Below are 57,340 nucleotides of genomic sequence, written 5' to 3'. Positions count from 1 at the left end.
TACCGATCGTCATGGCCTGAAGGACCTGGTGCGCGAAGTGCTCGGCATCGATCTGTCGAAGCAGCAGCAGTCGAGCGATTGGGGCGCGCAGAACCTCACCGATGCGCAGCTCGCTTACGCCGCCTCCGACGTGCTACATCTGCATGCGCTGCGCGAGCGGCTCGATACCATGCTGGCGCGCGAAGGCCGCACCGCGCTGGCCCGCGCCTGCTTTGAGTTCCTGCCGGTTCGCTCCATGCTCGATTTGTCCGGCTGGGAGGACGAAGACATCTTCGCTCATTCCTGAACCCGGCGCCGTTCGGCGCGCATCCGGGCGCGGTTGAGCGTTCTACGTGTGGAATGGTGGCCTGGGCGGAGCTGCCAAGGGGTGCAAATTTCTGCCAGACCGCTTAGCTAGGCTCGCAAGGCCATCCCGCCAACCCGTGTTCGGAGCCCCGGTGTCGTCGCTGTCGCTGTCAGCCTATCAGGCCGAGATGGATGCGCGTTTCGCGGCGGCGGCGCGGCATAGCCGCTTGGTGCGCACGCTGCGGGTCGCGGTGCCCGCGGCGGTGGCGGTGGCGATGGCGGCCATCATCGCGGTGTCGGTGCTCAACCCGTTCCGATTGCTGGCGAAATTGCCGATCGACCCCGGCCGGCTGGTGGTGTCCGGTACCAAGGTCACCATGGAATCGCCGCATCTGTCCGGCTTTACGCCCGACGGCCGGCCCTATGAATTATGGGCCAAGGCCGCCACCCAGGACCTGACCCGTCCCGACCAGGTTGATCTCAGCACGCTGCGCGCCAAACTTCTGACCGAGGATCAGTCCACCGTGATGATCGACGCCCGCAACGGGGTGTTCGATACCAAGTCCCAATTGCTGCAACTGCGGAAGGACGTCTATTTGCTGGCGACCAGCGGTTACGAGGCCTGGCTGACCCAAGCGTTGGTCGACCTCGGTAAAGGGACCATCAGCTCCGATGAGCCGGTCGACGTCAAATGGCAGGGCGGCACTTTGCGAGGACAGAAGCTGCGCATCACCGAGCGAGGCGATCTGGTTCGGTTTGACGGCGGCGTGGTGATGCATCTCGACAATGCGGGGCCCGCATCACCCACCACCACCCCGGCCAACAGCAGCGCGAAGTGATCGTGGCTATGAGTCAGCAGTCTCCTAATCATCACGCTCAACAGCCCACTATGCCGCGCCGCGCCGCTCGCGCGCCGGCGGTGATGGCCCTCGCCGCATCGCTGCTGCTGACCGCAGCACCCGCTGCGGCGCAAGGCGCGGTGAGCGGCGTGCCCAATGCCGTGCAGGGTTTTTCGCAAAACCGCGACCAGCCGATTCAGATCGAAGCGGCGTCGCTGGAAGTCCGCGACAAGAAGAAAGAAGCGACCTTCGCCGGCGACGTCAAAGTCGTGCAGGGTGACACCACCATGACCTCGAAAACCCTGGTGGTGTTCTATGATCAACAGGAATCGAGCGGCAACGGCGCCGCCAAGGCTGCCCCGAAATCATCGATGACGGCGGCCTCGCCCGGTCCCGGTGGTGGTTCGTCGATCCGCCGGCTGGAAGCCAAGGGCAATGTCGTGGTCACCCAGAAGGATCAGGTGGTGACCGGCGACACCGCGGTGTTCGATACCAAGACCAATCTGGTTACGGTGCTCGGCAAGGTGGTGCTGACCCAGGGCAAGAACGTGTTGCGCGGCGACCGGCTGGTGGTCGACATGACCACCGGCGTGTCGCGGGTGGAATCGGGCAGCGGGCGGGTGCAGGGCCTGTTCCAGTCGTCGGGTCCGGGCGGCGTCTTTGGAGCGCAGCCGACCACCCCCTCGTCCAGCCCGTCGGCCGGCGCGCCGACCTCGCTGACCCCGCCCGCGGGTCGGCCGAAATGAGTTGGCATTCCGGTCAAGCAGTTGATCTGTAAGCCTGTTTCCTATAGGGCGCGCAGGGTGACCGCGGCCGCTGCCCCACCACGCGCCCCGCACCGGGGCTGGGCAAAGCCGGGAACCTCGGTCATGGTGAATGGCAGGGCGGCCGGCCGCCCGGAAAGAACTGAAGAGCGGCGATGGTAGATTTCCTTGGCATGTTCCGGTCGCGCGGCTCCAAATCATCGCCTGAGTCGCGCGCCGACATCACCGCGATCGGCGGCCATCCCGGCCAGCAGTTGCATGAGCCGCGTCATCCTGCGGCGGGCGGCGTCGCGCCGGACGATGAGTTCGACGCCGAGCTGCAGCAGGTGCAGCGCACGGCTCCGCAGCCGGCGCATAGCGGCTATCTCGCCGTGCATGCCATCGAGAAGAGTTTTGGCACCCGCCGCATCGTGCGCGGCGTCAGCATCCATGTGCGCCGTGGTGAAGCGGTCGGTCTGCTCGGCCCGAACGGTGCCGGCAAGACCACGGTGTTCTACATGATCACCGGACTGATCAAGGCCGATCGCGGCGCGATCGAACTTGATGGCCGCGATGTCACCAAGCTGCCGATGTATCAGCGCGCCCGGCTTGGTATCGGTTATCTGCCGCAGGAAGCGTCGATCTTCCGCGGCCTCAGCGTCGAGCAGAATATTCGCGCGGTGCTGGAAGCGGTCGAGCCGAACCGCGATCGCCGCGAAGCCGAGCTCGATAATCTGCTCAAAGAATTCAACATCGAACGCTTGCGCAAATCGCCGTCGATCGCGCTATCCGGTGGTGAGCGGCGCCGCGTCGAAATCGCGCGCGCGCTCGCTAGTCGTCCGAGCTACATGCTGCTCGACGAGCCGTTCGCCGGCATCGACCCGATCGCGGTCGGCGACATTCAGGATCTGGTGCGCCACCTCACCAATCGCGGCATCGGGGTATTGATCACGGACCACAATGTTCGTGAGACGCTCGGTCTCACCGACCGTGCGTACATCGTCTATGCCGGTGAGATCTTGACCGAAGGCACCCCGGAGGAGATCGTCAACAATCCGGATGTCCGGCGTCTGTATCTTGGCGAGGAATTCCGACTGTAACGGCGAGGTCGCATAGCGCGTTTTTCCAATTCGTCAAGACGTGTACATCCGGCGCGGAAAGTATTAAAGCAAGAAACGGACCAAACTGGAGCGGCGGCCTCCGCCATGGCATTGTCTCAACGCCTCGAATTCCGCCAGTCGCAGTCGCTGGTGATGACGCCGCAACTGATGCAGGCGATCAAGCTGCTGCAGCTGTCGAATTTGGACCTCGCGACCTATGTCGAGGAGGAGCTGGAGCGCAATCCGCTGCTCGACCGCGCCAATGAAAATGGCGAGCCGCCAGTGCCGGGCGAGCCATCCGAGCGCGGCGAATTCGCTGATTCCGACGGGGGTGATGGCGGCGACTCCGGCGAGCGCGGAGAACCCAGCGCCGAAGATTGGATGAAGCCGGATCTCGGCAGCCGCGCCGAAATCGAACAGACTCTCGATACCGGTCTCGACAACGTCTTTTCCGAAGAACCGGCTGAAGCCGCGGCCCGTAATGCCCAGGACGCCGCGCCGAGCACGTTTACCGAATGGGGCGGCGGCGCTTCCAGCGACGAGGGCTACAATCTCGAAGCGTTCGTGGCCGCCGAAGTGACGCTGGTCGATCTTCTCGCAGAACAGCTCGCGGTGGCGTTCACCGATCCGCAGCAGCGTCTGATCGGCCAGTATCTGATCGATCAGGTCGACGAATCCGGTTATCTGCCCGCCGATCTTGGCGACGTCTCAGCGCGGCTCGGCGCGTCCGCCGATCAGGTCGAGGCGGTGGTCGCGGTGTTGCAGACCTTTGATCCGGCCGGGGTGTGCGCGCGCTCCTTGAGCGAGTGCCTCGCCATTCAGCTGCGCGACCGCGATCGCTATGACCCGGCGATGCAGGCGCTGGTCGAACATCTCGATCTGTTGGCCAAGCGCGACATTGTTGCGCTGCGAAAAGTATGCGGCGTCGATGACGAAGATCTCGCTGACATGATCAGCGAAATCCGTCATCTCGATCCAAAGCCCGGACTGAAGTTTGGATCAGCGCGGGTGCAGACCGTGGTGCCCGACGTCTATGTCCGGCCCGGTCCCGATGGCGGCTGGCAGGTCGAGCTCAATAGCGAGACGCTGCCAAAGGTTCTGGTCAACCAGAGCTATTACGCGCAGCTGTCGAAGACCATTCGCAAGGATGGCGACAAGGCTTATTTCACCGATTGCCTGCAGAATGCCACCTGGCTGGTGCGCGCGCTCGATCAGCGCGCCCGCACCATTCTCAAGGTCGCGACCGAGATTGTTCGTCAGCAGGACGGCTTTTTCTCGCACGGCGTCGCTCATCTGCGGCCGCTCAATCTGAAAGCGGTCGCGGATGCGATCCAGATGCACGAATCGACCGTGTCGCGCGTCACCGCCAACAAATACATGGCCACCAATCGCGGCATCTTCGAGTTGAAGTACTTCTTCACCGCATCGATTGCCTCTGCCGATGGCGGCGAAGCGCATTCGGCCGAAGCGGTCCGCCATCATATCAAGCGCTTGATCGACGAGGAAAACCCGGCGGCAATCCTGTCGGACGACACCATCGTCGAGAAATTGCGTGAGGCCGGTATTGACATTGCCCGTCGCACTGTCGCCAAGTATCGCGAGGCGATGCGCATACCTTCATCGGTACAGCGTCGCCGGGATAAGCAGAGCATGCTCGGAGCCGTACTCGGTGCCTCCACCAACTCAATCGATCGGTCCCGCGACATCGCACCGGCTTGATCGCATCGATTTCCCCTGAAACTGTAGATCACTTCACGAATCGAGGCATGACATGACCATTCGGGTCTCAGGCAAAAGCATCAATATCGGCGAGGCGCTCCGCGGCCGCGTGAGCGAGCGCACCGAAGAGGTGCTGCGCAAGTACTACGATGGCAACTATTCCGGCCATATCACGCTGAGCAAGGATGGCTTCGGCTTCCGTACCGACTGCGCTCTGCATCTGGATTCGGGCATCACGCTCGAAGCGGAATCCAACGCCGCTGACGCTTACGCCAGCGCCGACCAGGCTCTGCTGCAGATCGAAAAGCGTCTGCGCCGCTACAAGAGCCGGCTCAAGGATCGCTCGGCCCGCAAGGTGCACGCGGCGACCGAACCCAGCGCAGCGATCAACGTGCCGAGCTATGTGATCGAAGCACCCGATGCCGACGTCGAAGTCGAGCCGGCCTACAGCCCGGTGATCATCGCCGAGGCCACTACGTCGCTGAAGCGGCTGTCGGTGTCGGAGGCGGTGATGGAACTCGACCTGAGCGGCGCGCCGGTGATGGCGTTCATCCATGGCAGCAGCGGGCGGGTCAACCTGATTTACCGCCGCGCCGACGGCAACATCGGCTGGATCGATCCGCCGGCGGTCAACGCCTGAGAACCCCGTTGACGCCTCGCAAGGTCGTCCCTATGGTCCCGCCGCTTCAGACGGTCCGGCAATCGCCGCCGGCCGGTTTTGCGGGCGGCGGTGCCATGATGGAGCCGACCGCGCCTCGCACGGGCGTTGATGGCAACATGGTTAGGCCAAACGCGGCGGCCCGGCTTGACGCGGGCCGCCTTGATCTTATCTCCCCCGGACAACATCCTCGGAACGCCTTATGACGATTACCGATTTGGTCGCGCCCGAGGCCATTCTCCCGGCGTTGAAGGTTAACAGCAAGAAGCAGGCGCTGCAGGAACTGGCGGCGCGTGCGGCGGCGCTGACCGGGCAGAACGAGCGGTCGATCTTCGAAGTTCTGCTGCAGCGCGAGAAACTCGGCACAACCGCGGTTGGCTATGGCATCGCCATTCCGCATGGCAAGCTGCCCAAGCTCGAGAAGCTGTTCGGCCTGTTCGCACGCCTGGAACGGCCGATCGACTTTGAGGCCATGGATGGCCAGCCGGTCGACCTGATGTTCTTGCTGCTGGCTCCGGAAGGGGCCGGCGCCGATCACCTCAAGGCGCTGGCGCGGATCGCGCGGCTGCTGCGCGATCTGGAGGTCGCCAAGAAGCTGCGGGCTTCGCGTGATGCCCAGGCGATCTATTCGGTGCTGGCGCTGCCGCCCTCGACCGTGGCTTAAGGCTCTCGGTCTTTTAATACCATTGGGTCCCACCCATGACCGTCATGCCCGCGCTTGTCGCGGGCATTTTCGTGTTGAGAACGCTGCAAGATCAAAGGCGGCGATCGCCGGAACGAGCCCGGCCATGACGGGTGGATGGGTTGGCCTCGATCGCCGTTGGTATCAGGCGGAGCGCCAAGCGGCCTTCAAGAATCAAAACCCCGGCGAAACGCTGACCGTTTCGCCGGGGTTTTGTTGGTGAGCTGGTGCTGAGGGTCAGGCCCGCATCGAGACCGCCCGGCTCGGCAGCGTTTTGGCCGAACGGGGCCGGAACGACACGATCTTCGGACGTTCCGCGCGGCGATTGGCGACCCGGCGGTTCATCTTGCGCCGTTCCTCGAACGGTTCCTGCTCGGCCAGTGTCTTCGGCACCAGAATGAAATCCGATGCCTCGGCGGCGGCCTGCAGCTCCGCCGCGGCGGCGATCTTGGAGCCGTTGTCGGCGGCTTCCGCGCCGAGCACGATGTTGCGGCGCTGGCGCTGCACCTCGGCCTGGATCTTGGCGGCATAGACGCTCGGCGGCGAGAAGAAGATCTTGGCCACCACCGGCACCACTTCCAGGAAGATGATGAAGAACCGGGTCATCCAGGAGAACAGCGTCATGATGGCGCCGTCCTTCGGGTCGTTCTTGAGCGACTGGTAGGCGGCAATCCGGGTCAGCGGGTCGCTGGCGTCGGTCTTGGCCTGGTAGTTCAGCTCGGTATAGAGCCGGTTGCGCAGCTCCTCGACGCGCTCGCTCTTGGTGGCGTCGAACTGCTTGAGCTCGGCGCGCGCGGTGTTGATCTCGATCTGCAGCGCTTCGCGCTGTCCTTCGAACGCGGCGCGCTCCTTCTCACGGATCGCCTGCGCCTCGGCGGCCACCTGGCTCTGCGCATCGCGCAGCTGGGCGCGCCTGGCGTCGAGCTGAGCGATATCGGCAAAGCGCACGGCGCGTTGCGCTTCAAAAGCCTGGCGCTGGCGCTTGGCGAACTCAAAGCGCGGGCCGGTGCCGGGCTTGCCGCTATTGGTCGGCCGCAGCTTTTGGCCGAATTCCTCGGCGACCATGTCGGCTGCATATTGCTGCACCGACTCGTCGATCTGCCTCAGTTCTGTCCGGATCTCGGCTTCGCGCTGTTCAATCAATTTCAATTGCTGATCAATGGCTTCAGAGCGCGCGGCCAGCGCCGGATCAAGCGTCGAGCTGCCGGTGAAGCCGGTGCGCATCGCCGCTTCCAGTTCCACGATCTTGGCACGGCGGCGTTCTCCTTCGGCGTCGAGCTGCGCTTCGAACTGCCCGATCTTGTCAAAGATCGGCTGGTTGGCGGCGACCCGGTCGCGTTCGATCTTATCGCTGATGGTGCCGGAGAAGATCGCCAGCTCCAAGAACATCGCGATCACCCAGGCGAGGCCGAGCGACAAGGTCAGCCGCACCGCGATGCGCATGAAGCGCCACACCGATTGCCGGGCCTGTGCGGCGGTTTGCACCGACGAACCAGGGGTCCACAACGAACCTTGCGAGAACCAGTCCGATTGGCACAGCGCGCGGTCGAACATCAGCACCGTCATGGCCACCACCAGGGCAACCAACAGCCGCGTCGAGATCGACTCGATCATGTAGCCGGTGGCGTGGAACGTCACTCCGAACACCACGGTGAAGGACAAGAGCAGCGAGAGGCCGAGATGGGTCGCCCACATCTTGTCGGTCGCCGGACAGCTCGCGAGCGTGTTGCGGTCTACCCCCGCAACAAAATGCAAGAAGCGTTGAATCATGATGAGCCTGCGTCTTCCGTACGCTGGAGGTGTGCACCCGCCTTGCGATCAAGCGGGACCTGAGCATTCCGAGACCCGCCGGGATCGGCGGGACGGATCAGCGAGCCGGACGATCAGCGGTGTCTGAGGAAAGCCTAGCGACACAACAGGCTTTGCGAGGTTAACTCGGGACCTGGGATAACTACGCGTCGTGATCTGTAGTTAAGAAACAGGTAGCAGGGTGCGAAAAGTTGTTCGCTCGCGCCAAAGCTGTAGCCGTTGCAGCGGCTTGGTGGCGCGCGTCCCATAGGCGACGGCGCCGGCGCAGCGGATCAAGGCCGCGCCAGCGGCACGCGACGGCGCACCGCAATGCGCAGCGCTGCGCACTTTGGCACAAATGGCGCATCATCGCCGGCGACCGGCGTGTTTGCGGGTGGTGTGAGGTGAGAGGGGGCGGGTACGGCTGCCGCGCCGCTGTCTCCGGCCCGCCGGTGGCCAACGCGTCAGCAATCGGTCTCGTCATTTGGCTCTGATGCGCTCAGAACCGACCATCAGGAAGGCTGTGCCGCGTCAGTGGACGCTGACGGTCTGCAGTTCCTGGCTCCAGGCATTGGCAAGCGCGGCTTCGCGGCTGTCCGTCAGCATGATCGGCGTGCCGTCAGCGGCATGCAACGCGAATAGCTTGGTGCCCGGGGCGATCTTCGGCGCCTGCGGAAACAGGCTCGGCACGTCCTCCGAACGGATCTGCTTCACATAGGCGATGTGGCCTTCGCCGAGGCTGGCCAACGTTTCCACCGACACATCGGTGTCTTCGATGATTTCAACTCCAGTCATGGTCTCGACTCCTCGTTAGATTTAAGCGGTCGAGTCCGCTACTCGTTCCCATTATTCGTGCTCGTTGATGGCGATTGTCTTAACAACCCTGGCAGGCTCTGGTCTGGCGAGGTCGATCGACAACAGCCCATTCTTCAAATCCGCACCCAGTACCTGCATTCCGTCGGCCAGCACAAAGGTGCGCTGGAAGTGACGCGCAGCAATGCCGCGATGAATGTAGTGCCGGGTCTTGTCGTCCTGCTGCCGCCCGCGGATCACCAATTGATTCTCTTCAATGGTGACGTCGAGCTGGTCGCGGGTGAACCCTGCGACGGCAAGCGTGATCCGGAGCTTTTCGGGCTGGCCGTTCTCACGGTCACAGCGCTCGATATTATAAGGCGGGTAGCCGTCAGCGCCTTTCACGACCCGATCGAGCGCACGCTCGATATCGTCGAAGCCCAGCAGGAACGGGCTTGATAGTGTCGGAACACGAGACATTGTCCCAAAGTCCTCTCGAAGCGACTTTGATCTTGGAGGCCCTTTCGGCACCTCAGTGGCCCGGTTGGCGGTAACGCCCTCCGGTCACCACCAGGATATGGTCATTGCTATTGGCTGTTCAAGAACCCGCCGCCGCAATCTGGGAAAATGCGTTTACGGCTCGAGGCGCCGGCCATCGCGGCCGAATAGATGCAGCTTGGCGCGACTGGCGATCGCCTGCACTGAGCTGCCAAGCGCCGGGGTGTGCTCGCCCGCGACCCGCACGATGATCTCAGCTTCGCCCTGGTGATCACCCGGGTGGCCATAGACAAAGCTCTCCGGGCCGACCCGCTCGACCGCATCGACGCGCAGCTTGAGCGCGAGCCCGCCATCGCCCGCATCGCCATTGGTCAGCGTCAAGTCTTCCGGGCGGATGCCGAGCGTGGTCGCATCGCCATGCTCGCCGAGCTGGTGGCGCAGCTCGCTGCCGTCCAGCGCGATCAGATTCATCGGCGGCGCGCCGATGAAGGATGCAACAAAGGTGGTCGCCGGGCGGTGATAGACCTCGAGCGGGCTGCCGATCTGCTCGACCACGCCGCCATTCATCACCACCAGAATGTCGGCCAGCGTCATCGCTTCGAGCTGATCATGGGTGACATAGATCGAGGTGGTGGCGAGCCTGCGCTGCAGCTTGCGGATTTCGACCCGCATCGCGATCCGCAGTTTGGCGTCGAGATTGGACAGTGGCTCATCGAACAGGAACACTTTGGGCTGGCGCACGATCGCGCGGCCCATCGCCACCCGCTGGCGCTGGCCGCCCGATAGCTGGCGCGGCTTGCGGTCAAGCAGCGCTTCGATTTCCAGAATGCGCGCCGCCTCGCGCACCCGCTGCTCGATCTCGGGCTTGGGCATGCCGCGATTGCGCAAACCATAGGCCATGTTGTTGTACACGGTCATATGCGGATAGAGCGCGTAGTTCTGAAACACCATGGCGATGTCGCGATCGGCCGGCTCGATGGTGTTGACCACGCGCTCGCCAATCTCGATCTCGCCGGAGCTGATGGTTTCCAGTCCCGCCACCATGCGCAGCAGCGTGGACTTGCCACAGCCCGACGGCCCGACCAGCACGCAGAACTGGCCATCGCCGATCGCGACGTCGATGCCCTTGATGGCCTCAAAGCCGCCCGGATAGGTCTTGCGGACATTGCGCAGCGTGACGTTAGCCATCAGCGCGCTCCGCGCACAGAAGCGAGTAGGGAGTAGCGAATAGCGAATAGAACAGGGGCGTGGCGGCGCGTCGTGGGCTATTCGCTATTCGCCATTCGCTATTCGCCCGTTTATTCGCGATCTTCACTTTTCCGTCTCCACCAGCCCGCGCACGAATAGTTTCTGCATCACCACCACAACCACCACCGGCGGCAGCATCGCCAGCACCGCGGTCGCCATCACGACTGGCCATTCGGTCAGCGCGTCGGAGGTGGTGATCATCTTGCGGATGCCGATCACGATGGTCTGCATGTCGTCGCGCGTGGTGATCAGCAGCGGCCACAAATATTGGTTCCAGCCATAGATGAACAGGATCACAAACAGCGCCGCGATATTGGTGCGTGATAGCGGCAGCAGCGTATCCCAGAAGAACCGCAACGGCCCTGCGCCGTCGATCCGCGAGGCTTCCAGGAGTTCATCCGGCACCGTCATGAAGAACTGCCGGAACAGCAGCGTCGCGGTCGCCGACGCAATCAGCGGCAGCGTCAAGCCGGCATAGCTGTCGAGCAATTGCAGATCGGCGGCGATCTTGTAGGTCGGATAGATCCGCACCTCGACAGGCAGCATCAAGGTGATGAAGATCAGCCAGAAAATTGTCATGCGCAGCGGAAAGCGGAAATACACCACCGCATAGGCCGATATGATCGAGATCGCGATCTTGCCGCAGGCGATCGCCAGCGCCATCACCAGCGAGTTCAGCAGCATCACGCCGACCGGCTCGCGTGTCGATCCGGACGTGCCGACGAAGATGGTCTTGTAATAGGTCTCGAGCAGGTGGCCGCCGGGTAGCAGCGACATCTGGCCATTGGCGATCGAAGCCGCGTCCTGGGTCGAGGCCACGATCGCCAGATAGACCGGAAAGGCCACGATCGCGATCCCGAGCCACAGGATCGCGTGGGCGACATAACGCCTTATGCCTTCATTCTCGACCATCAGCGCTGCCTGTTCTTTGGAAGTAACAGCTCGCGAGGATGTCCCTCGCCCTGCTTGCGGGGAGAGGGTGACTGACACGCGCCTTGCGCGGGTCAGTCGGGTGAGGGGGCGTGGCCGCGCGCTGTGACTTGAAGTACTGCCCCCTCACCCGCCCGGCGTCGCTGGGCTTTGCCGGGCAACCTCTCCCCGCACGCGGGGAGAGGTGACGCGCCGTGCCGTCCAGAGTTGGCATCATTGTGTGCCCGCTCATCAACACCTCACCCAGCGTTTTGCGTAGCCGACTTGGTGGTGTGCGATATTGCGGTTTGCGGCGTCGCCGGCTACTTCCCTCGCCCTGCTTGCGGGGAGAGGGTGACTGACACGCGCCTTGCGCGGGTCAGTCGGGTGAGGGGGCGTGGCCGCGCGCTGTGACTTGAAGTACTGCCCCCTCACCCGCCCGGCACCGCTGCGCTTGGTCGGGCGACCTCTCCCCGCACGCGGGGAGAGGTGAAGAAAGGGCGCCATTTGCTGCGCGCTCATCAATACGTCACCTTGCGTTCGACGTAGCGGAACTGAATCGCGGTGAGCACGATCACCATCATCATCAGCAGCACCGACTGCGCCGCCGACGAGCCGAGATTGCCGCCGAGCAGGCCGTCGAGATAGACCTTGTACACCAGCGTTTCGGTGGCCTTGGCCGGGCCGCCGCCGGTCATGGCGTCGATGATGCCAAAAGTGTCGAAGAACGCGTACACGATGTTGACGACGATCAGAAAGAAGATGGTCGGCGTCAGCAGCGGGAAGGTCACGGTCCAGAACCGGCGCATCGGCCCGGCACCGTCGATCGCCGCGGCCTCCAGCACGCTTTTCGGGATCGACTGCAGCCCGGCGAGGAAGAACAGGAAGTTGTAGGAGATCTGCTTCCAGGCCGCGGCCAGCACCACCAGGATCATGGCATGATCGCCATTGAGCAGCGGATTCCAGTTGATGCCCAGTGAGCGCAGCCCGCGCGCCACCATGCCGAGCGAGGGATGCAGCATGAAGATCCACAGCACGCCGGCGACCGCGGGCGCGACCGCATAGGGCCAGATCAGCAGCGTGCGATACGCCGTGATGCCCGATAGCGGCTTGTCGGCCATCACCGCCAGCAGCAGTGCGAATGACAGCGACGATCCGGCGATCAACGCCGAGAACACAAAGGTGCGGACCACCGCGCCAAAATATTCGGGCTGGCGGAGCAGCTCGACATAGTTCTCGAAGCCGACAAAGGTGGTCGATAGCCCGAATGCATCCTGCAGCAGGAACGACTGCCACACCGCCTGTAGCGCCGGCCAATAGAAGAACGCCAGCACGATCACCAATTGCGGCGCGATCAGCAGATACGGCAGCCAGCGGTGATGGAACACGACGTTCTTATGCATGTCAGGGCGCCTCCTGCCACAAGGACCACAAGACCAGCATGAGCAGGAAGCGATCTGTCATCAGCGAGCGATCAGCGGCTGGCGGTGCGTTCAAACTGCCGCAGGATCTGGTTGCCGCGCTGCACGGCGCTGTCGAGTGCATCCTTGGCCGACTTCTTGCCGTTCAGCGCCAGCTCGAATTCCTCGGCGATCAGCTCGCGCAGCTGCACCATGTTGCCAAGGCGCAGGCCACGCGAATTGTCGGTCGGCGGCTTGTTGGTCAGCTCCAGCAGCGGCGTTTCGAGATAGGGGAAGTCGTTGTAGAAGCCCTCCGCCTTGGCCTTGGCGTAGGCGGCCTTGGTGATCGGCAGATAGCCGGACTTCTTGTGAATCTCGACCTGGCGGTCGGTGTCGGACAGGAACGCCAGGAATTTGGCGACGCCCTTGTATTCGTCGGGCTTCTTGCCGGCCATCACCCACAGCGAGGCGCCGCCGATGATCGAGTTCTGCGGCGCGCCCTCGACATCCGGGTAATACGGCATCGGCGCGTTAGTGAAGTCGAATTTGGCGTTGGCGCGCACCTGGCCGAAGAACGCCGACGAAGTCAGGAAGATCGGACATTCGCCGGAGGTGAAGCGCCCTTCGCCGGTATTGGTGCGCCCGGAATAATCGTAGGTGTTGTCCTTCTTCAGCTCGATCAGCTTGTCGAGATGCTTGGTCTGCACCGGGCCGTTGAATTTCAGCTCGGTATCAAAACCGTCCAGGCCATTGGACTTGGTCGCAAGCGGCACGTTATGCCACGCCGACAACTGCTCGATATGCGCCCAGCTCACCCAGGCGGTCGAGAATCCGCAAGTCTCATAACCTGCGGCCTTGAGCTTCTTGGCGTCTTCAAAAACCTGCGGCCAGGTTTTCGGAATCTCGGTGATGTTGGCCTTCTTCAGCGCGTCCTTGTTGACCCACATCACCATCGAGGACGAGTTGAACGGGAACGACAGCATCTCGCCCTTGGAGGTCGAGTAATAGCCGGTTATCGCCGGCAGATAGGCCTGCGGATCGAAAGTCTCGCCGGCCTCGGCCATCAGCTTGTAGACCGGCTTCACCGCGCCGGTCGCGGCCATCATGGTGGCGGTGCCGACCTCGAATACTTGCAGGATATGCGGGGCGTTGTTGGCGCGGAATGCGGCGATGCCGGCATTCATGGTGTCGGCGTAGCTGCCCTTGTAGGACGCGACCACCTTGTAGTCACTTTGCGAGGCGTTGAACTCCTCGGCCAGCTTGACGATCACGTCGTTATTGGCGCCGGTCATGGCGTGCCACCACTGAATTTCGGTGACGGCATAAGCCGGCGAAGCAAGGGCCAGCGTCGTCGACAGCAACGTGGCAAGGCCAAAGGTCCGTAGCGTCATCAATTCCTCCCCGACTGGGCTATCATCACGTGATGGCGCGGGTACCAGCGCCGGATGACGGTTACATGACCGTATCGCCGCGCGGGCCAGACGAAAAGACGCAGCGTCGCGGATTGGCCGTGGTAATCGGCGCTGCAGTGCAGCGAAACGGCGGCGGCCGGCGCGCGGCGCCCCGGCATGCCGCACGGCTCACGTTAGCGGCGCTTGGTGGTGCCGCACACCGCGCCGTCCTTGATCAGGGCGTCGATCGCGTCCGCCGAATAGCCGAACTCGCCGAGCACCTCGGCGGTGTCCTGTCCGAATTTCGGCGGCAGCCGGCGCAGCGAGGCCTTGGTGCGCTCCATCCGGATCGGCGAGGCAACGCCCTTGTACCAGTCCTTGGCGATCACATCGCCGCGGTAGCTGGCATGGGTGCTGGTCAGCGCCTTGTCGATCGATTGCACTGGACCGGCCGGCAGTCCGGCCGCCAGCAGCCGGTCGCAGAGCGGCTCGGCTTCGTGCTGGCAGAACACGGCTGCGAGTTCAGCGCGCAGCGCCTCGCGATTGGCGATGCGATCCTTGTTGCGGGCAAAGCGCGGGTCGGTGCCCAATTCCGGCTTGCCGATCTCGCGGGTCAGCTTGCGGAAGGTGGCGTCATTGCCGACGCCGATGAAGATGTCGTCGGTCTTGGTGGCGAAGATCGTATAGGGCACCAGATTGGGGTGCTCATTGCCGGTCAGCGCCGGCGGCTTGCCGTGCATGAAGTAGTTGGCGGCATGGGGGTGCATGATGGCGAGCCCGGTCTCGAACAACGTGGTTTCGAGAAACTGGCCCTCGCCGGATTTCTGGCGCTCCGCCAGCGCCATCAGAATGCCGATCGCGGCATAAAGGCCGGTGGCGACATCGACCAGCGGCACGCCGATCCGGGTCGGGCCGCTTTGCGCCGAGCCGGTGGCGGCCATCATGCCGGCCATCGCCTGCACGATCGCGTCATAGCCGGGATTGCCGCCGCGCGGGCCATCGCCGCCAAAGCCGGAGATCCGGCAATGCACCAGCTGCGGAAAACGCGCGCGCAGCACCTCGCTGCCGATGCCCCATTTTTCCAGCGTGCCCGGCTTAAAATTCTCGATCAGCACGTCGGCGCTGGCCAGCATGGTCAGCAGCACTTCGCGCCCGGTCGGCGAAGCGAGGTCGAGCCCGATCGAGCGCTTGTTGCGATTGACGCCGATGAAATAAGCCGCGTCTTCCTCATGGAACGGCGGGCCCCATTCGCGCACCTCATCGCCGGCCGGCGGTTCGACCTTGATGACGTCGGCGCCATGGTCGGCGAGGATTTGCGTGCAATACGGCCCGCCGAGCACGCGCGACAGATCGATCACGCGCAGGCCGGCCAAAGCGCCGGGAGCAATGTTTGGGGTCATGGGAGTGGCGAAGCTTGCTCAAGTTGTCGCGGAACGCTGCGCGAAGAAGCGCGAACGCGCTCAGATTGCGCCCTCAAGGCGCCGCAAGCAAGTCATCGGTAAAGGGCTGATGGTGGGAGCTTGGTGGAGCCAGGCGGGATCGAACCGCCGACCTCTTGCATGCCATGCAAGCGCTCTCCCAGCTGAGCTATGGCCCCGTTCCGGGCACGCGGCGCAAGCACCGCGCGGTGTTAGCGATGGTCCCTTTGTCACGGCTGCTTCGCGAGAAGCACGGAGCGCTGTCAGAACGCGCCCTCAACCATGACCGTCAGGTCATCGAAACGGGTGTTGGTGGAGCCAGGCGGGATCGAACCGCCGACCTCTTGCATGCCATGCAAGCGCTCTCCCAGCTGAGCTATGGCCCCGTTCCAGTGCGCGGCGGCGAACAGCAACCGCGCACGGCATTCGTTGATCACATTCTGACGACGATCTCAAGTCTCCTCATCGCCAGAAACGTCACCAATGATGTCGGTGACGTCTTCATCCCCTTCTTCTTCGTCGGCGATGAAGGTGGAATCGTCATCGTCCTCGTCGTCGAGGGCCTCGTCGATCTCGATGTCGTCCTCCGATTCGGGGACGATCGCCTTGACCTTGCCGGTGTTCTCTTCGGCATCGGCCTCTTCGAGCGACACCAACTCTTCGGTCTCGGTCTCCACCATGTTTTCCGACATGGCTCCGCGTGCGGCTTCGGCGCGGCCGCGCGGCTGCGGGATCGCCGCGATCGGCACCACTTCTCCGGTGTAGGGCGAGATCACAGGATTCTTGTTGAGGTCATAGAACTTTTTGCCCGTGGTCGGGCAAACGCGCTTGGTTCCGAGCTCGGATTTGGCCACTTGTGCAATCCTGGGAATTCTTGAAAAACGGTGCTTCACTTGGCTAGTTGCCACGCTGCTGTCAATAGCGCTTCTTCACGGGGCGTTTGACCACATCGGGCACGCAGGCCCGAACTCATTGGCCGCGTGCCGGGGATCCGTTTCGTGACACATTGCTCCCAACCCAAGCCGCTCGAAGCCCGCAAAAGCACCGCTCTGCACGGCGAGGTGCGTGTACCGGGCGATAAATCGATTTCACACCGCGCTTTGATTCTCGGCGCGCTTTCGGTCGGCGAGACCAGGATCACCGGCCTGCTCGAAGGCGAGGACGTGCTCAACACCGCCAAGGCGATGCAGGCGCTCGGCGCCCAGGTGGCGCGCACCGGCGAATTCGCCTGGAAGGTCAATGGGGTTGGCGTCGCCGGCTTCGCCCAGCCGCAAGCCGCGCTCGATTTCGGCAATTCCGGCACCGGCTGCCGGCTGGTGATGGGCGCGGTCGCGGGCTGCCCGATCACCGTGCCATTTGACGGCGACGCCTCATTGCGCTCGCGGCCGATGCGCCGGGTGCTCGATCCGCTGCAGCTGATGGGCGCGAGCGTGGTGTCATGCGCCGACGGTGGCCGGTTGCCGCTGACGCTGCAGGGCGCGCGCGATCCGTTGCCGATCGAATACCGCACCCCGGTTGCTTCGGCGCAGATCAAGTCGGCGGTATTATTGGCGGGGCTGGCGGCGCCGGGCGTCACCACGGTGATCGAATCGGAAGCGAGCCGCGATCATACCGAGCTGATGCTGCGCCATTTCGGCGCGACCATCAGCTCGCAGCCGGAAGGCGCCCATGGCCGCCGCATCGCGCTGACCGGCCAGCCGGAGCTGCGCGGCGCGCCGGTGGTGGTGCCGGCCGATCCGTCCTCGGCGGCGTTTCCGATGGTGGCGGCGCTGCTGGTGCCGGGCTCGGACGTGGTCTTGACCGACGTCATGACCAATCCGCTGCGCACCGGGCTGTTCACCACGCTGCAGGAAATGGGCGCCTCGATCGAGATCAGCGAGCTGCGCGGCGATGCCGGCGAACCGATGGCCCAGTTCCGGGTCAAGGCGTCGCGGCTCAAGGGCGTCGATGTGCCGGCCGCGCGCGCCCCTGCGATGATCGACGAATATTTGGTGCTGGCGGTGGCGGCGGCCTTTGCCGAGGGCACGACCAGGATGCGCGGCCTGCAGGAGCTGCGGGTCAAGGAAAGCGACCGTCTCGAAGCGACCGCGGCGATGCTGCGCGTCAACGGCGTCGACGTGGCGATCGAGGGTGACGATCTGATCGTGGAAGGGCGCGGCCATGTGCCGGGCGGCGGTCTGGTCGCCACCCATATGGATCATCGCATCGCGATGTCGGCGCTGGTGATGGGCCTCGCCTCGGACCAGCCGGTCAGGGTCGATGACACCGCGTTCATCGCCACCAGTTTTCCGGATTTCGTGCCGATGATGCGCCGGCTCGGCGCCGAGTTCGCCTAGTCTCCGTCATCGCGAGCGCAGCGAAGCAATCCAGCGCTCCAATACGCGGGGCTCAGCCCGCGGCTGGGATCCCCCGTTTGCCCCGTCATGCCCGCGCTTGTCGCGGGTATCCACGTCTTAATAACACTGCAGGATCAAAGACGTGGATGGCTGGGACGAGCCCGGCCATGACGCGCGGAAAACACTCGCGCCGTGCGTTCTAAGGTCAGCCCGGCTCGATCGGCTCGCGGCCGGCCAGCAATTCGGCCTCGCGCTGCACCGCCGACAGCGACGCTTCGAGTTCGGCGGCGGCAGCGGCGCGGTCGGTATCGGCGTCGACCGTGATCGGCGCGCCCCAGCGAATCGCCACTTTCGAGAACGGCAGCGGCAGAAACAGCCGGTCCCAGCTCTTGAACACCACCGCGCGCTGCGGGCCGACCGTGACCGGCACGATCGGCAGCCCGGTCAGGCGGGCGATGTCGAGCACGCCCTCATTGACATGCATGCGCGGGCCGCGCGGGCCATCGGGTGTCACGAACAGGCAATGGCCGTCGCGGCCAAAGCGCATCAGTTCGCGCACCGCGCGCATGCCGCCCTTCGAGCTCGATCCGGTCACGGTCATGATGCCGAAATGGGCGCCGACCTTGCTGATGATGCGGCCGTCGCGATGGCCGCTGATCAGCGCCACCAGCGGCTTGGCGCCGACGCGCAGCATCGGCAGCATGATCAGCCGGCCGTGCCACATCGCCATGATGAACGGCCCCGGCACCGGCGGTTCCGGCCGGTCGATCTTGCCAGTCCAGGTCACGAACTGGAAATAGCCCGCCAGCGGATAGCTGATGAAGGTCTGAAACGCATTCGAGCGCAGAATGCGTTTGACGAAAGCGGGCGTGGACATCCGAAGGTTCACCGAAAGGTTTGAGACGCGCCGCCGCGCGGGCGTGACGGGCCGCCGGTTTATACGGCCCAGGGGCCGTGAGGCAATCGCACCGGCTTGAAAGTTCCTGGGCTTGGGTGTTGAAAGCGGCGACAACGCCGGGTGATCGCCCGGCAATGCAAGCGAGAGGCTCATGATCATTGCCATCGACGGACCGGCCGCCTCCGGCAAGGGCACCCTCGCCAAGCGGCTGGCGCTTCATTACGGCCTTCGTCATCTCGATACCGGCGTGATCTATCGCGCGGTGGCCAAGGCCATGCTCGATGCCGGCGCTGATCTGAACGACGAGGCGCGGGCCGCCATGGTGGCGCAGACGCTCGACCCGGCCACTTTTGACGATCCGGCGCTGAAATCGCAGGAGGTTGGCGCCGCCGCCTCGGTGGTGTCGGCGCTGCCCAAGGTGCGCGAGGCGCTGGTCAGCTTTCAGCGGCAGTTTGCCGAGCAGCCGCCCGGCGCGGTGCTGGATGGCCGCGATATCGGCACCGTGATCTGCCCGCAGGCCGACGTGAAGATCTTCGTGGTCGCCGATCCCGCAGTGCGGGCGCGGCGGCGCACGCTGGAGGCGCAAGCGCGCGGCGAGCCGGCCGATGAAGCGGTGGTGCTGGCCGATATCCTCAAGCGCGATGAACGCGACCGGAACCGGGCGGCGGCGCCCTTGAAACAGGCCGATGACGCACACTTGCTCGACAATTCGCATTTAGATATAGAAAGCGGCGTCCGGGCTGCGATCGATATCGTCGAGGCTGTCCGAGCGGGCCGGCTGCGGGCTTAAATATTTCTTAAGCAAAACTGCAGCCGTCATTGGAGGAAAGCCCGCTCCTGGCCCCTGACCGTCGATTTCGGTGACCATTTGTCCCGCGCGTCTGGATCAACCACCGTATTGATCGTGAAGGCCTTTGCCGGCCCGCTATTGCCGTTTCTGCGGCAGGAGCGGTCGCCGAGGTTTGCGGACCCCTCGGCCCTTTACGCGCGATGCGCCCCTCACCCCATGGCCGGCAGACCCGCATCTGGAGAACATATGGCTTCGACTTACAATCCGTCCCGCGACGATTTCGCTGCGATGCTCGACGAGTCCTTCGCTGGCGGCAATCTGCAGGAAAGCTCGGTCATCAAGGGCACTGTTGTCGCGATCGAGAAGGACATGGCGGTCATCGACGTCGGTCTGAAGACCGAAGGTCGCGTGGCGCTGCGTGAATTTGCCGGCCCGGGCCGGGAGAGCGACCTCAAGGTCGGCGACGTGGTCGAAGTGTTCCTCGACCGGATCGAGAACGCGCTCGGTGAAGCCGTGCTGTCGCGCGACAAGGCGCGCCGCGAAGAAAGCTGGGGCAAGCTCGAGAAGGCGTTCCAGAACAACGAAAAGGTTCAGGGCGTCATCTTCAACCAGGTCAAGGGTGGCTTCACCGTCGACCTCGACGGCGCCGTGGCGTTCCTGCCGCGCTCGCAGGTCGACATCCGCCCGATCCGCGACGTCGCGCCGCTGATGAACAACCCGCAGCCGTTCCAGATCCTCAAGATGGATCGCCGTCGCGGCAACATCGTGGTGTCGCGCCGTACCGTGCTGGAAGAGACCCGTGCCGAGCAGCGCCAGGAGCTGGTGCAGAACCTCGAAGAGGGTCAGGTGATCGACGGCGTCGTCAAGAACATCACCGATTACGGTGCGTTCGTTGACCTCGGCGGCATCGACGGCCTGCTGCACGTCACCGATATTGCCTGGCGCCGGGTCAATCACCCGACCGAGGTGCTGTCGATCGGTCAGACCGTGAAGGTCAAGATCATCAAGATCAACCACGAGACCCACCGCATCTCGCTCGGCATGAAGCAGCTGCTGGACGATCCGTGGCAGGGCATCGAGGCCAAGTACCCGCTGAACGCGCGCTTCACCGGCCGCGTCACCAACATCACCGACTACGGCGCCTTCGTGGAGCTGGAGCCGGGCATCGAAGGCCTGATCCACGTCTCCGAGATGTCGTGGACCAAGAAGAACATGCACCCCGGCAAGATCGTCTCCACCTCGCAGGAAGTCGAGGTGCAGGTGCTCGAGGTCGATTCGGTCAAGCGTCGTATCTCGCTCGGCCTGAAGCAGACCATGCGCAATCCGTGGGAAGTGTTCGTCGAGAAGTACCCGGTCGGTTCGGTGGTCGAAGGCGAAGTCAAGAACAAGACCGAGTTCGGTCTGTTCCTGGGCCTCGACGGCGAAGTCGACGGCATGGTCCATCTGTCCGACCTCGACTGGAAGCTGCCGGGCGAGCAGGTGATCGACAACTTCAAGAAGGGCGACGTCGTCAAGGCGGTGGTGCTCGACGTTGATGTCGAGAAGGAGCGTATCTCGCTCGGCGTCAAGCAGCTCGAAGGCGACCCGTTCGCCGAGCCGGGCGACGTCAAGAAGGGTGCGATCGTCACTTGCGAAGTGCTCGACGTGAAGGATTCCGGCATCGACGTGCAGATCGTCGGCACCGAGTTCACCACCTTCATCAAGCGCTCGGAGCTGGCCCGCGATCGCAACGATCAGCGCGCTGAACGCTTCGCGGTTGGTGAGAAGGTCGACGCCCGCGTGATCCAGTTCGACAAGAAGGCCCGCAAGGTCCAGGTGTCGATCAAGGCGCTGGAAGTGGCCGAGGAGAAGGAAGCGATCGCGCAGTACGGCTCGTCCGATTCGGGCGCGACGCTGGGCGACATTCTCGGCACCGCGCTCAAGCAGCGCGAGAAGTAAGAACCGCGCCTTCGTGGCGGTTTGCGAAAGGCCCCGGCTTTGCCGGGGCCTTTTTGTTGATCGGTTGACGGCGGCGGCCGCGCTCGCCACCTGTTGTTCTTTCTGTTGCGCAGCCGGGGGCAGGGCCGCTAAACCCATCCCCCCGTGCCGAGACCCACTCGTGCCCGCGTTGGAGAGAGCCGATGTCGTTTGATTCCGATGTCATCGTCGATCGTCGTCGCATTCGCCGGAAACTGACGTTCTGGCGCGTGACGGCGGCTGTGGTCGCAATTGCCGCCGTGGTGGCGATCGGCGCCGCTTCGACGTCGAGCGGTTCGTTGCCGGGCTCCTCCGGTTCGATCGCCCGCATCAAGATCGATGGTCTGATCCGCAGCGACTACGACCGCGTCGCGGCGCTGGAGCGGCTGGAAAAGTCGTCCTACGAGGCGGTGGTGGTGCACATCAATTCGCCAGGCGGAACCACCGCCGGGGCGGAACAGCTCTATGATTCGCTCGCGCGGCTGAAGGCCAAGAAGCCGCTGGTGGTGGTGGTCGAAGGCATGGCGGCGTCGGGCGGCTATATCGCGGCGCTCTCGGCGGACCACATCGTCGCGCGGCAAAGCTCGCTGGTCGGCTCGATCGGCGTGCTGATCCAATATCCGAACCTCGCCGAGCTGCTGAAGAATGTCGGCGTCAAGGTCGAGGAAGTGAAGTCGTCGCCGCTCAAGGCCGCGCCGAACGGTTTTGAGCCGACCAGCCCGGAAGCGCGCGCCGCGCTCGACGCGCTGGTCAAGGATTCCTATGCTTGGTTCCGCGGCCTGGTGAAGGAACGGCGCAGCCTGGACGATCCCTCGCTCGACAAGGTCGCCGATGGCCGGGTGTTCACCGGACGGCAGGCGGTCGGCCTCAAGCTGGTCGATCAGCTCGGCGACGAGAAGACCGCGGTCGCCTGGCTGGTGGCGCAGAAGAAGATCAAGGCCGATCTGCCGGTGCGTGATTACAAGCTGTCGCCGCGGCTCGGCGACATGACCTTCCTGCGTACCGCTGCGGTGGTGACGCTGGAGGCGGTCGGGCTGCCTTCGATCGCCCACAAGATTGCTGACGGCGGTATGTTGCAGTCGGTTGATCAGTACGGGCTTGACGGTATCTTAGCGCTCTGGCGTCCCAGCGCGTCAAATTAGCAATATCGCGCGGACTGGCTGGTTGCAGAACAGATTTCGACGGCGCAAGCTTGGTTGCTGCGCCGGCGAGTTTGATTTAGCGTCTTGACAGTCCAAGCTGTTTTCACGGAAATGACGGTCCGCATCCACGGGCTCCAGTCTCGATGATTAAATCCGAACTTGTACAGCGTATCGCCGAGCACAACCCGCACCTCTACCAGCGGGACGTGGAGAACATCGTCAACGCGATCCTTGAAGAGATCGTGGCGGCGTTGTCACGTGGAGACCGCGTCGAACTGCGCGGCTTCGGAGCCTTCTCGGTCAAGCACCGCCCGGCGCGCGCCGGTCGCAATCCCCGGACCGGCGAACACGTTCCGGTGGAACAGAAGAGCGTGCCGTTCTTCAAGACCGGAAAAGAGATGCGCGAACGGCTGAACCGGGAACCCGAAACGTCCCCAGAAACCGGCGCCTAGTCCGCGCTGAGCCTGCCAGGCGAGAATAACCATGCAAAAGCTCTTTTCGGCCTTGGTTCTTATTCCGCTGGGACTGATCTTTTTCGTATTCGCGGTCGCCAACCGTCATTCGGTGACGGTGTCGTTCGATCCGTTCAATACCAATGACCCCGAGCTGAGCATCGCGATGCCGCTGTTCGTGGTGCTGATCGCGGTGGCGATCCTCGGCGTCATCGCCGGCGGCATGGCCACCTGGATCGGTCAGCGTCACTGGCGCCGCGCCGCGCGCCGCCATCAGGCCGATGCCATCGAAGCGCGCTCGCAGCTCACCCGGCTGCGCGCCAGCGTGGTGCCGACCGCGTCCAATGACAGCCAGCCGTCCGCGGCGCCGCGGCTCTTGCTGGGCGCGCCGAGCAGCGCTGCCGAACGAGACAAGCAGAGCGCGGCGTTGTAAACACGCCGTTCCGGGCCGGCATCCCGCCGGCATGCTGCGAACCCCATGACCCTTGTTGTCAAAATCTGCGGTCTGTCGACCCGCGCGACGCTGGACGCGGCGCTCGAAGGCGGCGCCGATATGATCGGCTTGGTGTTTTTTCCGGCCTCGCCGCGCCATGTCGAACTCGACAGCGCGCGGGCGCTGGCGCGTGCCGCCGCGCCGCAGGCCGAGGTGGTGGCGCTGACGGTCGATGCTGACGACGCGCAGCTTGGCGCGATTATCGAGATGGTGTCGCCGCAATTGCTGCAGTTGCATGGCCACGAGACGCCGCAGCGGGTCGCCGCCATCAAGCAGCGCTTCGGATTGCCGGTGATGAAGGCGCTGCCGATCGCCACCGCCGCTGATCTTGCCGTGCTGCCGGACTATGCAGCGGTCGCAGATCGCTTGCTCTTCGACGCTAGGCCGCCGAAAGACGCCACCCGTCCCGGCGGCCTTGGCGCGTGCTTTGATTGGACTTTGCTGCAGGGCATCGAGCTGGCGGTGCCGTATATGGTTTCTGGCGGACTGTCGCCCGCCAATGTCGCCGAGGCGCTGCGGATCAGCCGCGCCACTGGCGTCGATGTGTCATCCGGCGTGGAATCCGCGCCGGGCGTCAAGGACCCGGAACTGATCCGCGCCTTCATCCGCGCCGCGCGCGCCACCGAACAGCTGAGCGTCTGATGAACTCACCTTTGCCCAATTCGTTTCGAGCCGGCCCCGATGATCGCGGCCATTTTGGCAAGTTCGGCGGACGTTTCGTCGCCGAAACCTTGATGCCGCTGATCCTCGATCTGGAAAAAGCCTATGCCGAGGCCAAGGCCGATCCGGCGTTCCAGGCGGAGATGACTGGTTATCTCAAGCACTATGTCGGCCGGCCCTCGCCCTTGTACTTCGCCGAGCGGCTGACCGCGCATTTCGGCGGCGCCAAGATCTATTTCAAGCGCGAGGACCTCAACCACACCGGCGCGCATAAGGTGAACAACGTGCTCGGCCAGATCCTGCTGGCCAAGCGCATGGGCAAGCCGCGCATCATCGCCGAGACCGGCGCCGGCATGCATGGCGTCGCCACCGCAACGATGTGCGCCAAATTCGGCCTGCAATGCGTGGTCTATATGGGCGCGGTCGATGTCGAGCGGCAGCAGCCCAACGTGCTGCGCATGCGCGCGCTCGGCGCTGAGGTCCGTCCGGTGACCTCGGGCGCCAACACGCTCAAGGACGCCATGAACGAGGCGCTGCGCGATTGGGTTACCAACGTGCACGACACGTTCTATTGCATCGGCACGGTCGCCGGTCCGCATCCCTATCCGATGATGGTGCGCGATTTTCAGGCGGTGATCGGCACCGAAGTGCGTAGCCAAATTCTGGAAGCCGAAGGACGGCTGCCGGATTCGCTGGTGGCCTGCATCGGCGGCGGCTCCAACGCCATGGGCCTGTTCCATCCGTTCCTCGATGATCGCGACGTCGCGATCTATGGCGTCGAAGCGGCCGGCCATGGCCTCAGCAATCTGCACGCCGCCTCGATCGCGGGCGGCCAGCCGGGCGTGCTGCACGGCAACCGCACCTATCTGCTGATGGATCATGACGGCCAGATCCAGGAAGCGCATTCGATCTCGGCCGGCCTCGATTATCCGGGCATCGGCCCGGAACACGCTTGGCTGCACGAAGTCGGCCGCGTCAACTTCCTATCGGCGACCGACACCGAAGCGCTGGAAGCGTTCAAGCTGTGCTGCCGTCTGGAAGGCATCATTCCGGCGCTCGAGCCGAGCCACGCGCTCGCCAAGGTCGCCGAACTGGCGCCGCAGCTGCCGAGCGAGCACCTGATGGTGGTCAACATGTCGGGTCGCGGCGACAAGGATCTTGCCTCGGTGGCCGAGCATTTGGGGGGACAATTCTGATGACCGGCCGTATCGAAGCCCGCTTCGCGGCGCTGCAGCAGCAGGGCCGCGCCGCCTTCGTCACCTTCCTGATGGCCGGCGATCCTGATCTCGACACCTCGCTGGCGCTGATCAAGGCGCTGCCGCAGGCCGGCGCCGACATCATCGAAATCGGCATGCCGTTCACCGATCCGATGGCCGATGGTCCGGCGATCCAGGCGGCGGCGCTGCGCGCGCTGCAATCGGGCACCACGCTGAAAAAGACCCTCGATCTGGTGCGCGCGTTCCGCGCCGGCGACAACGTCACCCCGATCGTGCTGATGGGCTATTACAACCCGATCTATATCTACGGCGTCGACCAGTTCCTGATCGATGCCAAGGAAGCCGGCATTGACGGCTTGATCGTGGTCGATCTGCCGCCTGAGGAAGACGGCGAGCTGTGCCTGCCGGCAATGCGCGCCGGGCTGAATTTCATCCGCCTCGCCACCCCGACCACTGACGACAAGCGGCTGCCGGCCGTGCTCGCCAACACCTCGGGCTTTGTGTATTACGTGTCGATCACCGGCATCACCGGCTCGGCCTCGGCCGATGCCAAGGCGGTGAGTTCCGCAGTGCAGCGCATCAAGCGCCATACGCCGCTGCCGGTCTGCGTCGGGTTCGGCATCCGCACCACGGATGCCGCCAACGAGATCGCCCGCCACGCCGATGGCGCGGTGGTCGGCTCGGCGCTGGTCGATGTGCTGCGTAACAGTCTGGACGCCGAGGGCCGTGCCACGGCCACCACCGTTCCGGCGGTGATCGAATTGGCAACGGCGCTGGCGCAGGGCGTGCACGCGGCCGCAAAATAGGCCGCAAGGCGGCCCGATGGTTTTGACCAAGGGCTGCCAAGAGCCTGTGAAGGGACCACCAAGGTGCGGGTTGCCGGGCGTCGCCCGGCCCGCCATATAGTCGGCGCGCGTCCGGTCGCGGGCGCATGCCAGAGAGCAGCGGCGCCCGGATCGGCGCGACGCGGAGTATGTCATGAACTGGTTGACCAACGTCGTCCGTCCCAAGATTCGCAACATGCTGCGGCGCGAGACGCCGGAGAATCTCTGGATCAAGTGCCCCGATTCCGGGCATCTGGTGTTCTACAAGGACGTCGAAGCCAATCAGTTCGTGATTCCCGGCTCGAACTACCACATGCGCATGGGCGCGGTGGCGCGGCTCAAGTCGCTGTTCGACAATGAGACTTGGTACGACATCGCGCTGCCGGAAGTGACGCCCGATCCGCTGAAATTCCGCGACGAGCGCCGCTATGTCGACCGCATCAAGGATGCGCGCGCCAAGACCGGCCTGCATGACGCGGTCAAGGTCGGCTATGGCAAGCTGGAAAATTTCCCGGTCGTGATCGCGGTGCAGGATTTCGACTTCATGGGCGGCTCGCTCGGCATGGCGGCCGGTGAGGCCATCATCCGCGGCATTGAACTGGCGCTGGAAAAGCGCTCGCCGTTCATTCTGTTCGCCGCTTCGGGCGGCGCGCGCATGCAGGAAGGCATTCTGTCGTTGATGCAGATGCCGCGCACCACCGTTGCGGTGCAGATGCTGCGCGACGCCAAGCTGCCTTACATCGTGGTGCTGACCAATCCGACCACCGGCGGCGTCACCGCCTCTTACGCGATGCTGGGCGATGTCCATATCGCCGAGCCGGGCGCCTTGATCGGCTTTGCCGGCGCGCGCGTCATCGAACAGACCATTCGCGAAAAGCTGCCGGAAGGTTTCCAGCGCGCCGAATATCTGCGCGATCACGGCATGGTCGATATGGTGGTGCACCGCCATGATCTGCGCCCGACCTTGGCGCGGCTGTGCCGGCTGCTGACCAAGGCGCCGGCGATCGATGCCGTCACCGACGCCGAAGCCTGCGAGCCGGTGGAGCAGCCCGAGCCGGTTGCCGCCGAACAGCCGGTCGCTGCGGCCACCCCGCCCGCCGCCGAGCCGCCGCCCGCTGCCGCGCCGCAGGCGTGAGCGAGGGCGCCGCGTCACAGACGCCGCTGGCCGGGCTGCGCGCCCGGCTCGCGCAACTGCATCCCCACGCCATCGATTTGTCGCTCGAGCGGATGCTGCGGCTATTGTCGCGGCTCGGCGACCCGCATAACCGCCTGCCGCCGGTGATCCATATCGCCGGCACCAATGGCAAGGGCTCGACCCTCAGCTATCTGCGCGCCATCCTCGAAGCTGCGGGCCTGCGCGTCCATGCCTACACCTCGCCCTGGCTGGTGCGTGTCAATGAGAGCTTTCGGATCGGCACCGAGGGCGGCGGCAGCCGCCTGGTCAGCGACGATGAATTGTTCGCCGCGCTGCGCCGCTGCGAAACCGCCAATGACGGCGAGCCGATCACGCTGTTCGAAATCGAAACCGCCGCGGCCTTTGAGCTGTTCGCGCAGCACCCCGCCGATGTCGTGCTGCTGGAAGTCGGCATGGGCGGCCGGCTCGACGCCACCAATGTGGTGGCGCAGCCGCTCGCCAGCGTGATCACCCCGATCGGCATCGACCACACCGAATTTCTCGGTCCGACGCTGGCGGCGATCGCCGGCGAAAAGGCCGGCATCATCAAGCGCCGCGTGCCGGTGATTGTCGCCGAGCAGACCGATGAGGCGATGGCGGTGATCGAGCGCGAGGCGCGCCGTCAGCACGCGCCGCTCAGCGCCGCCGGCCAGCATTGGCATGTCGCGATCGAGCGCGGCCGGCTGGTGTTTCAGGACGAACGCGGCCTGCTTGATCTCGCCGCGCCGCGGCTGTTCGGCCGCCATCAATTCGACAATGCTGGGCTCGCGATCGCCACGCTGCGCGCGGTCGATCATTTTGCGATCGACAATGCCGCGTTCGAGGCCGGTGTCGCCGGCGCGGAATGGCCGGCGCGCATGCAGCGGCTTGCAAGCGGTGCGCTGCTCGCGGTCGCGCCGCCCGGCAGTGAGGTCTGGCTCGACGGCGGCCACAATGCCGACGGCGGCCGGGTCGCCGCGGCGGCGCTCGGCGATCTGGAAGAACGGGTGCCGCGGCCGCTGGTGGTGATCGCCGGCATGATGGCCAACAAGGATGCCGAGGGGTTTTTGGGCAATTTCGCCGGGCTGACCCGGCACATCATCGCGGTGCCGATCCCGACCCGCGCCGATGCGATGTCGCCGCAGCGCCTGGCCGAGGCGGCCCGCCGGCTCGGCATGCGGGTCGAAGTGGCGGGCAGCGTCGATGCCGCGCTGCAAAGCGTGGCGCGGCTCTTGTACGAAGTGCCGCCGCGCATCCTGATCACCGGCTCGCTCTACCTCGCCGGCCAGGTGCTGGCCTGCAACGGCACGCCGCCGAATTAGCGCTGATACTGCGACTGATACATTGTGTATGTCATGGCCGGGCTCGTCCCGGCCATCCACGTCTTTGATCTTGCAGCGTTTTCAAGGCGTGGATACCCGCGCCAAGCGCGGGCATGACGGGTCATCGGCAGGGATGGCGGCCTCTGCCAACGCAAACGGCCGGCGCGGGGCCGGCCGTTCAAATTCAGATGGCAGCGCCGCTCAGATCGCGGAGCTGATCCACTGCTGCAGCTTGGCCTTCGGCGCGGCGCCGACCTGGCGCGAGGCCATTTCGCCGCCCTTGAAGATCATCAGCGTCGGGATCGACATCACGCCATACTTCGAGGCGGTCTTCGGGCTCTCATCGACGTTGAGCTTCACGATCTTGACCTGGTCGCCGAGCGCGCTGGCGATTTCGTCGAGCGCCGGGGCGATCATCCGGCACGGGCCGCACCACTCGGCCCAGAAATCCACCACGACCGGCCCCGCCGCTTGCAGCACTTCGGAGTCGAAATCGTTGTCTGAAACCTTGCCAACGGCCATGGGAAACCTCGTATCGGTGATTGAACGGCGCTGCGGGAATCGCGCAGAAGGGACGCTGAACCTATGAACGGCGGGGGGCCGGGTCAAGGACGCTCACCGGGACATGATCGCGGAGGCCTCCTGCTCCAGCGCCGCTTCGGAAATCTCCATCATTTCAGGTGTTTCGGTCCATAGCAGCGCGGCCCGCACCGCGCACTGCGGATAAAGCTTGGCCAGCACGGCGCGGTACAGCGCCAGCTGGCGCCGGTAGCCGGCCGGCACGTCGGCGCTGCTTGGCGGCGGCGTCTGATTGGTCTTGAAATCGACGATCAGCACGGTGTCATCGGCGACCACCAGCCGGTCGACCTGGCCGGACACCAACAGCGCCGGCCCGCCGCCAAGATGCGGCAACCGGCCGACAATCGGCACCTCGGCGCGGCTGCCGGGGCCGAACACCGCGCTAAAACGCTCATCATCCAGCAAGGCCAGCACCCGTGCGGTCAGCGCCTCGCACTCGGCCGGTGGCCATAGCTGCGCATCGACGTGGCGGGCGAGATACGCGCTCGCAGCCTCATGGCGGCGCGGCGCGGCAATCTCGGGCAGCGATTGCAAGAGCCGGTGCACCAGCACGCCGCGCTGCCGGGCGCGCAGCCGCGCCGGATCGGCATCGCCGCCATGCTGCGCGGCGCGAATCGCGTCGAGCTCGGCGACCGAGGGCTGCAGCATGCGTAGTTTCGGCACGAATGGCGGCACTGCGCTGCGCAGCCAGGCCGGCAGCTCGGCCGGTTGCGGCGGCTCGGCGGCGGCTTCAGGGCTACCAGCGGCCTCGGCGATTTCGCCAAAGCGCTTCACCACGCCATCGTCGGTGGTCAGCTCCTGCATCGGCAGCCCGGAGCGTTCCAGCCCCTTGCAGATCAGATCGTACCAGGAGGCTTCGCGCACCTCCTTGCGGTTGCCCGGCATGCAGCCGCCGACGATCAGCCGGTCGGCGGCGCGGGTCATCGCCACATAGAGCAGCCGTCGATATTCATCCTCGGTGTCGCGCAGCATTGCCTCGCGCGCCGCCGCTACCGCGGGCGGGTCGTCGCTCTTGCGGCCGGCCCACACCACCACGCCAGCGGCGCCCGGCGCGGCGTTGCCGCGCGCCAGCTCAATCAGATTGAGCCGGGCGTTGTCGGCGGGCGCCGAGGTGGTGTCGATCATGAACACCACCGGCGCTTCCAGGCCCTTGGCGCCATGCACCGTCATCACCCGCACCTCGTCGCGGGCGATTTCCATGTCGCGCTTGATCTCGGTATCGGCCGAGCGCAGCCAGCCGACAAAGCCCTGCAGCGTCGCCGGCGCCTTGCGCTCATAGCTCAGCGCCAGCTCCAGAAATTCGTCGAGCGCGTCGGTCGCTTCCGGGCCGAGCCGGCGCAGCATATCGGCGCGGCCACCATCGCCGCCGAGCAGCCAGGTGTAGAACGAGAACGGCGCCTCGCTGCGGGCGCGCGCCGCGCAGGCTTCCAGCCGCTGCCGGGCGCGCTGCCATTTCGGATTGTCATTGGCGCGCGCATCGAGCGCCTGGCGCAGCGAGCCCTGCCGATCCCAGGCCAGCTCAAACAAGTCGTCATCATCCAGGCCGAATAGCGGGCTTTTCAGCACGGTCGCCAGCGCCAGATCGTCCTGCGGCAGCAGCAGCGCATCGGCGAGGTTGAGGAGATCAATCACCGCGATATGTTCGGTGAGTTTCAGCCGGTCAGCGCCGGCCACCGGGATGTTGCCGCGCTTCAGCGCCTGGATCACCGCGTTGAACGCGCGGCCGCGCCGCCGCACCAAAATCAGCACGTCGCCATAGCGCAGCCGCCGGCGGTTGCCGACCGGGCCGGTCAGCGTGCCATCGCGGATCAGCCGCGCGATTTCGGCCTCGACGCGCCGCGCCAGCTTCACCTCGGGGCTGGTTTCGGCGACCGCATCGAACGGCGCCTGCCAGCCCTCCATGTCCTCGCGCTTGTCGGGCTGTTGCAGCTCCCACAATTCCACCAGGCTCGGCCCGGCATCGCCGAGCGCCTGATGCACCGGATAGCTGTCATCGGCGTGGATCGAGCGAAAGATCTCCTGATCGCGAAACACGTAGTCGACCGATTGCAGGATCGCGGCGCCGGACCGGAACGAGTAGTTGAAGTTGACCTTCTCAAAGCTCAGCTCGGCTTTGCGGAACCGGCTCTGCAACGCGCCGCGCCGCTCGGCAAATTCGCGCGGCACCGCGCCCTGAAATGAGAAGATCGACTGCTTTTCGTCGCCGACCGCGAAGATGGTGCGCTTCAAGCCGTCGCGCGCGCCGGCGCCGGCGGTGAATTCGGCGATCAGCCGCTCGATGATGTCCCATTGCCGCGGGCTGGTGTCCTGCGCTTCGTCGATCAGGACATGATCGACGCCGCGGTCGAGCTTGTAATGCACCCAGCCCGAGGAAATGCGGTCCAGCATCTCCAGCGTCTTGTCGATCAGATCGTCATAATCGAGCAGGCCGCGCTGTTGCTTGTCGCGGCGGATCGCGCTCGCGACCGCGCTGGCGATCACCAGCAGCGCCTCGGTGCGGTCGCGCGCCGCCACCGCGCGGCGCTGCGCTAGTAATTGCGCCACGCGCTCGGCTTCGTCAGCGAGCCGCGCGCAGAATTCAGGATAGCTTTCTGCGATCTTTTTGGTAGCGAGCGATTTGCGTCGCTCCATCCCGCCGGTGAAAAACACCGCAAGATAAGCTTCGATCTGCGCCTCGCCCGAAAGCGTCAGCGCATTGCGCAGTCGCTGCGCCTGCTTGCCGTCATTGGTGCTGCCGCTGGCAAAGATCGTTGCTACGCTGGCCCATTCTGAGCGCGGCAGATGCGGGCCGTCGACAATGGCGCTGTCGATGCTGGCGGCATCGAGCTGCGGCGCGACGCCGAGCGCGTCCGATAGTTCAGCCATCGCGGCGTCGGCGGAACCTGCGCGGTCGATCCAGGCCAGAAACGTATCGCGGCTCATGCAGGCATCGCGCACCACATCGCGGAAGGTGGTGTCGGCCGCCGAAGTCATCGCCACCGCAAGCGCGCGCCCGGCCTTGCTGTCCGGCTCGGCGGCTGCTTTCAGCAGTACCGCCAGGCTGGCGCGCTCCATCATCTCGGCCTGGTCACGGTCGTCGAGCACGGCGAAATGCGCCGGCACATTGGCCTCGAACGGAAACTGCTGCAGCAGGCGGGTGCAGAGCGCGTGGATGGTCTGCACCTTCAGCCCGCCCGGCGTTTCGAGCGCGCCAGCGAATAGTTCACGGGCGCGCCGGCGCAGCGCGGCGTCAGGCTGGGCGATGCCGGTGCTGCGGATCGCGGCATCGAGCGCGTCGTCGCCAAGCGTGATCCAATGGCCGAGCGTGGCAAATACCCGCTGCGCCATATTGGCGGCGGCCGCCTTGGTGAAGGTGATGCACAGGATCTTCTCCGGCGGCACCCCGGCGAGCAGCAGGCGAATGACGCGCTGCACCAGCACATGGGTCTTGCCGGCGCCAGCATTGGCGGACACGAACACCGAGGCGCCGGGATCGGACGCCTGGATCTGCCGGGCGATCGCCTCCTGCGGAATGACGCGCGCGCTCATCGCTCGTCTCCGCTGGTAGCCGCCCATTCCTTGATGCGGGCGAGATCGTCATAGCTGCCGTAGCGGCTGGCCCACATCGGCAGATCGAGCGAGGTGTACGGCACGGTGTCGCTATCAAATTTGCGCACCAGCCATTCCAGCTTGGCGCGCGCCTGATCGGCGGCGTCATCGGGCGTTAGCGCCGGCTCGCCGCGGCCGCGTTTCAGCTCGATCGGCTTGTTCTCGCCGGGCGGGCTGTTGCCGCTCAAGCGGACATAGGTGAATTCGCTGACCGTGGCCGTGGCCGGGATGCCGTCGAAGCCGCCATCGCGCAGGATCGCGGCTTCCAAGGTGAGCTGCGGCGACAGGCCCATCATCACCTGCTTGGCGGAGGGCGGCTGCCCGGTCTTGTAGTCGAGCAGCGCGTAGCTGCCGTCGGTGCGCCGTTCGATCCGGTCGGCGCGCGCGGTCAGCACGAAGTGCCGGCCATCGCTGAGCGGGATTTTCAGGCGGCCGGATTGCTCGGCCAGCACGGCTTTGATGTCGCCGCGGCGCTCGTTCTCCCAGCTCAGGAACCAGTCGGCGATGCGTAGGAAACGCGGCCACCACAGCGCGCGCGCTTCCGGCTGTTGCATCAACGGCGCAAAATGCTTGGCGCCGATCTCGCGCAGCACGCGCGCGCCATCGTCCGGCAGTGCGGCGGCGAACCGTTCGGTGAACTCGCCGATCGCGGCATGGATCGCCGAGCCGCGATCGGCGGCCGACAGCGGCATATCGACTGGATCGAGCGGCGCCAGCTTGAGGATGTATTTGGCGTAGATGGTGTAAGGATCGCGCAGCCAGTCTTCGATCGCGGTGACAGAGAGCTGCAGCGGCCTCGCGCTACGCGGCGGCCGTGGCATCGGCTGGCCGATCGGCTCGACCTTGGCGGGGCGGTCGAGCGCAGCGGCATAGCTGAGATAGCTGGCGCCGCGGCCAAGCGCCGCCGACCAGCGCTGATCACCAGCGACCGCTTTCAGCCGATGCAGGAAGCGCGAGGTCACCGCCGGGGCGCCGCCGACCTTGGCGGCGTGGGTCAGGATCACGTCGTCATGGCCGAGCAGCTGCGCAAAGTCGTGCGCCGACAGCCCGATCCGCCGCTCCGGCAGATCGAGGCCGAGCTGATGGCGCATCGGCCGGCTCAGCCAGGGATCGACGCGCGGCGCCGGCGGCCAGATGCCTTCCACCAGTCCGCCGAGAATCACGCGGTCGCAATCGGTGAGGCGCGCTTCCAGCGGGCCGAAGATGCGCAGCGGCGCATCCACCGCTTCCGGCCGCCGCACCATGCGATCGGCATAGAGCGTGGTGAACGCCTCGGGATAGTCGCGAAGCCGCGCCAGCACGTGGCTATGCGCCGGCATGTCATCGAAGGCCCGCGCCAGCGCCGCGCCGGCCAGCCCGTCAAACGCCGCCGCGATGCCCTCGGCATCGGTCGTCAGCGCGGTCAGCACCGCGCGGTGGCGCTTGGCGAGTTCGGCAAGATCATGGCTCTGATCGCCATCCAGCGTTTCCAGCGGCGCCAGCGCGGCGCCAAGCTGCGTCACCAGGCGCTGCGCGGCCTCGATGGCGTCGTCGCCAAGCTGGGCGCGTAGTTCGGAGCGATGCAGCATCGAGACCTCGCCGCGCCGCAATTTGTCGCGCTCGCTGCATAGCCGCGCCAGCGCCTGCGCCAGCCCAGCGCTGCCGGGCGGCGGCCGCGTGCCGCGCAGCACCGCGATTTCCAGGGTCTCGATCGCGCTGCTCCAGGCGCCTGGTGCCGCGCCGAGCCGCAGCAGCGGATGTTTCAGCAGCGCCAGCAGCGTCGCCGGTTCAAGCCCGGCGCTGGCGGCTTCCGCGGCGAGCCGTGCCAGCACGCCGACCGAGGTATCGACCAGCGCATCACCGCCGGAATCGTCGAACGGCAATTGCCAGCGGCCGAGCGCGGCGACGACGCGCCGTGCCAGCGCGCGGTCCGGCGTCACCAGCGCGGCGCTGCGATTTTGCGCATAGCTCTCGCGCATCGCCACCGCGATCGCCAGCGCTTCCAGTTCGGCATTGTCGGCGGCGATCACCGTCAGCGTCTGCATGGCGGCGGCGATTCGCTCGGCAATCTCGGCCTGTTGCAGCCGGTGATGCCAATGCGCGGTGGCGCTCGATGGCCGCAGCGCCTCCGATAGCAGCGTTTCCCGGGCATGGGACACCGCCGCGCCGAGCGGCCGCACATCCGCGCGCGTGATGCCGAAGGTATTCAGCAGTTGAAACAGCGCAAATTGCGGGTGGTTGGAGGATGGCGGCGCCGGATTGGGATCATCGGCGCGTGCGCTGCTGGCGCCGATCTGGCGCCAGGCGTCGTCATCGAGTTCGGTATCAAGCCCCGGCAGCACCACCGCGCCCTGCGGCAGCGCGGCGATCGTGGCCAGAAAGCGCGCGGTGGTCGGCATCGAGCCAGTTGAACCCGCGGCGATCACCGGGCCGCTTGGCTGGGCGCGCAGCCGCTCCATTTCCGCCGTCAGCAGCCGATTATGGCGCACCACCGGCTCGATACAGCCGATTTCGGCGAGATAACGCGGCCACCAGTCGCGCGCGATTTTCAGAAAATCGAGGGTGAGCTGCCAGTAGCGATCGAGCGCGCCGGGCACGAGGCCATCAAGCCGCTTCCAATCGACGTCGCGGGTCGCCATGTCGTCCATCAGCCGCGCCAGCTCGGTGGCGAGCGCGATCGCCGAGGCTGGGCTGCTGACCACCAAGGGCGCCGCCAGCGGATCAGTGGGGTCGAGCTGCTTGGCCCAGGCCCCGACCAGCATCGCCAGCGCCAGCCGGCGATCAAGCTCGCTCAGCGTCGGTGGCAATTCCAGCGTCGCCGCGCCGCCGATCGCCGCGGTCTGTTCGGCAAAGGCCAGCTCGTCTTCGTCGATATCGCCGAGCGCCACGATGCGCGGCAGGATCGCGGCGTCACCGCCCAACACCTCAAGGAAGGTCTCGCGCGCCAGCCGCATGGCGCGCCGGGTCGGCAGATAGAGCGTAGCCTGCGCCAGCAGCTCCGGCGCGCGCCGCGGTGCAAAGCCCGCGATCAGCTCGCCGTCCACCAGTGCCGTGATCAGGGTGCGCAGAAACGGCGCGGACGGCGGAATGTTGAAGACACGCATGACGATCTCGATTCGCGGCAGCGCGCATCATGGCATGCGGCAGCGGCCCGAGGGAGTGTGGCCGCTGCCGCAGGTGCCCGTGCGGCTGAGCTGATCAGCAGTGCAGCCGGAAACGTCGTGGCGCGGCGCGCAACACGCGCCGGCTATTCGACGCTGGTCGAATAGGCCCGCTCGGCCGCGGCGATCGCCTCCGGCGTGCCGACATGCATCCAGACGCCTTCCATGCGCAGCCCGAACAGCCGGCCCTGTTCGCCGACGCGATCGAAAATGTCGGTCAGTGAGAATTCGCCAGCTGGCGCATCATTGAACAGCTGCGGCGACAGGATCGCGACGCCGGCATAGACGAACGGCACCACCTCCAGCTCCTTGCGCTTGCGCAGCGTGCCGTCCGGCGTCATGGCGAAATCGCCGCGGCCGCTATAGCCGATGCTATTCGCGGTCGGTGCCATCAAGAGCAGAATATCCATGCGCGCCGGATCAAACGTGTCGGCCAGCCGCTTCAGATTGGGCTGGGCGCCGTCGATCCACATGGTATCGGCGTTGAGATGAAAGAACGGCGCGGTGCCGAGCAGCGGCAGCGCCTTCACCACCGCGCCGCCAGTGCCGAGCACCTGGTCGCGCTCGTCGGAAATCGTCACTTTCGGCGCGCTGCGGCCGGCGACATGGTTGATGATCTGATCGGGCAGGTAGTGAACGTTCACGACCGCGTCGGCGACGCCGGCTTCAGCAAGCTTGTCGAGCACATGATCGAGCAACGGCTTGCCGGCGACGCGCACCAGCGGCTTCGGCATGGTTTCGGTAATCGGCCGCATCCGCAGGCCGAGGCCCGCGGCAAGAACCATCGCTTTAGTGGGGGTAACGGACATTTCGTAGGCGGTCCCCGGTTGTTTCGTCTGTTGTTTTCGTCTCAAGAATCGCACGCAACAGTAACATGTTCCGCGCGACGATGACCGGCCGCATAACCTGCGGTCGTGACGAAGATAAGACGCGCGCGAGGGACGAGAAGGCGATCAGGCGCTGGCGTGCTGCGCCCGGCCGCGCGCCGGCTCACGCTTTTTCTTGTCGTTGCGGATGAAGGTAACGCCGATCTGGTCGCCATTGATCCAGCTCAGCTCGCAGCGGCGATAAGCGAGTCCGGTGGTCGACAGCAGCAGGAAGAATTCCTTGAGGTTCAGCCCCTGGAACTCGCCTTCAATGGTGATCTTGGCGCCGACGTCGGACACGTCCTCAACGGAGCATGGCCGGCGCCAGGTTCCGTCGATCGCCATCATGTGAGCTTTGAGACCGCGCTCGAAAACGACTCGACCGGACTTGCGGCGCTCCGCAACACCCATGCTCGTTTCCTCCATTTCGGGACAGCGCGGAGGTTATCGGCGGCAACGCTAACAAGCCGTAAAAGCGAATGCGATCACAGCGCCGGTGGCGGCACATGCCGGTCATACCAGCTCTGCAGCGACGCCAAAGCCGGGTGCGCCAGCGAGCGCGTCAGATAGGTCCAGATCCGCGGCAGATGGGCGAGGTATTGCGGCTTACCGTCGCGGCGGTTGAGCCGGGTGAAGGTGCCGAGCAGCCTTGTGTTGCGCTGGGCGGACATCACCGCATAGGTCTCGGCGAAGGCGGCCGGGTCAAAGCCCGGTTCCGCGGTGCGCCGCGCCTTGATGTAGCGCGCCAGCAGCGTCAGTTCGAGCTGTTCGGACACGTCGATGCGGGCATCCTGCGCCAGCGACACCAGGTCATAGGCGGCGGGGCCGAGCACCGCGTCCTGAAAATCAATCAGGCCGACCCGGGCAATGTCCGTACGGTCCTCAAGCCAGATCAGATTGGGCGAATGGAAGTCGCGCAGCACCCAGGTCTGGGCGTCGGCGGCGTGCTGCAACAGCAAGGCGCGCCACAGCGCCAGAAACTCCTGATGGGCGGCCGCGGTCAGCGGGGTGCCGCGGTCGGGCAGATACCATTCCGGCATCAGGCCGATCTCGATCAGCATCGCTTCGACGTCGAATTCCGGGATGGTGTAGTCCGGGCCGTCCGGAACCGGCAGCACGGTGGGCAGTGGCGCGCGATGCAGCGCCGCCAGGCAATCGGCGGCGGCCTGGTAGCGTTCAGTGATCGGCTGGCGCGGCACGCCGCCGAGGAAGCCGGCGGCGCCGAGATCCTCGGTGATCAGAAAGCCATCGCTCAGATTGGCGTGCAGGATCGCCGGCGCGGAAAAGCCGCGCTCGCGCAGGCCATTGGCGATCGCGACGAACGGCCGGACATCTTCGGCGAGGTGCACCGCGGCGCTGTAGGAGCGGCCGCCATAGATCGGCGGGCCGTCCGGCCGGCGCGGCGCGTTCATCAGGATCAGCGGCGGGCCGTCATGAAGCAGCCGGGCATAAGAGCGGGTCGAGGCATCGCCGGCGACCCGTTCGCGCGCCGCCTCCATCTCCCCGGCGCGTTCCAGGAACGCGCGCAGCGCCTGCAGCCGCCGTACCTGGGCGGCGGCCTTGCCATAACCTTTGATCTCGGCGGCGCGTGCCACCGAGCCCAGCGCCGGGCGATGGGTCAGCGTGATCTCGATGTGGTCGTCCGGCAGCACCTCCGGGGCGCGCTCGGCCCATTCGATCAGCGCCACCGTGCCCTCCGGCAGCGGCGACAGCCCGATCTCTTCGAGTTCGCCGGGATCGTCGATCCGGTACAGATCGGCGTGCAGCAGCGGAAACGACGGCAGATCGTAGGACTGCACCAGCGTAAAGGTCGGACTCGGCACGTCGAGCTCGGGCTCGCCGGCGAGATAGCGGATCATGGCGCGCGCCGCCGCGGTCTTGCCGGCGCCGAGGTCGCCCGACAGCGCGATCACATCGCCCGGGCTGATCAGCAGCGCGAGATCGGCCATGAGATGCGCCGTGGCCGTTTCATTGGCCAGCGCGACGGAGAATGCGAACGGCGCGGTCATTCAGCGGCGTGGCGCTGCTGGGACTGATCGATCGGGAAGCTGCAGGTCAGCGTCGTGCCCTGGCCCACCACCGAATCGATCCGCACCTTGCCGCCATGCAGCTCGACGAACGAGCGCACCAGCGACAGCCCAAGCCCGGCGCCGCGATGGCGCGAGCCGTTGGAATGGCTCTCGAACCAGTCGAACACCTTTTCCTGCACTTCGGGCGCGATGCCCGGGCCGCGATCGATCACGGTGAATACGATATCGGTGGCGGTGCGCTCGGCCTTCAAGGTGATGGTGGATTGCTGCGGCGAGAAGCCGACCGCGTTGGCGAGCAGATTATACAGCACCTGCACCACGCGCCGTTCGTCGGCGATGAACTGGCCGATTTCGGCATCGGCCTGCACATCGAGCGTGATGTGATCGCGGGCGAGCCGGTCCTGAATGCCTTCGCTGGCGGCGTCGATCGCCTTGAGAATATCGACCGGGCCGAGATTGAGCGTCATCGCGCCGGCGTCGATGGTGGCGAGGTCGAGAATGTTATTGATGATGGCGAGCAGCGCGTTGGTCGAGCTGGTGATGTAGCCGAGATATTCGCCCTGCTTGTCGGTGAGCGGCCCGGTGGTCGGATCGCTGAGGAAATGGGCGAAGCCGATGATGGTGGTGAGCGGCGAGCGCAGCTCGTAGGAGACGTGGTGCACGAAGTCGATCTTCATCTGATCGGCGGCTTCCAGCGCCTCGTTGCGCTCGCGCAGCGCGCGCTCGACATTCTCGGTATCGGTGATGTCCTGGAATGTCAGCATGGTGGCGCCGTCGGGTAGCGGCATGGTCAGGCAGGCGAGCACGCTGCCATCCTTGCGCTGCAGCTTGAGCGGCACCGGCACCCGGTTCTCGATGCTGGTGATGGCGGTGCGCAGCGTCTGCCAGGTCGCGCCATTGTCGAACAACGGCCGGCACCAGTCGATCACCGTTTCGATATGCGGCTGCTGCTGCAGCGCTTCTTCCGACAGATTCCAGAGCCGGGTGAAGGACGGGTTGAACAGCCGCGCGCAGCCATTGCTGCCGAACACCGCGACCGCTTCGGCGAGATTGTCGAGCGTCTCGCGCTGCACCGTGATCAGCGCGTCATAGCGCCGCGCCAGGTCGAGCTTTTCGGTGACGTCGTCGAACAGATAGGTGACGCCGCCTTCGAGATTGGGCGTGGTGACGATGCTGAGCGCGCGGCCATCGGGCAGATACCAGACGTCCTTGGTGGCATCGACGGCGCGATAGGCGTCGTACAGCCGCGTCTTCCAGGCGCGGAAATCGGCCTGTTCCGGCAGCTTGCGCGCGGCGCGCAGCTTGTCGAGCAGCGTCGATTCGTCGGGATTGGAATCGAGGAACGCGGTGTCGAGATCGAACAGCCGGCGATAGGAATCGTTGTAGAACGCCAGCCGGTGCTGCTCGTCGAACACCGCAACGCCGGACGACAATTGATCGAGCGTGCGGCGATGGGAATCGGCCATCCGCGCGAGCGAGGTTTTCAGTGCGGCAGCTTCGTTGACGTCGATCGCCATGCCAGCGCTGCCGCCGCGCACCTTTTGGGCATAGACGTCGAACATCCGCCGCTCGCCGCCGACCACGATCGGCAGCCGCGCGTTGAACGCGGCGCTGTCATTGAGGCCGCGGGTCAGCGCGTCGCGATCATGGCTGTCGAGCAGCTCGACATTGTGCTGCACGGCGTCGGTGATGCTGGTGGCCTCGGCGGCGCGCGCATAGGCGGCGTTGGCGAAGGTCAGTTCGCCATTGGCGCGCCGCGTCCAGATCGGCCAGGGCGCGGCGAAGGCGAAATCGCGCAGCATCTCGGTTTCTTCGTGCAGCGCGCGATAGCGGTCGGTCATCTCGGCGAGTTCGCGGCGCAGCCCGCTCAGCTCGCGAATCCGCACGATCGCCTGGCCGCCGACCGCGCGGCCCATCGCCTCGATGCTGCGGCCCGTCGAGGTGACGAGATTCAGCACAAAGCTCTCGCCGGATTCCAGCAGCGCATCGACGGCGTGGTCCATGCGCAGCGCCGGCTCCGGCGCCATCCAGGTTCCGAACGCCAGCACGCGATGCGGCTGCGGCGGCCCGTCCTGCGTCGGCGGAACGAGCAGCGCGATATCGCCGGAGATTTGCGGGCGGTTGTCGCCGGCCGCCCAGGAGATCAGCACCTGCGGTTCGGTGAACAGCAGCGCGCGGAACCGGTCGCTTTCGATCTGCAGGCTCTGGATGTCGTCGCGCAGCCGCGCTTCGCAGGCCGCGGCGCGCATCCGGGTGCGCATCAACTGGATGGTGGCCAGCACCGTAAAGCCGAGCACGCCGGCGGTGATGGTGAGCGTGCCGAGTTCCTGGCGGTTGAGATCGAACAGCTCGGCGGCCGCGTCCAGCATCGCCGCCTCGGCACGCGCCGGCGTCACCGCGGTCAGCACGGTGGCGGCGAAGCCAATGTAGCTGCTGCGTGCCAGCGAAGTGCACGACAGCAGCGTCCGACGCACCGATGCGATCACGCCTGCCATAGATTGCCCCAAACCTGCACGCTCAGCGCCCGACGCGCCGTTCCGATCGGCACGCTGGCACGGTTCTGAGTCATGGTCGAAACCGCAAGCGGACCTTGCGGCTCCCCTGGTACCCAACGAGCCGCAATTGTGCTGATCGTGATCGATACGTCGTTAGCGAATCGTCGGACATTATCGCCTTCGCGACTCTTCCGGTAAGAGTCCAGACCGTGAACGCCGCGGCCCGGACGGCGGCAAATATTTTTCCTGGCAGCTCTTGCCAGGATTCGCGACGCAGCGCGAATGATGGCCGAACATGACGCGCGCGTCTGCTGCTGTGGTTCCCGGGTCGGGTGCGCCCTAGGTCGTGTGGTGTCAGCGGCCGGTGGAACCGAAACCGCCAGTGCCGCGCGCGCTATCCGGCAGCGTATCGACCGACTGCCACAGCGCCTTCTCGACCTTGGCGATCACCAGCTGCGCGATCCGTTCCCCGCGGCGAATGACGAACGGCGCCTGGCCGTGATTGATCAGCAGCACGCCGATCTCGCCGCGATAATCGGCGTCGATCGTGCCCGGCGCGTTGAGCACGGTGACGCCGTGCTTGGCGGCGAGGCCGGAGCGCGGCCGCACCTGTGCTTCAAACCCTTCCGGCAGCGCGATGTGCAGCCCGGTCGGCACCAGCGCGCTGCGTCCCGGCTCGAGCGTCAACGGCGCGTCGTCGGCAACGGCGGCGATCAGATCGAGCCCGGCGGCGTGCGCGGTCTGATAGGCCGGCAGCGGCAGCCCTTCGGCATGCGGCGCCTGCTGGATGGCAATTGAAACGGTCACGCGGCAAAACTCCCGATAGCGTCGGCAATGCGCTGCACCAGCGCGGTGGCGACTTCGTCCTTGGCCATCAATGGCCAAGCTTCCTGGCGAATCTGATCACCGTCTCGGATCAACAGATGCACGGTGTTGCGGTCGCCGCCCATCACCCCGGTCGCGGGCGAGACGTCATTGGCGACGATCCAGTCGCAGCGCTTGCGTTGCAGCTTGGCGGTGGCGTGGTCGATCAGATGCTCGGTCTCGGCGGCAAAGCCGATCACCAGCGGCGGCCGGCCGTGCTGGCGCTGCGCGATGGTGGCGAGAATGTCCGGGTTTTCGACCAATTGCAGCGGCGGCACGCCATTGCCATCCTTCTTCAGCTTCTGGCCGCCTTGTTCGGCGACGCGCCAATCGGCGACCGCGGCGGCAAAGATCGCGATATCGGCGGGCAGCGCTGCTTCCACCGCGGCCAGCATGTCGCGCGCCGCTTCCACCCGGATCACCCGGACGCCTTGCGGGTCGCGCAGTTCCACTGGGCCGGCGATCAGCGTCACGCTGGCGCCGGCGGCCTGCGCTGCGGCGGCGATGGCAAAGCCCTGCTTGCCGCTGGAGCGGTTGGCGATGTAGCGCACCGGGTCGATCGGCTCATGGGTCGGGCCTGCGGTGATCAGCACGTGCTTGCCGGCCAAGGGCTGCGGCGCGGCCGGGCGCAGCAGCGCGTCGGCGGCGGCAGCGATCTGCAGCGGCTCGGCCATCCGGCCAACGCCCGCTTCGCCGGCTTCCGCCATCTCGCCGGCAAACGGGCCGATCAGTTTGACGCCGTCGCGCACAAGCTGCGCGACGTTGCGGCGGGTCGCCGGGTTGTTCCACATCATCGGGTTCATGGCCGGCGCCAGCAGGATCGGGCGGTTGCTGGCCAGCAGAATCGCGCTGGCGAGGTCGTTGGCGTGGCCATTGGCCATTTTCGCCATCAGATCGGCGGTGGCCGGCGCCACCACGATCAGCGCGCAGTCGCGCCCGAGCCGGATATGACCGGCATCGAACTCGCTTTGCGGATCGAACAGGTCAGTATAGACGCGCTGATGCGACAGCGCGCTGGCGGTGAGCGGCGTCACGAATTGCTGCGCGGCGGCGGTCAGCACGCAGCGCACCTCAAAGCCGCGCTCCTTCAGCCGGCGGATCAGGTCCATCGACTTGTAGGCGGCGATGCCGCCGCCGACGATCAGCGTGATGCGCGGCGATGCGCTGCCCGGCGCGGCGCTTTCGGTGGGCGTCAGCTCGGCGCGCTCGAGTTCGTCGCTCGGCGCCGGCTCGGCCGAGGGCGACTGCAGCGCCGCCTCGCGCAAAATGCTGCGCACCTCGTCTTCCATCGAACGGCCGTTGCGCGCGGCGCGCTGGCGCAGCTCGGATTTGATGGCCTCGTCGAGCTTGCGGATGGTCAGGTTGGCCATGCGGTGTTCCCTTCGATCCGCGTGCGCCCGTAACGCTGGTCATGCCCGCATCGGTCGCGGGCAGCCACGCCGTTCGGGTCTGCTGCGGATCAAAACGTGGATGGCCGGGCAGGGCCCGGCCATGACGGCGAGGATGCGGGACTATGCCAACTGACTGCAATGCAGGCAAGCATTGCAGTCAGTGCTAGCGCGTCAGCGCAGATATTGCAGCGAGAACAGCACGCCGATGAAGGTCGCGGCGATGATCCAGAGCGCGATGGTGCGGCCCCGGCTCTTGCGCCGCTCGCTGCGTCCGATCGCGGCGATGGTTTCCGGTGCCAGCACCAGGCCGTCGCGGGTCATGGCCTCGAGCTGGTTCAGCACCGTGACCGAGCGGCTGACGATCGACGGCAGGCCGGACAGCACCTGAACGATCTCGCCGCCGCCGGCGAGCGCGCTCTCGATCTTGCCGATCGGGCCAAGATTGCGCTCGATCCATTCGCGCACCACCGGGTCGGCGACCTTCCAGATGTCGAGCTTGGGATCGAACGAACGCGCCACGCCCTCGACCACCACCATGGTCTTTTGCAGCAGGATCAATTCCGGCCGGGTGCGCATGTCGAACAGCCCGGTGACCTCGAGCAGCAGCGTGAGCAGCTTGGCCATCGAGATTTCTTCGGCGGTGCGATTATGGATCGGCTCGCCGATCGCCCGGATCGCCTGCGCGAAATTTTCGACCGAATGGTGCGGCGGCACATAGCCGGCCTCGAAATGCACCTCGGCGACCCGGCGATAATTGCGGGTGATGAAGCCGAGCAGGATTTCGGCCAGGAAGCGCCGTTCCTTGGGCGCCAGCCGACCCATGATGCCGAAATCGACCGCGACCAGCCGGCCCTCGGGGTCCAGGAACAGGTTGCCCGGATGCATGTCGGCATGGAAGAAGCCGTCGCGCAGCGCATGGCGCAGGAAGCTCTGGATCACCTTGCGGCCGAGTTCCTGGGTATCGACCTTGGCTTCGGCGATTCGGGCGTGGTCGTTCAGCGGAATGCCGTCGATCCACTCCATGGTCAGCACGTTGTGGGTGGTGCGGTCCCAGTCCACCGTCGGCACCCGGAAATCCGGGTCGTCCTTGGTGTTTTCCGCCATTTCGGAGGCCGCGGCCGCTTCCAGCCGCAGGTCCATCTCCATGGCCACCGTGCGCGACATGGTGTTGATGACTTCCACCAGCCGCAGCCGCCGCGCTTCCGCCGAATACAGCTCGGCCTTCTCGGCGACGAAGAAGAAGTCGCTGAGATCACGCCGGAATCTCGCGCCGACATTGGGGCGCAGCACCTTGACCGCGACCTGCTTGCGCACGCCGTCGACCTCGACCTCGCCGCGATGCACCTGGGCGATCGAGGCCGCCGCCACCGGGGCGCTCAGGCTGACAAAGGCCTGATCGACCGGCCGCTCCAGCGAGGCGGCAATGACCGCATCGGCTTCCGACTGCGAGAACGGCGGCAGCCGGTCCTGCAGGCTTTCCAGATTGCGCGCCATGGCCACGCCGACCACGTCGGGCCGGGTTGCCAAAAACTGTCCCAGTTTCAGATAGGCCGGGCCGAGCTTGGTCAGCGCCAGCGACAGCCGCGGGCCAGTCCCGGCGCCGCGCCGTTCGATCAGCCGTGCCAGCCGCAGCGCCAGCCGCCCCGGCGGTGGCACCAGGGACGGATCGACCACGCCGAACACGCCTTCACGCGCGAACACGTAGCCGGCGCGGGCCAGCCGCGCCGCATGGGTCAGTGCAGAGATCACAAACGCCAGCCCGAATGCAGCGCGACGATGCCGCCGGACATCAATTGATAGCTGACGCGGGCAAAGCCGGCGTCGCGGATCATGGTCGCGAACTGCTCCGGCTTCGGGAATTTGCGAATTGATTCAACAAGATACTGGTAGCTCTCGGCGTCGCCGGTCACGGCGCGGCCGATATGCGGGATCACCTTGAACGAGAACAGGTCATAGATTTTGTCGAGGCCCGGCACGTCCACGGTCGAGAATTCCAGGCACAGGAACCGGCTGCCGGGCTTCAGTACCCGATGAGCTTCCTTCAGCGCCAGGTCGATGCGCGGCACGTTGCGGATGCCGAACGCGATCGTATAGGCGTCATAGCTCTTGTCGGGGAACGGCAGCTCCTCGGCATTGCCTTCCACGAACGTCACCTGATGGTCGAGATGCTGGGCGAGGGCGCGTTCCTCGCCGACCGCGAGCATGTCGCTGTTGATGTCGCACACCGTCGAGGTGAAGCCGGCGCCGGCCGCCTTGGCGGCGCGGAACGAGATGTCGCCGGTGCCGCCGGCCACGTCCAAAAGCGCAAACGGCGCATCGTCGCGCGGCGGGTTCAGCGTCGTCACCATGGCGTTTTTCCAGACCCGGTGCAGGCCGCCCGACATCAGATCGTTCATCAGGTCGTAGCGGCTGGCGACGCTATGGAACACGTCATTGACGAGCGTCTGCTTTTCCTCCAGGGCCACGTCCCGGAAGCCGAAATGCGTGGTCTCGCCCCGCTGTGCCATACTTGTCTCTCCTGTACGCGACGTCGCGCCGGCGCGGTCGATTCGCGGTCGCCGGACCCGGCCTGCGGCGGACCATATAGCGTGCCGCTGGCGACGGCGCTATCACCTTGGCGGTCCAAGGGGAATACATGCCTGAGTTGCCTGAAGTCGAAACCGTGCGGGTTGGTTTGCAGCCAGCCATGGAAGGCGCCCGATTTGATGCGGTGGCGCTGCGCCGGGGCGACCTGCGCTTTCCGCTGCAGCAGGATTTCGCCGCCCGGCTGACCGGGCAGAGCGTGATCGGGCTCGGCCGCCGCGCCAAATATCTATTGGCCGATCTCAGCAGCGGCGACGTGCTGCTGATGCATCTGGGCATGTCCGGTTCGCTCCGGGTGATGGAGGGCAGTGTCGAGACCACCCCCGGCTCGTTCCATTACGCCCGCTGCGCCGACCGCGCCCACGACCATGTGGTGTTCGCGATGTCGACCGGCAAAACCGTGGTGTTCAACGACCCGCGCCGGTTCGGTTACATGAAAGTGTTTCCGCGCGCGGCGATCCAGGACGAGCCGTTCCTGAAAGGGCTGGGGCCGGAGCCGCTCGGCAATGCCTTTGATGCCGAGATGCTGGCGCGGGTCTGCGCCGGCAAATCGGTCAGCCTGAAGGCGATGCTGCTCGGCCAGCGCGCCGTGGCCGGGCTTGGCAATATCTACGCTTGCGAGGTGCTGTTCCGGGCGCAGCTTGATCCGACCCATCCGGCGGCCGTGCTGGCCGATCCCTCGGGTGCGCCGACCGGCGCCGCCGAGCGGCTGGTGATGTCGATCCGCACCGTGCTGGCCGAGGCGATCGCGGCGGGCGGCTCGTCGCTGCGCGACCAGAGCTATCGCCAAGCCTCTGGCGAACTTGGCTATTTCCAGCATTCGTTCCAGGTCTATGACCGCGAGGGCGAACCGTGCCTGACCAAAGGTTGCCGCGGCACCATCGTGCGTTTCAGCCAGAACAACCGCTCGACCTTCTGGTGCCCGAGCTGCCAGCGCTAGCGTGGCGGTCTGCTCTCCCTCCCTCCCCCCGCGAGCTTTGCGAGCGGCGGGGAGGGTGGCCGGCCGCAGGCCGGTCGGGTGGGGGGCGCTTCTTCGCGAAGGCCTTATCACCCACGTCTTGAAATCCCAGCAAGATCAAAGGCGTGGATGGCCGGGACGAGCCCGGCCATGACGTGCGGAGTGGTTGGTATCACTCGCCATTGGTATTATCGGGGCTAGCGCAGAAGCCCCCCACCCCCGACCCCTCCCCACCGGTTCGCGGGGGGAGGGGAGAAGAGGGGCCTCTCACCATCGCGTTACGCTTCGCGGCGAAGGGGAGTGTGCCGCGCCGTAGCGGTTGACGCGCGTCATGCTCGCTCGCGGCTTCCGTTGCCGGGCCGCCGCAGTTGTTGATATGGGCAAGCACCCTTCGGTCATACGCCAGGACACGCCCATGGACGCTAATCTGTTTACCCGTCTGTTCGACGGCCTCACCGATCCCGGCAAGCTCGCGATCGAGACCCATGATGGCGGCCGGGTCAGCTATGGCGATCTGATGCAGCGCGCCGGCCAGATCGCCAATGTGCTGGTGGCGCGCGGCGTCAAGCCCGGCGACCGAGTGGCGGTGCAGGTCGACAAATCGGTGGCGGCGCTGGTGCTCTATCTCGCCACGGTGCGCGCCGGCGCGGTCTATCTGCCGCTCAACACCGCCTATACGCTGCACGAGCTTGATTACTTCATCGGCGACGCCGAGCCGAAACTGGTGGTGTGCGATCCGGCCAAGCGCGACGGCATTGCCGCGCTGGCGGACAAGATCGGCGCCGGCGTCGAAACGCTCGATGCCAATGGCGAGGGCACGATCAGCGCCGCGGCGGCGACTGCATCGTCAGAGTTCGTCACCGTGCCGCGCGCCGGCACTGACCTGGCCGCGATCCTGTACACTTCCGGTACCACCGGGCGCTCCAAAGGCGCGATGCTGTCGCACGATAACCTCGCGTCGAATTCGCGGATGCTGGTCAATTTCTGGCGCTTTACGCCGGACGACGTGCTGATCCACGCGCTGCCGATCTATCACACCCACGGGCTGTTCGTGGCCAGCAACGTCACGCTGTTCGCGCGCGCCTCGATGATCTTTTTGCCCAAATTCGATCCGGAGCTGATCATCAAGCTGATGAGCCGGGCCACCGTGCTGATGGGCGTGCCGACCTTTTATTCGCGGCTGCTGCAAAGCCCGGCGCTGACCAAAGAGGCTGCGGGGGCGATGCGGCTGTTCATCTCGGGCTCAGCGCCGCTCTTGGCTGATACGCACCGCGAATGGTCGGCGCGCACCGGCCATGCCGTGCTGGAGCGCTACGGCATGACTGAAACCAACATGACCACCTCCAATCCCTATGACGGCGCGCGCGTGCCCGGCGCGGTCGGCCCGGCGCTGCCCGGCATCTGCGTGCGCGTGGTCGATACCGAGAGCGGCCGCGAATTGCCGCCCGGCGAGATCGGCATGATCGAGGTGAAAGGCCCCAATGTGTTTCAGGGCTATTGGCGCATGCCGGACAAGACCAAGGCGGAATTCCGCTCAGACGGCTTCTTCATCACCGGCGATCTCGGCAAGATCGATCAGGACGGCTACGTCTATATCGTCGGGCGCGGCAAGGATCTGGTGATCACCGGCGGCTTCAACGTCTATCCCAAGGAAGTCGAGACCGAGATCGACGCCATTCCCGGCGTGGTGGAATCGGCGGTGATCGGCGTGCCCCACGCCGATTTCGGCGAGGGCGTCACTGCGGTGGTGGTGCGTGACAAGGGCGCCGCCGTCGATGAGGCGACGGTGCTCGGCGCGCTTGAAGGTCAGCTTGCGAAATTCAAGATGCCCAAGCGCGTGTTGTTCGTCGACGAATTGCCGCGCAACACCATGGGCAAGGTGCAGAAGAACGTGCTGCGCGACACCTACGCCAAGCTCTACAGCTAGCCTCCAGCAAACGCCGCGCGCGCCGCTTTGAGCGGTGCCGCGCACTGCATATTCCGCGCGGCGGCCGCAAGCGATCGGGCGCTGCTGCGGCTCCTTGACTTGCACCGCCATGCGCCGCACAGCTTCCGAAAAGCACAGGAGGGCGCATGTTCAAGGATCTGTTTTCACTGCAGGGACGGGTGGCGCTGGTCACCGGCGGTTCGCGCGGCATCGGCAAGATGATCGCGGCCGGGTTTTTGGCGCAGGGCGCGGCGCGGGTTTACATCACCGCGCGCAAGGCCGGGCCTTGTGAGCAGACCGCGCAGGAATTGACCGCGCTATATGATGGCGAGTGCATCGCGCTGCCGATCGACATCTCCGCCCTGAGCGGCATCGAATTGCTGACCGCTGAGCTTGGCAAGCGCGAGCAGCAACTCGACATTCTGGTCAACAATGCCGGCGCCGCCTGGGGCGCGCCGTTTGACGAGTTCCCGGAAAGCGGCTGGGACAAGGTGATGGACCTGAACGTCAAGACGCCGTTCTTCCTCACCAAGGCGCTGCATGGCCTGCTGCAAAAATCCGCCAGCGACGAGCGCCCGGCCAAGGTGATCAACATCGCCTCGATCGACGGGCTGTTCGTCAATCCGCTGGAAACCTATCCCTATGCCGCCAGCAAGGCCGGGCTGATCCACCTGACCCGGCGCATGGCGGCCCGGCTGATCAAGGACAACATCGTGGTGACCGCGATCGCGCCGGGGCCGTTCGCTTCCGACATGAACAAGGCGGCGCGCGACCATGCCGATCTGGTGGCGACCCGGGTGCCGGCCGGCCGGATCGGCGCCGATGCCGACATGGCGGGCGCCGCAGTCTATCTCGCCTCGCGCGCCGGCGATTATGTGGTCGGCATCACGCTGCCGGTCGATGGCGGCGTCGCCTACGCCGCCCCCGGCATTCAGGGCGACGGCTGGGACTGAGCCGGGCGCTGCTTGCTTTGCTCATTCTGCATTATAGTGCAGAGTGGGGCATTCCGTCCGCTTGCTGCGACGGCGGGCCTGCACTATGTTTCGTGGGTTCGGTCAATGACGGCCGTTCCCTCGGGCCTCGTGATGGACGCTGCGCAATCGGAACCGCTGTTCCTGGAGCAACTCGGTCAGCGCGTGCGCAACATGCGCGGGCTGCGCGGCATGTCGCGCAAAGTGCTGGCCAAGGTGTCGGGTATTTCCGAGCGCTATATCGCCCAGCTTGAAAGCGGCAAGGGCAACGTCTCGATTGTGCTGCTGCGCCGCGTCGCCCAGGCGCTCGGCACCCATCCTGAGGACCTCATTCCTGCCAGCGATCCGGTGCCGGATTGGCCGGTGCTGCGCGATCTGTTGCGCCAGGCCTCGCCGGTGCAGCTCGCCCATGCCCGCGACATGCTGTCCGGGCTCGGCCGGCTCGGTGCCGGCGCGCGCCGGCTGCCGGATTTCAACGGCATCGCCTTGATCGGGCTGCGCGGCGCCGGCAAATCGACGCTCGGCCGCAGGCTCGCCGATCACATCGGCTGGCGGTTCGTGGAATTGAACAAGGAGATCGCCCAGCAGCACGGGCTGTCGATCGCCGAGATCATCGCGCTCTATGGCCAGGAGGGCTATCGGCGCATGGAGCTGGCGACGCTGCGGCAATTGCTGGCACGCAAGGAGCTGATGGTGCTGGCTGCCGGTGGCGGCATCGTGTCCGAGCCGGTCAGTTTTGAGCTGCTCTTGTCATCGTTCTTCACGATCTGGCTGAAGGCCGACCCGGAACAACACATCGCGCGGGTGCGCAGTCAGGGCGATCTGCGGCCATTGGCTGATGATCAGACGGCAATGGCCGAATTGCACACCATCTTGACCAGCCGCGAGCCCCATTATGCCCGCGCCTCCGCCGTGCTCGACACCGCGTCTTTGTCGCTTGATGACGCGACCACGCAACTGATCGAAATGGTGTCGCCGGTGCTGTGCCGCGATGCCTGCGTGTTCGGATCACGTCAGGCTGTGCTCTGAACGCCGAACTCGCTGTTCGCGCGAGTCATCACGATCACATTATCGCCATTGCTGATCGTCGCCGCAGCTTGTGAGGTGAGCGGCTTCCGCGATTGAGCCGTCGCGCCCGCAATTGTCGTGGGCGTGATGTGTTGTTGCGTCGCAGCTCGCACCTTGCAGCTCACACCTTGCAGCTCACGGCGCGCATGCGCAGCAATGCTGCGTGCGCGTAAGTGTGACGATGACGTGAATCGCATCTCTGCGATTTGTTCCAGCTGCGACAGAATCGACCACGTTGAAACCAAGCACGCTTCACAAGCGTAGCTGCGGGCATCGAACTCAGATTGCGATCGCAACCAGGTTCGATCCAGCCCGCGCTCGGTCGCGGATATCATGCCAACATTGGGAGACTAATCGATGTCCAAGCGAATTGCTCTGTCTGCAGCTGTGATTGCTCTGGCTGCCAGCGTGCAGATCCCGGCACATGCCGAGGACAAGATGATGCGCAACAACGCCGGCATGACGAAAAGTGACGCGACCGTGATGGTCGGCGGCGCGGCCATGGTTCCTTCCAAGAACATCGTCGAGAATGCTGCCGCGTCCAAGGATCACACCACGCTGGTCGCGGCCGTGAAGGCGGCTGGCCTGGTCGGCACGCTGGAAGGCAAGGGGCCGTTCACGGTGTTCGCGCCGACCAATGCCGCGTTCGGCAAGCTGCCGGGCGGCACGGTCGATAATCTGCTCAAGCCCGAGAACAAGGCGACGCTCACCAAAATTCTCACCTATCACGTTGTTCCCGGAAAACTCGAAGCCGCCGATCTCAAGGACGGTCAGAAGCTCAAGACCGTGGAAGGCGACGAACTCACGGTACGCACCTCCGGCGGCAAGGTGACGATCACCGACGCCAAGGGCGGCAGCGCCACGGTCGCGATCGCCGACGTCGCCCAATCGAACGGCGTGATCCATGTGATCGACACCGTATTGATGCCGGCGTCGTAACGCTCTGCTCTGGCGGGCGCGGGTGGCCGATCGCGCCCGCGCTCCCCTCAACCCAGGGAATCTACGGGCTCGCCGTGTTGTGATCACGGCTTCGCGATGGAAGCGGGACAATCACGCCGCGTTCCGCCCGGAACGCCGTAGCCGCGCAGGAGCCAGTCAATGTCCGGCGTTTCGATCAGCGAGCCGCAGGTGCGGCGGCCGACCAGGACGGTCATTCATCCGCTGTGGCTGCGCGTGCTGCACTGGGTCAACGCCTTCGCGATGGTGATCATGATCGGCTCGGGCTGGCAGATCTACAACGCTTCGCCGCTGTTCGATTTCAGCTTCTCCCGATCGATCACCATCGGCGGCTGGCTCGGCGGTGCGTTGCAATGGCATTTTGCCGCGATGTGGCTGCTGGCGATCAACGGCGTGCTCTATCTGTTGCTCGGTGTCATCACCGGACGGTTCCGCGACAAATTCTGGCCGATCAGCGTGACCGGAATCGGCCACGATCTACGCCAAGCGCTGAGCTTCAAGCTCTCGCATGCCGATCTGTCGCGCTACAATCAGGTGCAGAAGCTGCTCTATGCCGGAGTGATCATCGCCGGCATCATCGCGGTGCTATCGGGCATGTCGCTGTGGAAGCCGGTGCAATGGCAAACGCTCACCGCTTTGTTCGGTGGCTATGACGCCGCGCGCTATGTGCACTTCTTTGCGATGACGGCGATCTGCGGCTTTCTGGTGATCCACATCGCGCTGGCGCTGCTGGTGCCGCGCGCCTTGCGTGCCATCATCTTCGGACGGTGACAGCCATGACCAGGGCCTCGTCATTGCGAGCGAAGCGAAGCAATCCAGCGCACGGCACGCTGACGCTTAGCGCTGACCGTATCGTTGCTCGTTGTCCTGACTTGAGGAGGCAGCGATGTTCGGCTTGAAGCGGCTGATCATTCCCGGTGTCGACAAGCGCCTCTTGGCGCGCGATGCGACAAAAATGCTGCCTGATCCGTCGCGGCGGCGTTTTCTGGCCGGTGGCGCCAGCCTCGGCGCCTTGACGCTGCTGACCGGCTGCGACGTGGTCGATCAGGTTTCGGCCGAAAAGCTGCTGGTGCAGATTTCCAAATTCAACGATGCGGTACAGGCCGCGATCTTCGATCCGGAACAGCTGGCGCCAAGTTTTCCCGAGAGCGCGATCACAAGACCGTTTCCGTTCAATGCGTTCTATTCGCTGGATGAGGCGCCGCGCGTCGATGGTGATCAGTACCGCCTCGAAATATCGGGCTTGGTCGGTGACAAAAGCAGCTGGAGTCTCGCTCAGCTCGCGCAATTGCCGCAACAGACCCAGATCACCCGCCATGTCTGCGTCGAAGGCTGGAGCGCGATCGGCTCCTGGACCGGCGTGCCGCTGCGCGAATTCCTGCAGCGCATCGGCGCCGATCTGCGCGCCAATTATGTCTGGTTCCGCTGCGCCGACGGCTACACATCGCCGATCGATATGCCGACCGCGTTGCACCCGCAGACCCAGATCACGCTCGGCTTTGATGGCACCACGCTGCCGCGCGCCTATGGCTATCCGATCAAGATTCGGATTCCGACCAAGCTCGGCTTCAAGAACCCGAAATACGTGGTCTCGCTCGAAGTCACTAACGACTACAAGGGCGGCTATTGGGAGGATCAGGGCTATAATTCGTTCAGCGGACTGTAAGTGCTGTCTGTTCGCCGTCATTCCGGGGGGCGCGGAGCGCGAACCCGGAATATCGAGATGATTGAAGTGTCGCCGGTGGCCCGAAATTCGAGTTTCCGGGTTCGCTCGCTGGCGCGAGCGCCCCGGAATGACGTGGTGAGTTGATGCTGCCCGCAGCGAGCGCAGAAGGTTCCGCAACTAATCCGCGGCCAATCGCGTGTTGTCGGGGCTGCAGCGGCAGTGATAGCGTCGCAATCAAAGCCTAGAAGATGCGACATGGGAGGTTTCAATGCTGCGAGCTTTGTTGTGCACCGGCGCGCTGTTGCTGCTACCGACGGCGGTCGCCGCGCAAACGGCGCAGGCCAGTTTGAAAAACGCCCAAGGCGCCGAGGTCGGCACCGCCACGCTCAGCGAGACCAGCAAGGGCGTCGCCATCAAGCTGGCGCTGAAGGGACTGCCGCCCGGCGAACACGCCTTCCATATTCACGCGGTCGGGCGCTGCGAGCCGCCGTTCACTTCGGCCGGCGGCCATTTCAATCCCGGCAACAAGAAGCACGGCAAGATGGCGGAGGGCGGCGCCCATGCCGGCGATATGCCCAATCTGACGATCCCGTCGTCCGGATCGCTGACCATCGACGTGGTCAATGATGCGGTGACGCTCGCCAAGGGCGCCCCGAATTCGCTGTTCAAGCCGGATGGCACCGCGCTGGTGATCCATGCCGGCGCCGATGATTACAAGACCGATCCGGCCGGCAATGCCGGCGACCGCATCGCCTGCGGTGTGATCGAGTAGCAGGAGTGGAGAAGCGGTCCGGCGCCGCACGTCCCCATCAGTCATTCCGGGATGCGCGCCTTGAGCGCGCAGACCCGGAATCCCAAAAGAGTTTAGCCCCTGGATCAGCGCCGCAGCGGCCGTTGCAGCGCCGCGCACAGCGCGCCGATGCCGAGCGTCGCGGCCGACACCGCCAGCGCGGAATCGAGGCTGCCGGTGTAATCGGTGATCGCGCCGGTCGCGAACGGGCCGAGCGTCTGGCCGACACCAAAAGCAATGGTCATGGCCGCGATCGCGCCCGGCCAGGCTGCTTGCGGATAGTTGAAACGCACGAACGCCGTGGTGGTGGTGACCACCGCGAAGAACGAGCCGCCGAACACCGCCGCCGACAGCGCCAGCACCGCCAGCGACGACGACGCCATCGGCAGCGCCGCGCCGACCGCGTTGACGCCGAGCACGATCGCGGTGACGGCGCCGCTATGGCCGCGGGCGATCAGCCGCCGCCACAGCCAGGGCGAGGTCAGCGCGCCGAGCCCGATCAGGCTCCAGAACAGGCTTTGCGCCAGTGCGCCGCCGCCGGCGTCGCGCACATAGGCGATCATGAAGGTCATGTAGGCGATGTAGCCGGCGCCAAACAAAAAATAGCCGAGCAGATAGATCGCGACCGGCCGGATGGCGAACGAGCCCACCTCGGCTTCCTGGCGCGCCGCCGCGCCATCGATCCGCAGCACCAGCAGCGGCAGCGCCAGCAGCAAAGCGATGGCTGTCAGCGCCAGCCAGGCCAGCCACCACGAGCCCGGCCCAAGGCCTTGCAGCAAGAATGGCACCACCAGCCCGGAGATCAGGATGCCAGCCCCGGGGCCGATATAAAACAGCCCGATCAGCAGGCTGGCGCGTTCCGGCTCGCGCTGCGCCAGCGTCGCGGTCAGGGTGCCGCCGGCCACGAACGCCACCGCGGCGCCAAGCCCGGCCAGCAGCCGCGCCAGACCGATCGCGAGAAAATTGCCGGATAGCGCGCACAGCGCCAGCGACAGCACGCAGGCCAGCGTGCCGGCCTGCACCAGCGCCAGCAGCGGGAAGCGCCGGCTGAGCCGGGCGGCGATCAGGGCGCCGGCGAGATAGCCGGCGGCATTGACGGTATTTTGCAGACCGGCAGCCGAATAGCTCCAGTCCAGCGAGTCGCGCATGTCCGGCAGCAGCAGCGAATAGGCAAAGCGGCCGATGCCGAGGCTGATGGTCGGTGCCAGCGCCAATGTCAGCACCAGGCGCGCGGTCGGCGGCCGGGTCTTGTCGATCCTGCTCAAGCGTTTCTCCCGCTTGAATTTGTGCCGTGCTTTCGCGGGCGCCGCAACAGCACTGGCCGGAACCGCGCTTGCCAATCCGGCAGCGGCGCTTTAGCACTCCGGCACAATTCCATTGTCCACTCGTCATGCCCGGTGCTGCGCCGGCATCCGCGATTTTTCGAGCTGCACAGCCAGACGTGGATGGCCGGGATCAGCCTGGCCATGACTCATCATGAGGAATTCGATCATGGCGACGCATAAACTGCTTCTTCTGCCCGGCGACGGCATCGGCACCGAGGTGATGGCCGAGGTGAAGCGCCTGATCGACTGGCTCAATTCGGCCGGCATCGCCAAGTTCGAGACCGAGGACGGCCTGGTCGGCGGCGCCTCCTATGACGCCGACAAGGTGGCGATCACCGATGCCACCATGGCCAAGGCCCACGCCTCCGACGCCGTGATTTTTGGCGCGGTCGGCGGCCCGAAGTGGGACGGCGTGCCCTATGACGCCCGCCCGGAAGCCGGCCTGCTGCGGCTGCGCAAGGATCTCGGCCTGTTCGCCAATCTGCGCCCGGCGGTGTGCTACCCGGCGCTGGCCGATGCCTCCAGCCTGAAGCGCGAAGTGGTCGAAGGCCTCGACATCATGATCGTGCGCGAGCTGACCGGCGGCGTCTATTTCGGCGAGCCCAAGACCATCACCGATCTCGGCAATGGCCAGAAGCGCGCGGTCGATACCCAGCTCTATGAAACCTACGAGATCGACCGCATCGCCCGCGTCGCCTTCGACCTGGCGCGCAAGCGCCGCAACAAGGTGACCTCGATGGAGAAGCGCAACGTCATGAAGACGGGCCTGCTCTGGAACGAGGTGGTCACCGCGGTCCATAAGGCCGATTACGCCGACGTCGCCCTCGAGCACCAGCTCGCCGATTCCGGCGGCATGAACCTCGTGAAGTGGCCGAAGCAGTTCGACGTGATCGTCACCGACAATCTGTTCGGCGACATCCTGTCCGACATCGCCGCGATGCTGACCGGCTCGCTCGGCATGCTGCCGTCCGCTTCGCTCGGCGCGGTCGATGCCAAGACCGGCAAGCGCAAGTCGATGTATGAGCCGGTGCACGGCTCGGCGCCGGACATTGCCGGCAAGGGCCTCGCCAATCCGGTGGCGATGCTGGCCTCGTTCGGCATGGCGCTGCGTTATTCGCTCGATATGGGCGATCTCGCCGACAAGCTCGATCAGGCGATCGCGGCGGTGCTGGCCAAGGGCCTGCGCACCGCCGACATCAAGTCGGAAGGCACCACCGTGGTCTCGACCTCGCAGATGGGCGAAGCGATCCTGAAGGAAATGCAGGCGCTGCTGGCGTAATCGCAGCCGTCGCTTCCGAAGGTCTTGAAACTGAGGCGACCTCCCTCCCCCTTGTGGGGATCGTTGCGTTATTGGCGATTGGTGATTCAATGGTTTGGCATTGGATCGGAGACGGCGATGGCGGAGCGAGATCAACTGAGCCTTGCGGAG

Annotated in this window: 50 protein-coding genes and 2 tRNA genes (1 of these 52 cut by a window edge); 27 read left to right on the top strand and 25 right to left on the bottom strand. The window is 65.5% G+C overall.

The annotated features are described in order from the left end of the window. The 7 genes from BJ122_RS11225 to ptsN all read left to right on the top strand — a co-directional run. Positions 1 to 286, top strand: the 3' end of a protein-coding gene (locus tag BJ122_RS11225; protein WP_110781113.1) for a ribonuclease D. Its footprint begins 329 nt before the window's first position; only the last 286 of its 615 coding nucleotides appear in the window; its start codon lies beyond the left edge, outside the window; the stop codon is at positions 284 to 286. A gap of 151 nt (positions 287 to 437) precedes the next feature. Next, positions 438 to 1,124, top strand: coding sequence for an LPS export ABC transporter periplasmic protein LptC (lptC, locus tag BJ122_RS11220; protein WP_430694777.1), 687 nt, complete (start codon positions 438 to 440; stop codon positions 1,122 to 1,124). Between the two features lie 83 nt (positions 1,125 to 1,207). After that, on the top strand, positions 1,208 to 1,870 hold the full coding sequence (locus BJ122_RS11215) for an LptA/OstA family protein (RefSeq protein ID WP_181418936.1): 663 nt from the start codon (positions 1,208 to 1,210) through the stop codon (positions 1,868 to 1,870). A 173-nt stretch (positions 1,871 to 2,043) separates the two neighbouring features. Then, a complete protein-coding gene (gene lptB, locus BJ122_RS11210) occupies positions 2,044 to 2,967 on the top strand; it encodes an LPS export ABC transporter ATP-binding protein (RefSeq protein WP_110781111.1) in 924 nt (307 codons plus the stop codon). 105 nt (positions 2,968 to 3,072) lie between these two features. Next, on the top strand, positions 3,073 to 4,686 hold the full coding sequence (rpoN, locus tag BJ122_RS11205) for an RNA polymerase factor sigma-54 (RefSeq protein ID WP_110781110.1): 1,614 nt from the start codon (positions 3,073 to 3,075) through the stop codon (positions 4,684 to 4,686). A gap of 52 nt (positions 4,687 to 4,738) precedes the next feature. Continuing rightward, complete coding sequence (gene hpf, locus BJ122_RS11200) at positions 4,739 to 5,326, top strand: ribosome hibernation-promoting factor, HPF/YfiA family (protein WP_110781109.1); 588 nt, start codon at positions 4,739 to 4,741, stop codon at positions 5,324 to 5,326. A 220-nt stretch (positions 5,327 to 5,546) separates the two neighbouring features. Continuing rightward, positions 5,547 to 6,008 (top strand): PTS IIA-like nitrogen regulatory protein PtsN, encoded by a 462-nt coding sequence (gene ptsN / locus BJ122_RS11195; RefSeq protein ID WP_110781108.1) that lies wholly within the window; start codon positions 5,547 to 5,549, stop codon positions 6,006 to 6,008. 255 nt (positions 6,009 to 6,263) lie between these two features. Here the strand turns inward: ptsN and BJ122_RS11190 are convergent, their stop codons facing one another. From BJ122_RS11190 to BJ122_RS11140, 11 genes are all read right to left on the bottom strand, one after another. Beyond that, positions 6,264 to 7,796, bottom strand: coding sequence for a DUF4407 domain-containing protein (locus BJ122_RS11190; RefSeq protein ID WP_110781107.1), 1,533 nt, complete (start codon positions 7,794 to 7,796; stop codon positions 6,264 to 6,266). Positions 7,797 to 8,345: 549 nt separating this feature from the next. After that, entirely contained in the window at positions 8,346 to 8,609 is a 264-nt protein-coding gene (locus BJ122_RS11185; protein WP_110781106.1) for a BQ00720 family protein, read from the bottom strand. A gap of 51 nt (positions 8,610 to 8,660) precedes the next feature. After that, entirely contained in the window at positions 8,661 to 9,086 is a 426-nt protein-coding gene (locus tag BJ122_RS11180; RefSeq protein ID WP_027278952.1) for an Hsp20 family protein, read from the bottom strand. A 153-nt stretch (positions 9,087 to 9,239) separates the two neighbouring features. Then, positions 9,240 to 10,292: a sn-glycerol-3-phosphate import ATP-binding protein UgpC gene (locus BJ122_RS11175; RefSeq protein WP_110781105.1), complete on the bottom strand. Its 1,053-nt coding sequence runs from the start codon at positions 10,290 to 10,292 to the stop codon at positions 9,240 to 9,242. 123 nt (positions 10,293 to 10,415) lie between these two features. Further along, positions 10,416 to 11,264 carry a sn-glycerol-3-phosphate ABC transporter permease UgpE gene (gene ugpE, locus BJ122_RS11170; protein ID WP_110781104.1) on the bottom strand — a complete coding sequence of 283 codons (849 nt, stop codon included), beginning with the start codon at positions 11,262 to 11,264 and terminating at the stop codon, positions 10,416 to 10,418. Between the two features lie 518 nt (positions 11,265 to 11,782). Continuing rightward, positions 11,783 to 12,664, bottom strand: coding sequence for a sn-glycerol-3-phosphate ABC transporter permease UgpA (ugpA, locus tag BJ122_RS11165; protein ID WP_110781103.1), 882 nt, complete (start codon positions 12,662 to 12,664; stop codon positions 11,783 to 11,785). A gap of 71 nt (positions 12,665 to 12,735) precedes the next feature. After that, a complete protein-coding gene (gene ugpB, locus BJ122_RS11160) occupies positions 12,736 to 14,052 on the bottom strand; it encodes a sn-glycerol-3-phosphate ABC transporter substrate-binding protein UgpB (RefSeq protein WP_110781102.1) in 1,317 nt (438 codons plus the stop codon). 194 nt (positions 14,053 to 14,246) lie between these two features. Next, entirely contained in the window at positions 14,247 to 15,452 is a 1,206-nt protein-coding gene (locus tag BJ122_RS11155) for a CaiB/BaiF CoA transferase family protein (RefSeq protein ID WP_110781101.1), read from the bottom strand. A gap of 121 nt (positions 15,453 to 15,573) precedes the next feature. Further along, positions 15,574 to 15,649: transfer RNA gene (locus BJ122_RS11150), tRNA-Ala, on the bottom strand. 131 nt (positions 15,650 to 15,780) lie between these two features. After that, positions 15,781 to 15,856: transfer RNA gene (locus tag BJ122_RS11145), tRNA-Ala, on the bottom strand. A gap of 66 nt (positions 15,857 to 15,922) precedes the next feature. Continuing rightward, positions 15,923 to 16,324: a TIGR02300 family protein gene (locus BJ122_RS11140; protein ID WP_110781100.1), complete on the bottom strand. Its 402-nt coding sequence runs from the start codon at positions 16,322 to 16,324 to the stop codon at positions 15,923 to 15,925. 144 nt (positions 16,325 to 16,468) lie between these two features. Here BJ122_RS11140 and aroA point away from each other — a divergent pair, with 144 nt between their 5' ends. Then, positions 16,469 to 17,806 (top strand): 3-phosphoshikimate 1-carboxyvinyltransferase, encoded by a 1,338-nt coding sequence (gene aroA, locus BJ122_RS11135; RefSeq protein WP_110781157.1) that lies wholly within the window; start codon positions 16,469 to 16,471, stop codon positions 17,804 to 17,806. Between the two features lie 205 nt (positions 17,807 to 18,011). Here the strand turns inward: aroA and BJ122_RS11130 are convergent, their stop codons facing one another. Beyond that, complete coding sequence (locus tag BJ122_RS11130; protein WP_110781099.1) at positions 18,012 to 18,683, bottom strand: lysophospholipid acyltransferase family protein; 672 nt, start codon at positions 18,681 to 18,683, stop codon at positions 18,012 to 18,014. A 172-nt stretch (positions 18,684 to 18,855) separates the two neighbouring features. Between BJ122_RS11130 and cmk the strand changes: the two genes are divergently transcribed. From cmk to BJ122_RS11080, 10 genes are all read left to right on the top strand, one after another. Further along, positions 18,856 to 19,494, top strand: a complete 639-nt coding sequence (gene cmk / locus BJ122_RS11125) for a (d)CMP kinase (protein WP_110781098.1) — start codon at positions 18,856 to 18,858, stop codon at positions 19,492 to 19,494. Between the two features lie 246 nt (positions 19,495 to 19,740). Continuing rightward, positions 19,741 to 21,432, top strand: a complete 1,692-nt coding sequence (gene rpsA / locus BJ122_RS11120; RefSeq protein WP_110781097.1) for a 30S ribosomal protein S1 — start codon at positions 19,741 to 19,743, stop codon at positions 21,430 to 21,432. A gap of 182 nt (positions 21,433 to 21,614) precedes the next feature. Further along, positions 21,615 to 22,592: a signal peptide peptidase SppA gene (gene sppA, locus BJ122_RS11115; RefSeq protein ID WP_110781096.1), complete on the top strand. Its 978-nt coding sequence runs from the start codon at positions 21,615 to 21,617 to the stop codon at positions 22,590 to 22,592. A gap of 143 nt (positions 22,593 to 22,735) precedes the next feature. Then, positions 22,736 to 23,044, top strand: a complete 309-nt coding sequence (locus BJ122_RS11110) for an integration host factor subunit beta (RefSeq protein WP_027278940.1) — start codon at positions 22,736 to 22,738, stop codon at positions 23,042 to 23,044. A 31-nt stretch (positions 23,045 to 23,075) separates the two neighbouring features. Continuing rightward, complete coding sequence (locus BJ122_RS11105; RefSeq protein WP_027278939.1) at positions 23,076 to 23,477, top strand: LapA family protein; 402 nt, start codon at positions 23,076 to 23,078, stop codon at positions 23,475 to 23,477. A gap of 45 nt (positions 23,478 to 23,522) precedes the next feature. Next, positions 23,523 to 24,179, top strand: coding sequence for a phosphoribosylanthranilate isomerase (locus tag BJ122_RS11100; RefSeq protein ID WP_110781095.1), 657 nt, complete (start codon positions 23,523 to 23,525; stop codon positions 24,177 to 24,179). Continuing rightward, on the top strand, positions 24,179 to 25,393 hold the full coding sequence (trpB, locus tag BJ122_RS11095) for a tryptophan synthase subunit beta (RefSeq protein ID WP_110781094.1): 1,215 nt from the start codon (positions 24,179 to 24,181) through the stop codon (positions 25,391 to 25,393). The genes BJ122_RS11100 and trpB overlap by 1 nt, the downstream gene beginning before the upstream one ends. After that, a complete protein-coding gene (trpA, locus tag BJ122_RS11090; RefSeq protein WP_110781093.1) occupies positions 25,393 to 26,220 on the top strand; it encodes a tryptophan synthase subunit alpha in 828 nt (275 codons plus the stop codon). The genes trpB and trpA overlap by 1 nt, the downstream gene beginning before the upstream one ends. Positions 26,221 to 26,392: 172 nt before the next feature. After that, positions 26,393 to 27,373 (top strand): acetyl-CoA carboxylase, carboxyltransferase subunit beta, encoded by a 981-nt coding sequence (gene accD, locus BJ122_RS11085; RefSeq protein ID WP_110781092.1) that lies wholly within the window; start codon positions 26,393 to 26,395, stop codon positions 27,371 to 27,373. Then, the gene (locus tag BJ122_RS11080) at positions 27,370 to 28,713 is read left to right on the top strand and encodes a bifunctional folylpolyglutamate synthase/dihydrofolate synthase (RefSeq protein ID WP_110781091.1); all 1,344 of its coding nucleotides are present in this window, start codon (positions 27,370 to 27,372) and stop codon (positions 28,711 to 28,713) included. Before accD ends, BJ122_RS11080 begins: the two co-directional genes overlap by 4 nt. A 201-nt stretch (positions 28,714 to 28,914) precedes the next feature. Here the strand turns inward: BJ122_RS11080 and trxA are convergent, their stop codons facing one another. The 11 genes from trxA to ubiE all read right to left on the bottom strand — a co-directional run bounded on the left by trxA (position 28,915) and on the right by ubiE (position 46,173). Next, entirely contained in the window at positions 28,915 to 29,235 is a 321-nt protein-coding gene (gene trxA, locus BJ122_RS11075) for a thioredoxin (RefSeq protein WP_027278966.1), read from the bottom strand. A gap of 93 nt (positions 29,236 to 29,328) precedes the next feature. Then, entirely contained in the window at positions 29,329 to 32,820 is a 3,492-nt protein-coding gene (gene addA, locus BJ122_RS11070; protein WP_110781090.1) for a double-strand break repair helicase AddA, read from the bottom strand. Beyond that, a complete protein-coding gene (gene addB / locus BJ122_RS11065) occupies positions 32,817 to 35,963 on the bottom strand; it encodes a double-strand break repair protein AddB (RefSeq protein WP_110781089.1) in 3,147 nt (1,048 codons plus the stop codon). The genes addA and addB overlap by 4 nt, the downstream gene beginning before the upstream one ends. 143 nt (positions 35,964 to 36,106) lie before the next feature. Beyond that, positions 36,107 to 36,829: a nucleotidyltransferase family protein gene (locus BJ122_RS11060; RefSeq protein WP_110781088.1), complete on the bottom strand. Its 723-nt coding sequence runs from the start codon at positions 36,827 to 36,829 to the stop codon at positions 36,107 to 36,109. Between the two features lie 144 nt (positions 36,830 to 36,973). Next, a complete protein-coding gene (locus tag BJ122_RS11055; RefSeq protein WP_110781156.1) occupies positions 36,974 to 37,297 on the bottom strand; it encodes a PilZ domain-containing protein in 324 nt (107 codons plus the stop codon). A 74-nt stretch (positions 37,298 to 37,371) separates the two neighbouring features. Next, the gene (gene tsaE, locus BJ122_RS11050) at positions 37,372 to 38,895 is read right to left on the bottom strand and encodes a tRNA (adenosine(37)-N6)-threonylcarbamoyltransferase complex ATPase subunit type 1 TsaE (RefSeq protein WP_110781087.1); all 1,524 of its coding nucleotides are present in this window, start codon (positions 38,893 to 38,895) and stop codon (positions 37,372 to 37,374) included. Continuing rightward, complete coding sequence (locus BJ122_RS11045; RefSeq protein WP_110781086.1) at positions 38,892 to 41,411, bottom strand: sensor histidine kinase; 2,520 nt, start codon at positions 41,409 to 41,411, stop codon at positions 38,892 to 38,894. The genes tsaE and BJ122_RS11045 overlap by 4 nt, the downstream gene beginning before the upstream one ends. 354 nt (positions 41,412 to 41,765) lie before the next feature. After that, positions 41,766 to 42,218 (bottom strand): dUTP diphosphatase, encoded by a 453-nt coding sequence (gene dut, locus BJ122_RS11040; RefSeq protein WP_110781085.1) that lies wholly within the window; start codon positions 42,216 to 42,218, stop codon positions 41,766 to 41,768. Further along, positions 42,215 to 43,645 (bottom strand): bifunctional phosphopantothenoylcysteine decarboxylase/phosphopantothenate--cysteine ligase CoaBC, encoded by a 1,431-nt coding sequence (gene coaBC, locus BJ122_RS11035; RefSeq protein WP_110781084.1) that lies wholly within the window; start codon positions 43,643 to 43,645, stop codon positions 42,215 to 42,217. Before coaBC ends, dut begins: the two co-directional genes overlap by 4 nt. 192 nt (positions 43,646 to 43,837) lie before the next feature. Beyond that, entirely contained in the window at positions 43,838 to 45,415 is a 1,578-nt protein-coding gene (ubiB, locus tag BJ122_RS11030) for a 2-polyprenylphenol 6-hydroxylase (protein WP_110781083.1), read from the bottom strand. After that, positions 45,412 to 46,173, bottom strand: coding sequence for a bifunctional demethylmenaquinone methyltransferase/2-methoxy-6-polyprenyl-1,4-benzoquinol methylase UbiE (gene ubiE, locus BJ122_RS11025; protein WP_110781082.1), 762 nt, complete (start codon positions 46,171 to 46,173; stop codon positions 45,412 to 45,414). Before ubiE ends, ubiB begins: the two co-directional genes overlap by 4 nt. 128 nt (positions 46,174 to 46,301) lie before the next feature. Here ubiE and mutM point away from each other — a divergent pair, with 128 nt between their 5' ends. The 4 genes from mutM (at position 46,302) to BJ122_RS11005 (ending at position 51,134) form a co-directional block, all read left to right on the top strand. Then, positions 46,302 to 47,189: a bifunctional DNA-formamidopyrimidine glycosylase/DNA-(apurinic or apyrimidinic site) lyase gene (mutM, locus tag BJ122_RS11020; protein ID WP_110781081.1), complete on the top strand. Its 888-nt coding sequence runs from the start codon at positions 46,302 to 46,304 to the stop codon at positions 47,187 to 47,189. Positions 47,190 to 47,622: 433 nt separating this feature from the next. Further along, positions 47,623 to 49,134, top strand: a complete 1,512-nt coding sequence (locus BJ122_RS11015) for a malonate--CoA ligase (protein ID WP_110781080.1) — start codon at positions 47,623 to 47,625, stop codon at positions 49,132 to 49,134. A gap of 146 nt (positions 49,135 to 49,280) precedes the next feature. Next, positions 49,281 to 50,087: an SDR family NAD(P)-dependent oxidoreductase gene (locus tag BJ122_RS11010; RefSeq protein WP_110781079.1), complete on the top strand. Its 807-nt coding sequence runs from the start codon at positions 49,281 to 49,283 to the stop codon at positions 50,085 to 50,087. A gap of 129 nt (positions 50,088 to 50,216) precedes the next feature. After that, entirely contained in the window at positions 50,217 to 51,134 is a 918-nt protein-coding gene (locus tag BJ122_RS11005) for a helix-turn-helix transcriptional regulator (protein WP_181418934.1), read from the top strand. Here the strand turns inward: BJ122_RS11005 and BJ122_RS11000 are convergent. Then, positions 51,119 to 51,508 (bottom strand): hypothetical protein, encoded by a 390-nt coding sequence (locus BJ122_RS11000; RefSeq protein WP_110781077.1) that lies wholly within the window; start codon positions 51,506 to 51,508, stop codon positions 51,119 to 51,121. The genes BJ122_RS11005 and BJ122_RS11000 overlap by 16 nt on opposite strands. Before the next feature lie 22 nt (positions 51,509 to 51,530). Here BJ122_RS11000 and BJ122_RS10995 point away from each other — a divergent pair, with 22 nt between their 5' ends. From BJ122_RS10995 to BJ122_RS10980, 4 genes are all read left to right on the top strand, one after another. Further along, on the top strand, positions 51,531 to 52,112 hold the full coding sequence (locus tag BJ122_RS10995; RefSeq protein WP_110781076.1) for a fasciclin domain-containing protein: 582 nt from the start codon (positions 51,531 to 51,533) through the stop codon (positions 52,110 to 52,112). Between the two features lie 159 nt (positions 52,113 to 52,271). Beyond that, positions 52,272 to 52,901, top strand: a complete 630-nt coding sequence (locus BJ122_RS10990; protein ID WP_110781075.1) for a cytochrome b/b6 domain-containing protein — start codon at positions 52,272 to 52,274, stop codon at positions 52,899 to 52,901. 115 nt (positions 52,902 to 53,016) lie between these two features. Beyond that, a complete protein-coding gene (locus BJ122_RS10985) occupies positions 53,017 to 53,796 on the top strand; it encodes a molybdopterin-dependent oxidoreductase (protein WP_110781074.1) in 780 nt (259 codons plus the stop codon). Positions 53,797 to 54,064: 268 nt separating this feature from the next. Further along, positions 54,065 to 54,568: a superoxide dismutase family protein gene (locus BJ122_RS10980; protein ID WP_110781073.1), complete on the top strand. Its 504-nt coding sequence runs from the start codon at positions 54,065 to 54,067 to the stop codon at positions 54,566 to 54,568. A 104-nt stretch (positions 54,569 to 54,672) separates the two neighbouring features. Here the strand turns inward: BJ122_RS10980 and BJ122_RS10975 are convergent, their stop codons facing one another. After that, on the bottom strand, positions 54,673 to 55,851 hold the full coding sequence (locus BJ122_RS10975) for a YbfB/YjiJ family MFS transporter (RefSeq protein WP_110781072.1): 1,179 nt from the start codon (positions 55,849 to 55,851) through the stop codon (positions 54,673 to 54,675). A 226-nt stretch (positions 55,852 to 56,077) separates the two neighbouring features. Here BJ122_RS10975 and leuB point away from each other — a divergent pair, with 226 nt between their 5' ends. Continuing rightward, the gene (gene leuB, locus BJ122_RS10970) at positions 56,078 to 57,190 is read left to right on the top strand and encodes a 3-isopropylmalate dehydrogenase (protein WP_110781071.1); all 1,113 of its coding nucleotides are present in this window, start codon (positions 56,078 to 56,080) and stop codon (positions 57,188 to 57,190) included. Positions 57,191 to 57,340: the final 150 nt, after the last annotated feature.

Source organism: Rhodopseudomonas faecalis (assembly GCF_003217325.1).
GTDB classification, from domain to species: Bacteria; Pseudomonadota; Alphaproteobacteria; order Rhizobiales; family Xanthobacteraceae; genus Rhodopseudomonas; species Rhodopseudomonas faecalis.
Note: the sequence above shows the minus strand (reverse complement) of the source record. Positions and strands in the feature narration are given on the sequence as shown.

Excerpts from the sequence above, each read along its gene's own strand:
- BJ122_RS11215 (WP_181418936.1), top strand. The coding sequence starts at position 1,208 with ATGGCCCTCGCCGCATCGCTGCTGCTGACCGCAGCACCCGCTGCGGCG.
- lptB (WP_110781111.1), top strand. The coding sequence starts at position 2,044 with ATGGTAGATTTCCTTGGCATGTTCCGGTCGCGCGGCTCCAAATCATCG.
- rpoN (WP_110781110.1), top strand. The coding sequence starts at position 3,073 with ATGGCATTGTCTCAACGCCTCGAATTCCGCCAGTCGCAGTCGCTGGTG.
- hpf (WP_110781109.1), top strand. The coding sequence starts at position 4,739 with ATGACCATTCGGGTCTCAGGCAAAAGCATCAATATCGGCGAGGCGCTC.
- ptsN (WP_110781108.1), top strand. The coding sequence starts at position 5,547 with ATGACGATTACCGATTTGGTCGCGCCCGAGGCCATTCTCCCGGCGTTG.
- BJ122_RS11190 (WP_110781107.1), bottom strand. The coding sequence starts at position 7,796 with ATGATTCAACGCTTCTTGCATTTTGTTGCGGGGGTAGACCGCAACACG.
- BJ122_RS11185 (WP_110781106.1), bottom strand. The coding sequence starts at position 8,609 with ATGACTGGAGTTGAAATCATCGAAGACACCGATGTGTCGGTGGAAACG.
- BJ122_RS11180 (WP_027278952.1), bottom strand. The coding sequence starts at position 9,086 with ATGTCTCGTGTTCCGACACTATCAAGCCCGTTCCTGCTGGGCTTCGAC.
- BJ122_RS11175 (WP_110781105.1), bottom strand. The coding sequence starts at position 10,292 with ATGGCTAACGTCACGCTGCGCAATGTCCGCAAGACCTATCCGGGCGGC.
- ugpE (WP_110781104.1), bottom strand. The coding sequence starts at position 11,264 with ATGGTCGAGAATGAAGGCATAAGGCGTTATGTCGCCCACGCGATCCTG.
- ugpA (WP_110781103.1), bottom strand. The coding sequence starts at position 12,664 with ATGCATAAGAACGTCGTGTTCCATCACCGCTGGCTGCCGTATCTGCTG.
- ugpB (WP_110781102.1), bottom strand. The coding sequence starts at position 14,052 with ATGACGCTACGGACCTTTGGCCTTGCCACGTTGCTGTCGACGACGCTG.
- BJ122_RS11155 (WP_110781101.1), bottom strand. The coding sequence starts at position 15,452 with ATGACCCCAAACATTGCTCCCGGCGCTTTGGCCGGCCTGCGCGTGATC.
- BJ122_RS11130 (WP_110781099.1), bottom strand. The coding sequence starts at position 18,683 with ATGTCCACGCCCGCTTTCGTCAAACGCATTCTGCGCTCGAATGCGTTT.
- cmk (WP_110781098.1), top strand. The coding sequence starts at position 18,856 with ATGATCATTGCCATCGACGGACCGGCCGCCTCCGGCAAGGGCACCCTC.
- rpsA (WP_110781097.1), top strand. The coding sequence starts at position 19,741 with ATGGCTTCGACTTACAATCCGTCCCGCGACGATTTCGCTGCGATGCTC.
- sppA (WP_110781096.1), top strand. The coding sequence starts at position 21,615 with ATGTCGTTTGATTCCGATGTCATCGTCGATCGTCGTCGCATTCGCCGG.
- BJ122_RS11110 (WP_027278940.1), top strand. The coding sequence starts at position 22,736 with ATGATTAAATCCGAACTTGTACAGCGTATCGCCGAGCACAACCCGCAC.
- BJ122_RS11105 (WP_027278939.1), top strand. The coding sequence starts at position 23,076 with ATGCAAAAGCTCTTTTCGGCCTTGGTTCTTATTCCGCTGGGACTGATC.
- BJ122_RS11100 (WP_110781095.1), top strand. The coding sequence starts at position 23,523 with ATGACCCTTGTTGTCAAAATCTGCGGTCTGTCGACCCGCGCGACGCTG.
- trpB (WP_110781094.1), top strand. The coding sequence starts at position 24,179 with ATGAACTCACCTTTGCCCAATTCGTTTCGAGCCGGCCCCGATGATCGC.
- trpA (WP_110781093.1), top strand. The coding sequence starts at position 25,393 with ATGACCGGCCGTATCGAAGCCCGCTTCGCGGCGCTGCAGCAGCAGGGC.
- accD (WP_110781092.1), top strand. The coding sequence starts at position 26,393 with ATGAACTGGTTGACCAACGTCGTCCGTCCCAAGATTCGCAACATGCTG.
- trxA (WP_027278966.1), bottom strand. The coding sequence starts at position 29,235 with ATGGCCGTTGGCAAGGTTTCAGACAACGATTTCGACTCCGAAGTGCTG.
- addA (WP_110781090.1), bottom strand. The coding sequence starts at position 32,820 with ATGAGCGCGCGCGTCATTCCGCAGGAGGCGATCGCCCGGCAGATCCAG.
- addB (WP_110781089.1), bottom strand. The coding sequence starts at position 35,963 with ATGCGTGTCTTCAACATTCCGCCGTCCGCGCCGTTTCTGCGCACCCTG.
- BJ122_RS11060 (WP_110781088.1), bottom strand. The coding sequence starts at position 36,829 with ATGTCCGTTACCCCCACTAAAGCGATGGTTCTTGCCGCGGGCCTCGGC.
- BJ122_RS11055 (WP_110781156.1), bottom strand. The coding sequence starts at position 37,297 with ATGGGTGTTGCGGAGCGCCGCAAGTCCGGTCGAGTCGTTTTCGAGCGC.
- tsaE (WP_110781087.1), bottom strand. The coding sequence starts at position 38,895 with ATGACCGCGCCGTTCGCATTCTCCGTCGCGCTGGCCAATGAAACGGCC.
- BJ122_RS11045 (WP_110781086.1), bottom strand. The coding sequence starts at position 41,411 with ATGGCAGGCGTGATCGCATCGGTGCGTCGGACGCTGCTGTCGTGCACT.
- coaBC (WP_110781084.1), bottom strand. The coding sequence starts at position 43,645 with ATGGCCAACCTGACCATCCGCAAGCTCGACGAGGCCATCAAATCCGAG.
- ubiE (WP_110781082.1), bottom strand. The coding sequence starts at position 46,173 with ATGGCACAGCGGGGCGAGACCACGCATTTCGGCTTCCGGGACGTGGCC.
- mutM (WP_110781081.1), top strand. The coding sequence starts at position 46,302 with ATGCCTGAGTTGCCTGAAGTCGAAACCGTGCGGGTTGGTTTGCAGCCA.
- BJ122_RS11015 (WP_110781080.1), top strand. The coding sequence starts at position 47,623 with ATGGACGCTAATCTGTTTACCCGTCTGTTCGACGGCCTCACCGATCCC.
- BJ122_RS11010 (WP_110781079.1), top strand. The coding sequence starts at position 49,281 with ATGTTCAAGGATCTGTTTTCACTGCAGGGACGGGTGGCGCTGGTCACC.
- BJ122_RS11000 (WP_110781077.1), bottom strand. The coding sequence starts at position 51,508 with ATGATATCCGCGACCGAGCGCGGGCTGGATCGAACCTGGTTGCGATCG.
- BJ122_RS10995 (WP_110781076.1), top strand. The coding sequence starts at position 51,531 with ATGTCCAAGCGAATTGCTCTGTCTGCAGCTGTGATTGCTCTGGCTGCC.
- BJ122_RS10990 (WP_110781075.1), top strand. The coding sequence starts at position 52,272 with ATGTCCGGCGTTTCGATCAGCGAGCCGCAGGTGCGGCGGCCGACCAGG.
- BJ122_RS10985 (WP_110781074.1), top strand. The coding sequence starts at position 53,017 with ATGTTCGGCTTGAAGCGGCTGATCATTCCCGGTGTCGACAAGCGCCTC.
- BJ122_RS10980 (WP_110781073.1), top strand. The coding sequence starts at position 54,065 with ATGCTGCGAGCTTTGTTGTGCACCGGCGCGCTGTTGCTGCTACCGACG.
- leuB (WP_110781071.1), top strand. The coding sequence starts at position 56,078 with ATGGCGACGCATAAACTGCTTCTTCTGCCCGGCGACGGCATCGGCACC.